This is a genomic window from Desulfocicer niacini, assembly GCF_054657595.1.
This window is the reverse complement of sequence record NZ_BAAHYK010000006.1, coordinates 57,672-115,342: the sequence shown is the minus strand read 5'-3', so window position 1 is coordinate 115,342 and position 57,671 is coordinate 57,672. Positions and strand designations below refer to the sequence as shown.

The window sequence follows — 57,671 nt, the reverse complement described above, 5'->3', positions numbered from 1 at the left end:
GCCTCAATGAGGGTCAACATACCAAGGAGGCGTTCCCGGCCATCATTAATGGCATCTTTGAGTTGCCCTGTGGCCTGGTTTGCCGCTATTTTCATGGAAGCTGTGGATCTGGCGGATATGATGTCGCAGATGGCCTCGGCCTGGGTGAGATCTATGCGCCCGTTTAAGAATGCACGTTTGGTGAATTCCCCGGGTTCTGCAAGGCGGGCACCTGCGGTGGTAAGGCATTCCAGGATGGCACGCATCACCATGGGACCGGCATGGGCATGAATTTCCACCACATCTTCCCGGGTGTAGGACTTCGGAGCCCGCATGGGAATGAGAAGAACCTCGTCCAGGAGCAGTTTGTTTTGGGGGTGGAAGACATATCCGTGGAGCACCCGGTGGGATTCCAGCTGGTGGCAATCCATGGGGCCCTGAAGGGTTGTTCCGAACAGTCCGGATATGACGGACAGGGCCAGGGGGCCGGAAATGCGGATGATGCCGATCCCCCCCATTCCGGGGGGGGTGGCAATGGCTGCAATGGTATCTTGGATCATGGAACTATTTTTGGGTGTTCCTTTTTTTTTTGTAGCCCCTTTTTTTGGGGAAAATGACCAGCCTTCTGTAATAGCCGTCTCCCATGCTCTGGGTTCTCACCCGGGCATCGTCCTTCAAGGCCAGATGCACAATGCGACGGTCTTGAGCCGTCATTTGATTAATGGTGGCAGGTTTTCCTGTTTTGTGCGCCTTGTCAGCCATTTTATGGGCCAGGGTTCTAAGGTTTTCCTTTCGAGTTTCCATGTAGCCTTCTATGTCCACCTTGAGGCGTACCCGGGATTCGCTGTAGCGGTTGATGATCTTATCGGTGAGGAACTGCATGGCTTCCAGGGTCTGTCCTCTTCTGCCGATGAGAACCCCGGAGTTACCGCCTTCCACCCTTAAAAGCAGCCTGTCCTCGTCCCGAAGGGCCACCACTGTGGCATCAGAAGTCATGAGATCCACCATTTTCTGGAGAGTTTTTCGGCCCAGTTCCATGGCGGTTTCAGACACATCCACCGCAATTTCGTCAACGTACTTGGGGGGGAAACCTTCATCCCGGTCATCCATGACAGGTTTGTCTTCGGCTTGGGCAAGAAGGCCTTGATTTTGCTTATTCACCACGGGTGTGGCATCGGTTTTCGGGACGACGGGTGAAATTTTCGGTTCTTTTTCAGATTTTCCGGAAAACCCCTTTTCCTTTTTGTGCTGTGTTTCGTTTTCCGGTTTTGCCTGATCCATGGACACGGGCTCGGCTTCCGGCGGCAGCGTTTGGGATGCCTGGGCCGGAACCTTCGGGGCAGGGCGTTTAGCCCTGGGGGCTGGGGTCGGCGCCGGTTTTTTCCGTGGAGTCGGGGAGGCAGCAGCTGCTTTTTCAGACCTGGGCGCAGGTTTTCTGGATGTTTTTTTCTTGGTTCCAGAGGCCTTGAATTTTTTTCCGGAAGGTACAACAGGCTCCGGTGCTGGCGGCGGATCTTCAGCAAAGGCCTCATCCACAATGGACATGATCCCCTGGAGATCTGCATCTCCAGCATCGGAGGCAGGTGAAGAGGCACCTGCTTTTTTTTCCGGCAGGGTCACCCGGATTCTGGCTTTCTTTACCCCGACTATGCCGAAAATTCCGGAGGAACCAGAAGAAATTACGTCATAAACCAGCTGTTTTTTGGATACATTTAATTCTGAGCAGGCCTTTTCAATGGCCGCGTCAATATTTTTTCCATTAAATTCCTGGGTCTGTTTCATTACACCTCCGGGTTAGGCAAATTTCTTTTGAATATAATATTGCTGGCCAATGGAGAGAACGTTATTAACAAGCCAGTAAAGTACAAGTCCGGCAGGAAAATTCACAAAAATAACGGTCATGAATATGGGCATCAGCATCATCATTTTGGCCTGGGTGGGATCACCGGTGGTGGGGGACATCTTCTGCTGGAGAAACATGGACGCACCCATGATGATGGTGAGCACCGGGATACCATAGGGTGCCTGCATAAATGGAATGGCAAGATCAAAGGTAAAAAGACGGTCCGGGGCAGAAAGGTCCACAATCCATCCCATGAAGGGCGCATGGCGCAATTCAATGGCCTGGTACAGCATGCGATAAAGGGCAAAGAAAATGGGCATCTGAACAATCATGGGAAGACAACCACTCATGGGATTGACCTTGTAGGTCTTGTAAAGGCCCATCACCTCCTGGTTCATTCGCTGCTTGTCATCCTTATATTTTTCTCGCAGTTCCATCATCAGGGGCTGCAACCGTTTCATGTCACTCATGGACTTGTAGCTTTTGCTGCCAAGAGGCCAGAATATGATTTTAATCAGAAGGGTGAGCAGAATGATGGCAATGCCGTAATTGGGAATGATATCGTGGATCAGATTCATGCCGATGAGGCAGGGTTTGGCCAGGATGTCAAACCATCCGAAATTAATAGATTTCTTCAGGTTGTTGTTGTAGGCGCTGAGAATTTTAAGGCTTTTGGGTCCCATGTATAGCTGGAAGGCAAGGCTTGCCTGCTGCCCTGGATCAATGCGATCCATGGACTGGATGTAGGTGCTGTTGACAATGTCTCCATTCAGGGCAAGTTTAAGTTTTGCGTCTGTGGGGGTCATCGGTACCAGGGCCGTAATGAAATATCTGGCACTGTTGCCGATCCATTCAATGGTACCTGAAAACGTGTCTTTTTCAGCAAGGTCGTCAATGTCAACTTCTTGAAGCTTGGTGTTGATAAGCCCCATGGGGCCATGGGCGCCGAAACGATCTGTGCTGGATTTGTCTTTGTTCTGTCTATATGGGAGAATAATTTCCAGTGCATCTTTCATCGGCAATGGAGAACTATTCTTAACGATGACGTCCATGTTGATGAGATAGGTATCAGCGGAAAATGTGAATACCTTTTCCACTGTGATACCATGGGGAGATGTCCAGGAAAAAACCATGGTTTTTTCCCCGCTGCCCACCCGGTTTTTCAACGTGTCTGTCTGGGCGGTGAAAATAGCGGTATCAAGCCCGGGAATACTTTTGCCTTCAAGATTTACGGAGAATAGGCCAGTGGCAAGATTGGCGGGGACTATCTGTTTTAAAGGGGAGCCTGATTCAACACGTTCCCGGTAGTCATTCAGGGTAAAACTTGTTACAGCTGCCCCGAACTCAGAGATGTCGATGTTGTATAGGGGGGTTTCCACTGTCAGGGTTCTGGCGTTTTCCTTCAAAGTGGCATCCATTGCTGCCAAAGCACTTTGCCCGCTTTGAATCCCGGTTTCGGTGGAGGGTGCCTGTGATGTTACAGTCAGGGGGGCAACGGTTGTTTTCCCGGTCTCCTGCACGGTGCCGGACGACGGATCAATCCCCTCTTCATTGCTAACAAAGAGGGTGTTCCAGCCGACGATAATAACTATAGAAAGAATAATGGCAATGAATAACCGTTTTTGCTCTTCCATCTTGTCTCCCGCGATGCGTGATGAATATTATGGTATGTGTTTTGGAATGAAAGGGAAAGTGGGGAAGAGGTCATAATATACGTGTCTTCAGGGAACAGGATCAACCCCTCCCGGATGAAAAGGGTGGCATTTGAGTATCCGCTTTACAGCAAGAAAGCTGCCTTTAAGGCTGCCATGCTTTTTGACAGCCTCAAACGCATATTCTGAACATGTCGGATAGAAACGGCATACCGGTCCTGTCAGGGGGGATATCAAGCATTGATAAACTTTTATAAAGAATAGGATTGCCTGCTGGATCATTCAGAGGGGCCTTTAATTTTTTTAAAAAGTCTGTCAAGTTCGTTGGGAATCTGTTGGTTGGTCAGATGGGCTGCATATTTTCTTGCAATAATATTGATATCCCATTTCCCCGGCAGAAAATCTCTGTTTAGTCTGTAGAATTCTCTGACCAGCCGTTTGATTCTATTCCGCGCCACCGCGTTTCCCACTTTTTTGGATACAGTTATCCCGATGCGACTTCTTCCCAGGGCATTTGCCTCATAATTAGCCAAGAAGAAACGTGTCTGTATCCTTTTCCCATGTCTGGATAAAAGTAAAAATTGAGCTCTTTTCAGGAGCCGCTGGTCTTTGGTAAATAGATACTTGCCCAATGGTCAAGTGTTCTCTATCAGGCCGACAGCTTTTTGCGGCCCTTGGCCCTTCTACTGTTAACAATGCGTCGTCCGGCAGCGGTGGACATTCTTTTCAGGAAGCCATGTTTTCTGGCACGTTTGATTCTGCTGGGCTGGAAGGTTCTTTTCATCTGTAAATCCTTATGTTTCGTTTTTGTTTAATCATGGTGTTGCCGCAGGGAGGGGGCTCCAATTTGGGTAGATTCCCTGCTGCCATAAACATGAAACTCTAAATCATTATTCTTCAAGTGTCAAGAATCAATTGATTTTTTCGGACAGACTAAGCCATCTGAAAATGCATTGATGCCTGTTTTGCGGAACCTTTGGGGGATTTGTTGCATGTTTCTTATTTTTCTTCCCATGATTGCACTTGCCGGAAAATTAATTTTCTGTATACTGATTTAATCCAGTACCTGTATGTCGGGCCTTGCTAGACTTTGATTGGGATTGGCCATAACATCGGCCATTCATTATAATTGCCTGGCCCCACCCCAAAGTGACAGATTTTATTACCAAGCCCCCTTAATTTAAGGATGCAGTTTTTTTGAATTACAGGAGAACTGTATTCGGCTGTGTTTGCCTTTTTCTCATTTTGTTTGCCCTGATAAGGGAATGAATTATATGACTCAAAAAATAATGGTACTACTTGGAGAAGATTCAACTGAAATTGATGGATCTCTTTTGACGCTGCTGGAAAAAAAAGGGATTCGGTGCCTTACCTGTGCCAATGGTATTGACCTGGTCCGACGGGCAATTTTGAAAAATCCAGATGTAATTCTTATTGATGTATCGCTTGCTCGTATGAACGGATATCAGTGTGCAAGATTGTTGAAATATGATCTCGTAACCCGTAATACACCGATTATTCATTTTGGGATGGGGGCAAGTCCCGTGGATCATTATTGGAGCAAGGTGTGCGGAGGAGACCTGTTTCTTGATCTGCCTCTTGGATCGGGAGTTTTGGAGAGTGCCATAGGTTCCCTGGTGTCGGCGACTGCCAAGCGTTCTAGACCCGTTACCTCTGCAAGTATTATCCCTGAAATGAGTGATCAGTCGATTCTGGGGCTTGCTAGCAATATTCTTGAGCAAGATCTGCTACGCCTTAATATTTTAAAAGAGATTAATATGGTGGATACCATTTCCAGTACTCCCGGAGAATTAATTTCTTCTCTGTTTGCCATCATTAATTCCCTTTATCCCTTTTCCTCAGGATCTGCGCTGCTGATTTATGAGGATCACATCGACTTTTATTTCTGCAGAAACGGAACCACAGGGGGTAACCGCGCCACTGAGATTAAATCCTTGATCCTTGATCAGTTAAAGCGTCGTCAGGATGTTTACATTGATCCTGAAATGGTGGTTGATATTTTCCTTGAATCCGAAATTTCCGGTCCGGCATCCGATGAAAATGAAGATGTGTATCTTCACATCGGTGAGGCCCAGGGGCCGGTACAGACGGCCTTGGCATTTGAGAATATTCATCTGGAAGGCTATAATCGGGAAGAAAAATCCATTTTTCACGTGGCCCTGGATCTTGCCCGGGGGGGTATAGAAAAAAAGATTTTTTTTCGGATGAATCAGGAGCTGTCTTTAATTGATATTACAACCCGGGGGTATTCCATTACCTTTTTCATGGAAGTTCTGGCCCGAGAAATGGAAAATGCCACACGCCATAATTATGTCATTACGCTTTTTACTCTGCTGTTTGTTAATTTTGCCGCCATCACAAAGGACATGGACACCGAACAGCTCAAAATTCTGATTAAGGCCGTGCAGACATCTATTTTAAGAAGTATGCGTAAAACCGATGTGGTGGCCCGGTGGAACCAGGCCAATTTTGCATTTTTATTAACCCACACAGCCCTGGAAGGCTCAAGAGAGGCCATTGTGAGGGTGAAAAAAAATCTTTTAACGGATTTGTCCGGTATGGGGATGGATGTGCGACAGCTTCAGCTGAATTTCGGTATCTGCCAGTATAATGCCAATCGTGATAAAACGGCGGAAATTTTTCTTAAAAACGCCATGCCTCGGAATAAGAAAAAGAGCTCCTGACGCCATCATCAATGTTTAGGAGTGCCCGCTGATAACACCACCACCGTGAGCCCGGTTGACAGGAAATATGGAAAATAAAAAAAAAGATCATAAAGGCAATAAACTTCGCCTGGGAGAACTTCTGGTTGAGGAAGGCGTTCTTTCTGAAGAGCACAGAGACCAGGCCTTGGCCATTCAAAAAAAACTTCCCATATACAAGACCCTGGGGGAAATCTGCCTGGAGGAAAAATTTCTCTCCCGGCGGGATCTCAATCGGGTGCTGGCCAAGTATCATAAACGTATTCCCCTTGGTATGCTTTTGATGAATCTTGGCATGATCACCAGCCATCAGCTCAAGGATGCCCTGCAGGAACAGAAACAAACCGGTGAAAAAATCGGAACAATCTTCCTTAAAAGAGGATTTATCAATGAGAAAGTCCTGGTGGACACCCTGGCTACCCAGATGGGCATTTTAAAAATATTTCCGGATTTTCATATCATTGATCGCAGGCTTTTAAAGGGATGGAGTGAGGATTTCCTTAAGAAAAATTTGGTGTTGCCGGCATTCAAGGAAAAAGGGGAAGTCACCGTCATCATGACAGACCCCTTTAACCATGAACTCATCCAGGATGTAGGCCGCATGTTTCAATGCAAAATACGCCCCGCCATTGCAACCTCCATGGATATAAAGCGTGCCCTGCAGCAGCATTTTCAGAAGGTGTCCCTGGATGTAATGCCCCGCATGGCAGTCAAGGCCGTGGATGATAAGGACCTGGTGGTGGGAGACAAAGGCCTTTCCTTTGGTAACCAAGACGGAGTGGTGGGGGTCCTTGATTTTATTATCAGCAATGCCATTGCAGAAGGGGCAAGTGACGTCCACATAGAGCCCAAGGAGTCCAGTCTCCAGGTCAGGTACCGCATTGACGGGATGCTGCATCATAAAACCGACCTGCCGGTTTCCATGGCACCAGGCCTGAGTTCCCGCATTAAAATCCTGTGCAAACTTGATATTTCCGAGAAAAGAAAACACCAGGACGGCAGGCTTCGTGCCCAGGTCATGGAACGGGATGTGGACATGCGTGTGTCTGTGTATGCGGCAGCCTTTGGTGAAAACATTGTCATTCGGATACTGTATCGTCAGAGCAACTTCATTGATATTGATCAACTGGGTATCACCCCTAAAAACAAGCGGAAATTCCTTGAACTCATGGCTCTGCCCTCGGGTATTATCCTGGTGACTGGTCCCACCGGCAGTGGTAAGACCACCACCCTTTATTCTGCCATAAATCACATCAATGACGGCTCAAAATCCATCATCACCGTGGAAGATCCGGTGGAGTATGTCATGGAAGGCGTGGTTCAGGGACAACTCAATCATAAGCTTGGTCATACCTATGTGGATTTCATCAAATCCATGATGCGTCAGGACCCCGATGTAATCATGGTGGGGGAGGTCCGAGACCCCTTTTCCGCAGAAGCTGTTATCCAGGCCTCCCTGACCGGACATAAGGTGCTGACCACCCTGCACACCGAAGATGCCACCGGTGGTCTTTTGCGTTTGATGGACATGGGTATTGATGCTTTTCTCATTACCTCCACGGTGACGGCGGTGATGGCCCAGCGACTGGTCCGGGTGCTTTGTCCCCGTTGCAGAAAAGCTTATACGCCGGACGCGGCCCAGCTGGCCATACTGGGGGTGGACCCCACTGTTTCAGAAAAAATAACTTTTTATAAAGCCGTGGGATGCAGTTCCTGTGATCACATGGGCTACCGGGGTCGCACCGGTATCCATGAATTGCTGTGCATGAACGATAAAATTAGAGATGTCTTGCTGCGCCACAGTACCGTAAATGATATTAGGCGGGTGGCAAGATCCAAAGCGGGCTTGATGACCATGCGGGAGGATGGGTTTTATAAATTGATGAAAGGGGTAACCTCCTTTGATGAGATTTCCCGGGTACTTCCCTGGCAGGACACCGACGACGATATGCTGCGTTCAGCAGATGAAATTATTGCCATGGCCCAGGATCCAGCGTCTCCCTCCGAACTGGGCAGCATTTCCGGCGGCGTCGTGGATGCAGATAAAGCAGAAGGAAAGGATGGCGCTGTAGCCAACAGGGGAAAAAACGGCGAGTTATGCCGGGTGTCTCTGGATATTTCATCCATTGATAATACCATGGACAGTCTGATTTATTTTTTTAACACCTACCTGATAAACCTTGCTGGACAGATACAGGATTCTAAGTCCATGGAAGAACGGGATCGTTTTGTTGATTTCATGAAAGGCGCCATGAAACAGGCCCGAGCCCTTACCATTTCTCCATTTGCGGATCTGGTGCTTCGTAAAAAAAACGATGAACTGGAAATTATGGTGGAACTTCTTGTGCAGGAGCGTTCATTGAAGACCGCAAAAAGTGGGATGGTTGATAAAGGGCCCCGGCTGCTTCATTTTATAAAAAACCGGGATAAAACCCCTGGCGCTTCTTGCCCGGAACAGGGTTCAGGAGAAATGAATACCGGTGGGGATGGCAGCGGCATGTATCGAAAAGTGGTAAAAAAATTGCTGTGGCAGCCACGGCAGCCCCCCTTGATTTAACCCGGCAACCGTCCCGGCATTGCGGTCAAGCTTGCCTTGCTGGCATTTTTTTGAAATTTTTTCTTTAAAGACAGTTAAGAAGGGCAGGGCTATTTTACCAGTGTTTCAAAAATGTGATATTCTTCAATGTGGTAATGGGGCTCGGGATAAATGGCAATGGGGCTTTTAACCTTGACTTCCAGAGAAGAAATAAGATGTTTTTCCTCTCCGTGGAGCAGCTGGGCAATTTCGGGGTGTACCTTCACCGTGAAGCGGTTGCCCATCATGTCCGTGGCTTCATTTAGCAGATCTCGGTAAATCTTGTGGCAGATGGATTTTCCAGACAGGAGCATGCCGTCGCCATTGCAGTAAAAACAGGGCTCGCACAGGGTTCGGGTGAGGTTTTTACGTACCCTTTTGCGTGTCATTTGCACCAGCCCAAGTTCTGACAAGGGCAGCACATTGGTCTGGCTTTTGTCTTTTTTCAGGGCTTCATTGAGGTGTGACATGACTTTTTCCCTGTGCTGACTTTTTTTCATGTCTATGAAATCAATGATGATGATGCCTCCGATGTTTCTTAATCGAATCTGGTAGGCGATCTCCTTGACGGCTTCAAGGTTGGTCTTGACAATGGTTTCCTCAAAATTGTGCTTTCCCACATATCGCCCGGTGTTTACATCAATGGCCACCAGGGCTTCGGTCTGCTCGATGATGATATATCCCCCGGATTTAAGCCATACCTTTTTTTTAAGTGCCCTTGCGATGTCTCCTTCAATGTTGTAGGCATCAAAAATAGGCTCCACCCCGGTGTAATGTTCCACGGACACCTTGAGATCAGGCATGAGCTTTTCAAGGAAATTCAATACATTATCGTAGCCTTCCCGGGAATCTATGATGAGCTTGTCCGCCTCATCGTTTAACAGATCCCGCACCGCGCGGAAAGTGACGGTGAGATCCCGGTACACCAGGCAGGGCGCGGAAACGGTTTTGTTTTTTTTCTGGATATCCTCCCAGGTTTTATTGAGAAAGGATATTTCTTTTTTCAGTTTGCGTTCCTGGATGCCCTGGGCAGCGGTTCTGAAAATATACCCGAAATTATCCTTTCTCAGGGAAAGCAAAAGTTCTTTGAGCCGGGTGCGTTCCCTTTCATCCACAATGCGCTTGGATATGCCGATGTGATCCACCGTGGGCATTAATACCATGAATCGGCCGGGCAGGGAAATATGGGTGGTGACCCGGGGACCCTTGGTGCCGATGGGGGATTTTGATATCTGAACCAGAATTTCCTGGCCCTCGGTGATGAGATCTTCAATGGGGCAGTCGGTTGTACGGTTGGATCTCCAGTTGACAGGAGGGGGGCTGTCTTCTTCTTTAAGCTCCGCTGCATCGGCATCTCCATCTGCATCGGAGTCATTTTCCTGCTCAAATCTTTGGGCCAGGGCCGCAGTGGTATCATCGAGTATATCATCCACGTAGAGAAATGCCGCCTGGTTCAGGCCTATGTCCACAAATGCCGCCTGCATTCCTGGTAGTACCCGCTGCACCCGGCCTTTGTAAATATTACCCGTGATATTGGATTCATCTCCCCGTTCCATGAACAATTCCACGATATTTCCATTTTCAAGCACGGCAACCCGGGTTTCATGTTCGGCGGCATTGACTACGAGTTCTTTCAGCATGTGGGGGTATCCTGCCTTATTTTGAGAATCCGGGCCGTGTGGAGAATGTCCTCTGGAATTTCAAGCGCGTCCTGTAATATCTCCGCCGGTCTGATGATTCGATTTTGATCTTTTTTTAATACAATTTCAAGGTGAGAACTGTCAATTATTTTCAATTTATTCGTGACTTTCCGGAGGTCTGTGGTGCGGGTCTTCCCTTTGAAATTACGCTTTTCCACAATGAACTGATCTGCCCCCAGGAAGTTTTCTACCCGGGTGGCATCAATGGTGTAATCAGGGAGAGATACCCGGTAGGTGGTGGGCAGGTCCCCTGTTTTCTTGTTGAGAAGCGCCACGGGAACGCACCGGGTGATGGAAAGCCCCCGGGGAAGTATCCGGTTGAGTTTTTCCGTGATGTCCACGGGATCGGTTTTAATGTGTGCATGGATATTAAAAAATTCCTCTTCACTTTCCATGCCCACGGGCAGGGGATTGTCAAAGGACAGCTTCATGGATGGTGAAAACCCTTTGGAATATTTTACCGTGATGCCGATGCGACGTATGGCCCGCCGGATGATTTTGGCAAGCTCCAGGTGGCCGAAATGTCTGGCATTGTCAAGACGTGTGTAAAAACAGCGAAACTGGGTAAAATGTTCGGGGGTGCTGTCCATCATCGGGGGGCTTGCATCTGTCAACGCTAAAATGTCTGCCGGGGGATGGAGCACCGGCTGGATTTTTTTAAAATCGCAGATACCGCAGCCCATGCATTCGTCTTCCCGGCAGTCCGGGGTCAGCTGGGGAACAAGTGCTTTCTGGTATTCCTTTTCCATGAATTTGTCTGAAATGCCGCAGTCAATGTGTGCCCAGGGCAGGCGTTCTTCAGGGGCGCGTTCCCTGGTTGTATAAAACAGTGGATCTATTTCTTCCTTTTGAAAGGCTGCCTGCCAGGTGGCAAAGTTAAAACTGTCGGACCACCCGTCCAGACGGCATCCCATTTTCCATGCTGTGACAAGTACCCTGGAAAGTTTTCTGTCCCCCCTGGCCCATACCCCTTCAAGTACGCTCATGTTGGGGTCCTGCCATTTAAGATTGATGCCGGGGTGGCGCAGATGTTCTTTCAGGTACAGAAGGTTTTCCCGGGATTTTTCCGCAGGGATCTGGCTGCAACGCTGGAAAGGTGTGTGTGCTTTGGGGATGAAGGTGGCAAAACTGACATTGATCTGGCTTTTCCCTTTGACCTTAATGGCGGCAAGTGTCCTTGCCATGTCACAGATGCCTTTGATATCTTCAATGGTTTCCGTTGGCAACCCGTTCATGAAGTAGAGCTTGATGCGTCGCCATCCAAGCTCAAAGGCACTGTTCACGGTGTTGAAAATATCTTCTTCGGTGATGTTTTTATTGATTACATCCCTTAGGCGCTGGGTTCCCGCCTCCGGGGCAATGGTGAAGCCGGTTTTTTTTACCTTTTTGATGATTCTCATCAGCTCCGGTGTCAACCGACCTGCCCGCACCGAGGGAAGGGAGATGGCGGTACAATGGTTGGCATTTATGCTGAGAAGATTTTCCATGAGATTGGCCAGATCCCCATAATCTCCTGTGCTTAAGGAAAGCAGGGATACATCACTGTAGCCGGTTTCTTTTAAAGATTGGCGGGTGATATCAAGAAGGTCCGACGTTGCGCGTTCCCTCACCGGGCGGTAGATCATTCCGGCCTGGCAGAACCTGCATCCCCGGGAGCATCCCCGGGCAATCTCCAGGCGTAATCTATCATGCACCGGCTTGCCAAAGGGTACCACCGGCGCTGTGGGAAAGGCAACATTGGCAAGATCAGGCAGGATGGCTCTTTTTATCTGTTGATAATCTGCATGGAGGGGCGTCATCTGCTGGATACCTTCGATGTCGTAATCCACTTTGAAAAAAGATGGTACATAAACGCCCTGAAGGGTGGAAAGTTTTTTTAAGAGTTCCTGTTTATCTGTGCCTCTTTGCTTTTTCCACTGGATCACAAGCCGGGACAGTTCCACAATTATTTCTTCTCCGTCCCCGATGATAAAGGCATCAAAAAAATCGGCCAGGGGTTCCGGGTTAAATGCACATGGACCGCCGCCAATTATCAGGGGAAAGCACTCTTTTCGGTCCCTTGCATAAAAGGGAATGCCGGACACATGGAGCATGGTCAAAATATTGGTGAAATTGAGTTCGTACAGCAGGCTGAATCCAATTATGTGGAAATCCTTTAAACTTATTCCCGATTCCAAGGAAAAAAGAGGCAGGCCTTTGTCCAGAAGTTGCTGCTCCATGTCTGGAGCCGGGGTGAAAAAACGCTCGGCGGCAATGTTTTCTTGCTGATTTAAAATGGTGTAGAGAATCTGCATGCCAAAATGGGAGGTACCGATTTCATACAGGTCGGGGAATGCCAGGGCAAAGGTCAAGTCCATGTGGCTGAGGTCTTTTTTAACGGTGTTGACCTCAGATCCTAAATATCTGCTGGGCATCTCCACAAAGGGGAGGATGGCTTGTATATTTTGTTGGTTCATGATAGAGAACTTTTAATAAATCCATGTTGTTTGATTGTTTAGTGTGAATAAGAATTATTACATTTTATCTTGGATAAAGCAATGGTAAAATGATGGGTTCCGGCCGAATGCTGCAATTGTGATGTTGATGCCCCTCAGGCGCTGTCCCTGGACAGTCGGTATCAGAATTGCCGGGCTGATTTGTCATGTTAAGGAGACACAATGCAGAGACTGAAGATAAAACAGCTCCTTGGTGGAACGACTGCCATGGATCGTGTGCTGGTAAAAGGCTGGGTGCGAACCAAGCGTGACTCTAAGACCTTTTCATTTATGGAATTAAACGATGGGTCCTGTCTGCAGAATATCCAGGTGATAGCAGATGAATCCCTTGATAATTACGCCAGAATTGTAAAAATCACCACGGGCTCCGCCCTGTGTGTCCAGGGACGGCTGCTGCCCTCCCCGGGCAAGGGCCAGAAATGGGAAATTCATGCGGATAATCTGGAAATTGTCAGTGTAGCTCCCGAAGACTATCCCCTGCAGAAAAAACGCCATTCCGATGAGTTTTTAAGATCCATTGCCCACCTGCGACCCCGCACCAATAAATATGGTGCCATGTTCCGCATTCGATCGGAAATGGCCTTTGCCATTCATCAATTTTACCGGGACAGGGGCTTTTCCTATCTCCACGCCCCGGTGATCACCGGTTCTGATTGTGAAGGTGCCGGAGAAATGTTTCGGGTCACCAGCCTGGATCTTGACCGGGTGGCACAATCGGGAAAGATGAACGCAGCGGAGGATTTTTTTGGCCAGGAATCCAACCTGACGGTGTCCGGGCAGCTGTCTGCGGAGATGTTTGCCATGGCGCTGGGAGATGTTTATACCTTTGGTCCCACCTTCCGGGCAGAAAATTCCAACACCAGTCGTCATGTGGCCGAATTCTGGATGCTGGAACCGGAAATGGCATTTTGCGACCTTGACGGTAACATGGACCATGGGGAAGAAATCATTAAATACTTGACCCGTCATGCCATGGATCACTGTGGGGAAGATCTTTCTTTGTTTATACAGTTTGTGGATAAAGGATTGCAGCAGATGCTTGATATCCTTGTCCGGGAACCCTACGAGCGGATCAGTTATGCCGATGCGGTGTCCATCCTGGTAAAGTCCGGCAGGCAATTTGATTACAAGGTGACGCAGGGCATGGATCTTCAGTCTGAACATGAACGTTTTCTTGCCGAGGAATATTTCAAAAAACCGGTGTTTCTAACCCATTATCCCAAAACCATCAAGCCTTTTTACATGCGGTTAAATGACGATGGTGAAACGGTGGCCGCCGTGGATCTGCTGGTTCCCCGTATCGGGGAAATCATTGGCGGCAGCCAGCGTGAGGAACGCCTGAATGTCCTGGAGGAACGCATGGCGGAAATGAATTTGTCCGGGGAGGCTTATTGGTGGTACTTGGATTCCAGGCGCTTCGGGTCTGTTCCCCATGCCGGATTTGGCATGGGATTTGAGCGGTTTCTCATGCTAATCACCGGAATAACAAATATCCGGGATGTGGTGCCCTTTCCCCGAACCCCGGGAAGTATTGATTTTTAAGCACCTCAAATGGATATGCTGGATATTTTACTTGCTTTTTTTTATATTTTTTTTATAACTCAAGCTGGTTGAAGTTTGATATGAAAAAGTGGGTATTGGGCGCTGTGTGCTAACAGCAACGACTTTTTCATAATTCGTTGTGGCTGGTGCTTACTGCATGTATGTTATATAAAAAACCAATAAACATTAAAATGAATTCGGGAATGCAACAGGAGATTTTTTAGATGCCCACACTGGAAGAAAGAAAAGCGGAAACAAAGAAGAAGCTGAAAGCTCGTTTAAAAGATCGAAGCGAGGAACTGGGGGTTTCCCCTGAATTCTCAGAATACATTGAAATGATGGAAACCTACCTCTTGACTTTGGAAAGGCGGGTGCTGCGCCTTGAAAGAGAGCATGATCTCCACGGGAAGGATGTGCTGCAGATGGAACTCTGATTGAATATCTCAATCCGTTGATCACATACCGGTTCCAATCAAAGCCCCCCTTCCTCAATTTATTTATAAAGGGGGGCTTTGCAATCAGGCAGTATCCTGGATGGATTATTATTGGACCTGGGCGTTCTTGATGGCCACTTCTTCAAAGGTTTTGATCTCTGCCAGAATTCGGGTGGCCGCTTCCAGCAGCTGAAAGGCCAGGGCAGCACCGGTGCCTTCACCCAGCCTGAATTTCAGATCCAGCAGAGGCTCAAGCCCCATTCTGTTGTGCATGAAGGTGTGACCCACTTCAACGGAGCGGTGACCGGCAAAGAGATACTCTTTTGCATGGGGGGCAAGCTCACAGGCAATCAAGGCACCCGCTGTTGAAATAATGCCATCACACACCACAGGGATGCCATGGGCGGCAGCCCCCAGCACCAGCCCTGCCAGTCCGCCTATTTCAAGGCCGCCCACCTTGGCAAGTACATCTATGGGATCTTTGGGGTCCGGAGCGTGCAGGACAAGCCCCTTTTCAATGACGGCAATTTTATTTTTCAGCATTTCATCATCAATACCGGTGCCCCGGCCGGTGAGTTCAGAAACGCTGATGCCGGAAAAAGCTGCAATGATGGCCGCAGACGGGGTGGTGTTGCCGATGCCCATGTCTCCGGTGCCCAGAAGATCCACGCCTTGTTTCTCCACTAGTTCATCCACGATTTCAATGCCGGCGGTGATGCTTGCAATGGCCTCTTGTCTTGTCATGGCAGGGGTTTTTGTGAAATTGGCGGTGCCTTTTTTCACCTTTTTGTGAAAGATGGGAAGCGTGGGGCTGAAGTCAAAATTCACCCCCAGATCCGCCACCTTTACCTGGGCACCCACATGCTTTGCAAGGACATTGATGGAGGCCCCCTGATTTACAAAATTATCCACCATCTGGGGGGTCACCTCCTGGGGGAAAAGGCTGACACCTTCTTGAACCACCCCATGATCTCCAGCACAGGTGATGATCATTTTTTTTTTGAAAGAGACGTCAATGGTTCCGGCAATGGCGGCAAGTTTGGCACCCACCCCCTCCAGAATACCAAGGCTTCCGGCAGGTCTTGCCTGTTCGGCCAGTCTCTGCAGCGCTTTTTCTTTTGTTTTTAAATCAGAGGGGGTGATTTTGTTTAATGTCTGCGTCAGTTTTTCCATTTTTTATCCTTCATAACGCCATGATCAGGCTTTAAATTATCTGCTTATTTTATCGTTTTTGATGTCATTGGCAAACACTTCCATTCCTTTTTTCATGGCACAGAAGTCCCCGCACATGGTGCAGGTTTTCTCTTCTTGGGGACAGCGTTCCTGTCGCATCTGTTTTGCAACTTCAGGAAAGAGGAGATATTTTTCAAGATCGCCCCAGCGCATGTCCCGTCGGGCCATGGAGGCCAGTTTTTCATTTTCCCTTCTGTCCGGGTATTTGGCAATGTCCCCGATTCTTACGGCCAGACGGGTGGCCCGGACCCCTTCTCTTACATCTGCTTCAGTGGGCAGGGCAAGATGTTCGGCAGGCGTGATATAACACACCAGATCCGCCCCATGCCAGGATGAGGTGGCAGCGCCAATGGCCGAGGTGATGTGATCATAACCGGCCCCGGTATCTGCCGGCAATGGACCCAGCACATAGTAGGGGGCATTGCCGCTCATTCTCTTTTCCAGCATGATATTGCCCTGTATTTCATCCAGGGGCACATGACCGGGGCCTTCCACCATCATCTGACACCCTCGTTCCCTTCCCAGTTCTGCCAGTTCGCAGTTAATGATCATTTCAGCCATCTGGGCACGATCGTGGCTGTCATGGATGGCACCTGCCCGGATGCCGTTGCCCAAAGACAGAACGGCATCGTATTTTTTCATGAGATCACACACCCGGTCAAACTGTTCATACAGGGGATTTTCCTTGCCGGTGGCATCCATCCAGGCCACCATGAAGGTACCGCCCTTGGATGCAAGGCCGCCATAGCGAAAGCCCTGTTTTCTTAAACGTTCAATGGTGTACTGGTTGATGCCACAGTGGATGGCCATGAAGCTTAAGCCGTCTGCCAGCTGTTTTTCTATGAGGTCAAAGAGAAATTCCGGGTCCAGTTTGGAGGGGTCTTTATATTTTCGGCCGGTTTCTTTAAAGGCCTGGTAAAGGGGGACATTGCCCACGGGCAGGTTCACGGCCTTCAATACTTCCCGACGGATGGCATCCAGATCTCCCCCGGCGGAGAGTTCCATGAGGGTGTCAGCCCCTTCTTCTTCGGCGATGATGGCTTTTTTGACCTCTGCTTCAATATTGCAGATATCTGAAGAGGTACCGATGGATGCATTGATTTTTGTGCGAAGCCCGGTACCAATGCCCACGGCTCTCTGGTTTTTTCTGGAGGGATTGCAGGGGATGACAATTTCACCCCGGGCCACACGGTGGCGGATGAGTTCCGGGGAGATGTTTTCGTCGGTGGCGACCTGGTTCATTTGCGCAGAGATGATCCCGTCCCTGGCAATTTCAAGCTGGGTTTTCATTGATTTTCTGTCCTTTCCTGGTCATGTTCCGGACAGTTTCCCGGAACTGACTGTGGTGTCAGCCCTGGGATTTACCATTTCACCAAAGGGGTTTCATTACCGTATCGGGCAGGTCTTCTGACTGACGGATCATTGAAATATTCTGCGTCTTCCCACAACGTTTTTTAATGACGCTGCAGTGACATGGGTGCAGGTTTCTCCCCGTTCACAGCGGCGGGACCGTTCCGGATTTTAACCGGATTCCCTATTAAGGCATGGTGCCGCCCGATACAGTGCTAAATTTGGATGGCAAAAATACCATGGGAGGATGCCGGTGTCAATCCTTAAGCTTTAAAATAAACGGCAGGCCCATAAGTCCGATGAAGGCGCACGCCAGGTACATGTTTTCAAGTCCGATGAGGTCTGCAATTCCCCCCACCAGCACAATGGCAATGGAGCGGGTGACAAAGGAAATCATCATAAAAAGGCCGTTGGCCGCCGATGGATTCCCCATGGATTGTTCCTGGATGATGGCCAGCATCACCGGGGTGGTGGAAAGGATGCTGAATCCGGTGAGGCAAAGGAATATGGCTTTGACAGCCCCGGTGGTGATGATGAACAGAAAAAGACTTGCCGGTGCCAGCAGAACAGCGGCACAGAGAATTTTCTTTCTTCCCAGGGTGTCACTTAAAATACCTGCACTTAATACTCCGGCAACCCCAAAGGCCTCGTACAGGGCAAGGGCGCTGCCGGCAAGCCAGAGATTTCCGGTCTGTCGTTCTATGAACACAGGAAGAAACACCCCCATGGCAGAGTGCATGAAGGCCCTGGCTGTGAGAATACCGGCAAGGGGAAAAAGCACATGTCCGATGTCCCTGGTGGTGGCAAAAATAGATGTTTTTCTGGGGGAATTGTCGTTGTCCATGTCCAGGGGGGCAAGTTTAATATAGAGCATCACCGATGTTATCAGGGCAAAAATCATCATGGGGTAAAATCCGGCAAGTCCTCCCATGGATACTACCCCAACGGCAATGAGGGGGCCTGACATGCGTGCGGCCTCCCCCCCTGTCATGTAAAAACTCATGCCCCGACCCTTTTTGTTGCCCGATACCCTGGCAATAACGCCGGGGGCCGGTACATGGTAGAACGCCACACTGATACCTGACACAAAAAACATCACCAGCAGCATCCAGTAGGAAGATGCCATGCCAATGAGGCACATGGGGATGGCAGTCAAGCTGGGGGCCAGAATAATGGCCCATCGGGCAAGACCCCTGCGGTCGGCCAGAGCACCTATGAAAGGGTTCATCAGGGCCGGTATCTGCATGACGGTGGATAATAATCCCGCCTGGGACAGAGAGATGGAAAGCTTTTCAATGATCAGGGGCAGTACCGGGGCCAGAAAGCTTGTGTAGATATCATGGATGAAATGGGAAAAGGAGAGTAGCAGAACGTGCTGGGTATGAAATTTATTGTCATGGGGTGCCATGGAGAAGGGGTCCTTATGAAGATGCATGCATCCCCGGGAAAGTCGGTTATAGGGGCCGGGCTTGGGCTTATGGGCGTTATTCCCAGAAAAATTCGGAAGTTTGGTCATAAGATGGGCCATGCCGGGGAGGGGCCAGGCTTGCGTTATTGATACTTTTACTTAAATTGTTTTTTTTAACATAGGCTGTTGATAAAAGCACAATAACATAAGCCTGATCCCATTTGTCCGCCAATTGAGACAGGTGGCCCATTTTCGGCATGCATGGGGTCGGACCCATAACGCCCATAAGACAAGCTTGACCCCGTTTTTACAGGCTGCTAAATATCATAATAAAGGAAAAATTCATGGGGATGGGGCCGGCTGTTCAGCGGTGTTACCTCGTTTTCCCGTTTGTAATTAATCCATTTTTCAATGACATCTTTGGTAAAAACATCCCCTTTGAGTAGAAAATCGTGGTCTGCTTCCAAGGCATCCAGGGCTTCTCCCAGGGAACCTGGCGCCGAGGCCATTTCCGCCAGCTCCTCCGGGGGCAGGTCATAGATGTTTTTATCCATGGGATCACCGGGATCAATCTTGTTTTGAATACCGTCCAGCATAGCCATGGTCATGGCGGAAAAGGCAAGATATCCGTTGCAGGAGGGGTCCGGGGTTCTGAATTCAATGCGTTTGGCCGCAGGAGCGCTGGAGTACATGGGAATCCGGATGGAGGCGCTGCGGTTTCTGCTGGAGTAGGCAAGGTTGATAGGGGCTTCAAAGCCGGGTACCAGGCGTTTATACGAGTTGGTGGTGGGGTTGGTGATGGCACAAAGGGCTTTGCAGTGTTTGATGATCCCTCCGATGGCCCACAGGGCTTCCTGGGAAACACCGGCATACTTGTTGCCGGCAAACAGAGGCTTTCCTTCCTTCCAGATGCTCAGATGGGTGTGCATGCCTGTTCCGTTGTCCTCAAAGAGGGGTTTGGGCATGAAAGTGACGGTGTGATCATATTTTGCGGCAACATTTTTAAGCACATACTTAAACCAGGCAAGGGTATCTCCCATATTTAGAAGGGTGCTGTATTTAAGGTCGATTTCCGACTGACCCGCCGTGGCCACCTCGTGGTGCTGGCATTCCATTTCAATGCCCATGTCTTCCAGGGTGAGCATCATTTCCGTTCGCATGTCCTGGTATTTATCTGCGGGGGGAAGCGGAAAGTACCCCTGTTTGTGGCGGATTTTGTATCCGGTGTTGGGAATTTCTTCCCGGCCGGAATTCCAGATGCCCTCATCGGAATCAATTTCATAAAAAGCCGCATTGTTTTCCGAGGCAAATCGGATATTGTTGAAAATAAAAAATTCCGGTTCCGGTCCCACAAAGATGGTATCTCCGATGCCGGTGCTTTTAATGTATTGTTCGGTTTTGCGGGCAATATAGCGGGGGTCACGGCTGTAGGGTTCGCCGGTGATGGGGTCTTTTATGTCCCCTAAAAGTACCAGGGTGGGTTCTTCAAAAAAGGGGTCTATTTTTGCCGTTGAGGGGTCCGGCACCACCACCATGTCGCTGTTGTCAATGTTTTGCCATGCCCGCATACTGGATCCGTCAAATCCGAATCCATCTTCAAATGAGGATTCCGTGACCTCACATGCCGGTACGGTGAAATGCTGCCAGGTGCCGGGGAAATCCATGTATCGGATATCAATAACCCTGATCTTCTCATCCTTTATTCTGGAAATAATCTGTTCCGGTGTCATTTTCATCTCCTTGCGATGATGGGTCTTGACAACACCACCGGCGCCTTCGGGTTTATACTGGGTCAGTAAGGTCGGGCTTTTACGATGGTGTTTTGATCAATTCCCAATAAAGGTATTGTTACAGTGCCTCGGTGCCGCGTTCTCCGGTTCGGACCCGGATAACCTGGTCAACGGGAAGCACAAAAATTTTGCCGTCACCTATTTTTCCGGTGTTGGCGGCTTTGCAGATGGTTTCCACCACCTCCTCTGCCCGTTCCTTGTCCACAAGAATTTCAATTTTAATTTTGGGGACAAAATCCACCACATATTCGGCCCCCCGGTAAATTTCCTTGTGGCCTTTCTGGCGGCCATAGCCTTTGACCTCGGAGATGGTCATTCCCTGAATACCAATTTCATTCAGGGATTCTTTTACATCATCCAGTTTAAAGGGCTTGATAATAGCTTCTATTTTCTTCATTGGTATCTCCTTTTTTGGGATCTTGTCCTGTGCCGGCCTTTGCGGGGCGTTCAACGGGGTTCTTTTTCAAGAATAATTTGTGGCAGTGCATTGAGGATGGCAAGTCTTGTGGCTTCCACATCCGGGGGGTCTGATAGTTTCTCATTTTGCAGGGTCTTGACATAAAATATATCCACCACCTGATCCACCTTGGTGGCTGCCATGGCAATTCTCACATCAATGCCCTGGAGGTAAAGGACATGGGTAATGGCAAACAAAAGGCCAGGAAAATCATAGGTGAATACTTCAATTATGGTGAAAAAACTGGAGGTCTCATTGTCGATCTCCACCCGGTTAGGTCTGGCAGTCTGACCCGATGAAAGGGTCAGCGTTTCAGGCAGTTTCTTTTTTAATCGATCAAGAAAGCAGTCGTCCGCAATGGCAAGGTGCAGGTCTTTTTCTGCTTTTTCCCATTTTTCCGTTTCAAAGAGTCGATCCCGGGGGGGCATTACCTTGAAAATATCAAGGGCCGTATTGTCACCCCAGGCATAGGCCTGGGAACCCACGATGTTGAGACCGTTCAGGAAAAACACACCAGCCAGTTTGAAGAAAAACCCCGGGGTGTCTTTTCCGCAGATGGCAATGGTTCGGATGTCGGTGTCGGGTTCTTTCTTAACCGTCCACAAAAAATCATTATTACCGAGTTTTTTATGAAGGTCAAGGTGTTCAATGATTTCTTCCGGGGGCACGTAGAGCAGATATCTGTGGGCCATGGAATCCAGGGCCCGGGTCAGCTCTGTTTCATCCCATGAGGGTTTCCTGAGTGCCAGTACATCTGTTTTTTTCTTTTGTATGATTTTTACGGCTTTCCGGGAGGCCAGCTCACCTTTTTTCAGGATGCCAAGAATTTTCAGAAACAGTTCTTTGAGTAAATTTTCCGTCCAGTCGTTCCAGGCTTTGGGGCCGGTGGCCCGGGAATCGGCCACGGTGAGAAGGTATAGCATCCGCAGTCGCCCCACCCGGTTGATACGCTTGGCGCAAAGAATAATGGTTTCCTCGTCACTGATATCCCGGCGGGTGGCGGCCTTGATGAGAAACAAGTGATTTTCAATGAGAAAGCAGATTTCATCAATGTTTGCCTGGGTATAGCCAGATCTTTTGAGAATCTTTGCGGCAATTTCGGCTCCCCGGAGGGAGTGTTCCAGGGCCGGATCTCCTTTTCCGATGTCGTGGAGCAGGGCCGCCATCAAAAGGTTTTTTCGGTTTCGAACCTCTTTGTGGATGGCGTGGTAAAATGCACTTTTGTCGTCGCCTTCGGTATCTTTTTTAAGGCCGTTGATTTCCTGTACACATCGAATGGAGTGCTTGTCCACGGGAAAAAGATGGTACTGATTGTATTGAATTTTGTGCAGAAGCCGGGAAAACTCCGGAATGAATTTCACCAGAAGGCCGGTGCTTAGCATGACGTTGAGTACATTGAATTCCCAGAAGGATGTGGCAAGTATTTTCTCAAAGTCTTTGACGTGGGAGGGATTTTTTCGGAATTTATCGTCCACCAGATGAACAAATTCCCCAACGATTCGTCTGGACTCAATGGAAAGGGGGGTTTTTGATCTACCGCTTTCCACAAATATTTTCAACAGCAGTCGGGGATCTCTGGGGATGTCACTGATGGATGAAAATTCCAGACGTCGGCGCTGAATTTGAATTCCCCGGGTGTGGGTGGAGCGGGCGGGAAAAGAGAAGCGTTTTCCCCGTTTGTCCAGTAAGATGGTTTCAGTGACCCGCTGGTTTGTCTCTTTTAAAAAATCCATCCGGGCGTGGAGTTCGCCCATGAAGTTTTCCACTGCCTGGTGACGGTATTTGCCTTTAAATCCAAGCAGTTTTGCTAACTCTACCTGGTGTTCAAAATGAAGCTGATCACATTTTCTGCCGGTGATGTAATGGAGCCGATTGCGGATGCTCCAGATAAAAGCCAGGGCTTCTTCAAGGGTTTCATATTCTTCGTGGGATAAAAAACCATTGCGTTCCAGATCCCTTCTGCAGCGAATATCTGCCTTGATGCGTGCATACCATAGCAGGGTGTGGTAGTCCCTTAACCCGCCGTGGCCGGATTTAAGATTGGGCTCCAGCAGGTAGGTGGAATCGCCAAAATCCCGATGGCGTTGTCTGCCGTTGTCAATGAGGCGGTTAAGGCTTTTTTCCTGGTATCGGGCGGACAGTTTTTTTCGAAATTGCTCTCTGAGTTTAAAATAGATGGGGGATGACCCGCAGATAAACCGCACATCGAGCATGGTGGTGAGGATATCAAACTGCTTCCAGGCCATGGAAAGACACTCTTTAATTGTCCTGATGGCGTATCCGGTTTCAAGGTGGATGTCCCACAGGGGGTATAAAATTTCTTTTACAAGCTGTTCTGTCTCCCGGGGTACTTTTTTTTCAAACAGCAGTAGCAGGTCCACATCGGAATGGACGCATTGCTCCTGGCGACCATATCCACCCAATGCCACCAGGACCACGGGATTGCCCTGGAACGTCATGGCGGCTGCAGCTTTGCTTTTTCCAAGGGCGGACTGAAAATATTCATCCAGAATTCTGGAAAAGGATTCCAGAAACCGGGGTTCTTTCTGGTTTAGGAAATTTTTAATCAGTTGATCCCGGTTCTGGATCAGTATGCTGGCGTCTGTCTTGTTTTTCATGGCGTCCGCTGCTCTGTAATGGTTTTTCGGTTAGTGATTTGTCATGCAAAGAAGGTGCCACTGAGATATATGGTGACGATGACGCGGGCATTCAGGGGTTTGAACCATGGGACAGCAGAATTTTATTGCAAATTTGTCATGCATTTTTCGTGGTAAATTGCAAAATTGTGCTGTGGATATGCCGGGCAATAACGATTGAATCGTTGCCTGGACAACCCTGTCTGATGGCAGATAGACAGGACGGTGGGTGGTGCACAAAAAAAAGCCGGGAAAATGGGAATGCGCCCAAAATATCTGCCCTCCCCGACATTCTCTTAGGAGGTGGCCTCCATTGTGACTAAACCCAAGTTTTCCGCGTTGATGTTATGACGACGTGGATTTCATGTGTTGCGTGACAGGGCAGTTCATGAAGTTTTTATATGGATGGGAACAGTGAATGTTCTGGTAATTATTTTTTGTCGTTCTCCAGTTTTTCCGGTTCTTTGTCTTCGGTCTCCACTTCTTTTGTGGCTTTTTTAAAATTTTTAATGCCCTTTCCAATGCCAGAACCGATTTCTGGAAGTTTCCCTGCACCAAAAATAATAAGAATGATCACAAGGATAATTATCAGCTCCGGCATACCAATTCCACCAATCATAGCGCACTCCTGTATCTGATGTGCCTCATCAGATTCTATGTGAAAACGAAAAAACAGTAAAAAGACTTTTTGTGACAGGTATTCACAAGCACTCTCCTGGAAGCCTGTAAATATAGCAAAATAAAATCATAACGTATAACAAAAATTTATAGCATCCGGAGTGTTCGGTGTCAATCATTTAAAGAACTTGGGAGGGGGGGCATAATATCTGGTCCTTCCTGAGAAGGGGGCTGCTTAACTTTTTTGACCTCATGGGCAGCCAACTGTCACGGGTGGCCCATGTTGTGACCACGCCCATTATGATAAAGGGCAGATGTGATGCTCCCACAGCAAATAGACAATAAAATCCTTGAGTGCCATTGAAAGATGCTTTATCCTGCCACAAAATATGACCATAAACCAATCAGACAATAAACACACAGACCCATAACCCCACGAATCCACACCAGGAGTTCCCATGACACCCAACAGAGAAAAGAAATTGCAGTTTTCAGGCGCCCATAAATATGTCCTTGATCCCGAACTTGCCGGCATCGTGAATATTTCCATGGCCCTGGAAATGCCCCTGCTCCTTAAAGGCGAACCCGGCACCGGTAAAACCATGCTGGCCCACGCCATTGCAGAGAGCCTTGGCATGCCCCTCATGGTTCTTAATGTAAAATCAAGCATGAAACTCATTGAAGCCCTTTATCAGTACGATACTCTCACCCGACTTAATGACAGCCGGTTCGGAGATTCCAAGCGGGATGTGAGCGACATTGACGCCTACATTAAAATGGGGAAGATCGGCCAGGCATTCATGGCAGAAAAGCGAACTGTGCTGCTCATAGACGAGATCGACAAGGCCGACACCGATTTCCAGGACGACATGCTGGACGTGCTGGATCAGATGCAGTTTGATATCATAGAAACTGACCGCACTGTCCAGGCCCGGCACCGGCCGGTGATCATCATTACCTCCAATGCCAAGAAAGATCTGTCAGATCCTTTTCTGGGCCGGTGCAATTTCCATCACATTGCCTTTCCAGATCCTAAAATGATGCGCAAAATTATATCTGTTCATTTTCCGGACATTGATACCACCCTGGCAGAACATGCCATTTCGTCGTTTTATACCCTTCGGGATGTGGACGGGATTGAAAAAAAACCGGCCACCCGGGAGCTCATCAACTGGATTCGAGCCCTGGATGCGGATCCGGATTTCCGGGCCAGGGATCTGGTAAAGGGGGCTGTGCCCTTTCTTGGGGTACTGTTCAAAAAAAGCCCGGATTATGAAAAGGTGCAGTCCCTTTCCACCAGACGTCGATTCTTTTAAAATCTGTTTTTGTTTGCATGTGGCTTTTGATTCTCTTTTATTGAAGTCTTATGGGGCTGCCAGAAATCAGGAGAATGGCCCATGTTGTGACCAGGCCCGGAGTGTATCATTACGGCTGGAGATGGAAACCTTTTTCAAAGCCTCGGCTTTTCAAGCGGGGCGGCCCGTTTTTACGGGGCAGGGATGCAGATATAATGTTTATCTCTTTTTTTTATAAGTTAAAGGAAGTCGGGATACCCGTTACCCCCACTTCATTTCTGACGCTTCAACGGGCATTGAACCGGGGGCTTGTGGACTCCCTGGATGACTTCTACACCTGCGCCCGGGCCATTCTTATCAAAAGTGAGCGTTATTTTGACCTCTATGACCAGGTGTTTTCCTTTTATTTTGAGGGGGTTCCTCTGCCGGAAAACCAGGGGTTTGAAATTGATGAACTGGCCCGGGCAATGCTGGATGAATGGTTAAAGGATCCAAAGCAGCTAAGTGATGCCCTGGGAATTGATCCGAAGACACTTAAAAATTTGACCCCGGAGGAACTCATTGATTATTTTAAAGAGCGGTTAAAAGATCAGAAGGGAAGGCACCAGGGCGGAAACAAGTGGATCGGCACAGGAGGTACCTCCCCGGTGGGGCATTCGGGCTATCACCCCGGGGGCATGCGGGTGGCAGGGGAATCCCGAAATAAGTCGGCCCTGAAAGTGGCCGGGGAAAGACGGTATAAAGATTACTCCGGCAGGGGACCTTTGACCCAGGCCATGATGGGGGAAGCATTAAAACGCCTTCGCAATCTGGTACCCAGTGGCCCCAGGGATCAGGTGAATGTGGATGAAACCATTTACCAAACCATGAAAAACGGAGGGGAGATTGAACTAATCTTTGATCGTTCGTTAAGGGATCGACTCAAGGTAATGCTTGCCATTGATAACGGTGGGTGGTCCATGGACCCCCATATCCCAGTGGTTCAGACTCTGTTTGATTATGCAAGATCCCAATTCAAGGAGGTCAGAACCTGTTTCTTTCATAATACCATTTATGATTGTGTCTGGGATGATCCGGCCCGGTATCGGAAACCCCGGGCCATTGACGGATTTTTAAAGATGGACCCTGAAACCCGTTTCATAGTGGTGGGGGATGCCAGCATGGCACCCTATGAACTCATGGCCCGGGATGGTTCCATTCATATCCAGGAACGCAGTGGAAAGCCAAGTATAGAAAGACTTAAATTCATTGCCGATACCTTTCCCCATGCCGTGTGGCTCAATCCAGTGCCAAGCCGGATGTGGGGTTATACCCATTCCATCATGACCATTGCGTCCATTTTTCCCATGTTTGAACTTTCCTTGGACGGACTTGAAAAGGCTGTGGCGCACATGATGTCCTGAGTCGGGAATATTTTTTTGGGGGAGGCTGGGATCTCCCTGGCGATGTCGGGGCAGGCCTTCCTGATTCCGTTGATTGCCCAACGGTGTTGGGTGGCCCATGTTGTAACCAGATCCATCAAACCCAAAAACATTTGATCCTCAAATGTCAGGAAATGTGGGAGATATTATAAAGCTCCAGGGTGTTGTTCCAGATGATTTCGGAAAGTTCATGGGGATCTTTGTGGGTGATGTCTGCGATCTTATGAAGCACAGCAGCCACAAAGGCAGGTTCGTTTCTTCGGGTTTTGTTTTTCATGGGGGCCGGGGTTAGATAGGGAGCATCTGTTTCAATGAGCAGTCGATCTTCCGGGATGAGAGAAATCAGTTGCCTTAGAAGCGCCCCGCGCTGTTGAAGGGTGACAATGCCGGTGACGCCGATGTGATATCCCAGGTCAAGATACTTAAACATCTCCTCCCGGGTCCCGCTGAAACAGTGGACCACCCCCCGACGTCTCTGATTGTCCATATCTGTGAGGATTTCAAGCAGTCTCCCTCCGGAATCCCGTTCGTGGAATATCATGGGAAGTTCCAGTGCATCGGCGGCCTCAATTTGACGGATGAACCATTTCTCCTGGACATCCATGGGCGAATGCATGCGGTTGAAATCAAGTCCGGTTTCCCCCCATGCTTTTACCTTTTTATGGGTCGCAAGGGACGTAAGTTCTGCCATTACATCCTCGGAGCAATGCTTTACGTCATGGGGATGGACTCCCACGGAGGTGAAGATGTGTGGGTGTTTTTCCACCATTTTTATGGCTTTTTTAGATGTCGCAAGGTCGACACCCGCCACCATGATGGCTTTTACCCCTGCTTCCCTTGCTCTTTGAAGTGTCTCTGGAAAATCATTCTGAAAACTTATATCATCTATGTGTGCATGGCTGTCAAATAGCCGCATTCCTGTCCCCCCGTTGTGTGTATGTTTTTTTGGGATTTAATGCCTTGCCTGAAACGTCAGAACAAAGGACAAAGACTGTACAAAAAAATCTTCAAGGGATCAAGGAAAAAGTCGGATGAAAGAAGATAAGCCCGGCAGGGCAGGGGAAAATCCAGACAGGCCGGAAGAAAAGCGGGCCGGGGGAAGCCCGCTTTTCTTCATGGGTGGATTTGATGCCTACAACTCCATCCAAAAATCAACCTCTTTATGTTTTCTGTGCACAGGGTTCATGCCCGGGGATTAAACCTTATTCGGTGGTGGGTATTGCCTCATCGCCGGAGGGTAGTTCCGGTGTTCCCTGCAGCAGAGGACAATTGGGTTTGGGGAAGCAGTGGGGGCGGCCTTTTTTGGGACCATGGAATTTGCCCCTGCCTTCAAATCTTCCCATTCCTTTTCCCATGCCGTGGAACATCATGGGAACCTGCAGTTTCGGTGCGATTGCCTTAACTTGCAGTGCAAACTCAACGCCCTTGGTCATCATGATTTTCTGGGCATCTGCAAGCTCCGCTGTGAGGGAATTTAGCTGATTCCGATCCGGTGAGGTGGTTTCCATGAGAATACGGATGGCTTCGTGGTTTGATACCATGACAACGCGCTGGGGGGCTGTTTCATCAACAAATTTTTGCCGCAGATCCATTATCTGGTTTTTCTGTTCCTGGGTCAGGGCTGCCCATTGCTGCCCGGGATTGTTCATAAAGCGTGGACAGTCATTGTTGCCCCGGTTTCTTTTGCCATTGCTGATGCCGGCAAATGCGAAGCTGGTGAGGGTCATAAGGGTGACGACGATGGCTGTGAAGATCAATGCCTGCTTTTTCATGGGATATCTCCTTGTAATTATGGTTTTAAAAAATTTTTTCAATCTCTGGCATTGGTATTGCTTTATTGTTTCCAATGCCAATGAAGAGCTAAAGTTGAGTCGTTATCTTACGGGAAAAAATATTTTTTCTTCTGGTGATTGTTAAAGCAAATGGCGTGCCAGGTTTGTTTTTTTTGTTCCAGAAGGCTTGAAAAAATAAAAATTGATTAACATCTAAAGATGTCGTGCCAGGTGTGTCAATGGGGCCGAGTCTGTTTTGTTGCCTTGTTATAAGTGTTTGTATTTAATTAAAAAGAGAAGCGGGGCGGACGGTGTCGAAAACTTGATTTCGTCCAAATCGGTCCATGGTGGTCCAATACCCAAAACATGGAACATACATCGAAGGACCCTCGGTTGGCTCTGGGGGGGGTAAATTAAATCCATTTGGATACTTATTACCCATTTTAATATATCCAATAGCGTAAAAAATATCCAATTTACCCGCGGATGAACAATCGGAGGCTTGGAGTTTGGTCGCAAGCGCTGCCATTCTGGGCTGGGGTCTGGCTTGTGTTACTGATACTTTTGTTGAAATATGCCTTGGAACATAGATAGTTATCAAAAACACAATAACGCAAACCAGCTCCTGTTGGGCCTTCAATTGCGCTGGGTGCCAGATAATATGATTCAGTCCAGGGCCTGATCATTGAGTAACAGGAAGGAATGATGTTAAAATTAAAAAAAATAAAGGGGGTGCCCGGACTTTCCCCTCTGGTGATCATCGGTATATTTGCCATACTGGTTCCTATTTTTGTATTGATGACCATTGACAATATCCGGGAGCAGAACGGCAGGATAAAGGAAAAGCTCACCGGGAAGGGGCTGCTGTTGATCCGGGCCTTTGAGGCGGGTACCAGAACCGGAATGATCACCACCCGGTGGGGGGGGAAGCGCGTGCAGCGCCTGCTTGCCGAAACGGCGGAGCAGCCGGAGATCGAATACATGATGATCACCGACCGCAGGGGCCTTATCCTTGCCCACAGCGATGAGAATCAAGTGGGAAAGCGTTATGAAGGGATGCCCGACATGGTATTTGAACAAGGGCTTTCTCCGCTGTTTCATCGGGAGGTTATTTCCCCCGGGGGAGTGAAGGTTTTTGAGGTGTATAAGGAGTTTACCCCGGCTCGGAGACACTTTAGATCGGAAAAGCATCCCCCGCCCCCGGGATGCGCCTTTGATGTAAAGGGGAATGCCTGGCGGTGCCCGCCTTCGCCATCCATGGATGATGTCCGGAAACAACATGCTTCCCGGTCTCCTGATAAAGATTGGTTTCAATCCCATTTTTCACCGGATGACGGTGGGGCGGACAGCCGTGAGCAGGTGATCTTTGCGGCCATAAACATGAAGGAAATTGAGCAGATCAAGCAACGAGCGGTGACCCATGCGATTTTCATGGGGTGCCTGTTTCTTGCGTTGGGAGTGGTGGGGGTGGTGTGTGTGGTGGCACTGCAGGGATACCGATCCGCCAGAAGTTCCCTTTCCAGGATCAAGGCGTTTTCCGATGATGTCATCGCTAACATGCCGGCAGGGCTTATAACCGTGAACATAGAAATGGAAATCACTTCCAGTAATGGGGCTGCCCTGGAAATTCTGGGCTATGAAAAACATACTTCTCCCATGCGCCTGCCTCCTGAGATGAAAGCCCTGGTGGACAAGATCAAGGGATCTCCTCCCAAGGTGGCCGGGGAGATTGGCTGCACCGTTCATGGAGATCATCAGCTGCTGCTGGACGTTACTGTGTCATCCATTTTAAGTGAAGGGGAAAATTTATCGGGTTATCTGTTTCTTTTTCATGATTTAACACAGTTTAAAGCCATGAAGGACGAAGTGGACCGGAACCGCCGTCTTGCCGCGGTGGGAAAACTTGCCGCCGGCGTGGCCCATGAAATCAGAAATCCCTTGAGTTCCATAAAGGGCTTCGCCACCTGGTTTCTTGAACGTTATGAACAGATTCCCGAAGACCGGGAGGTGGCAGGCATCATGATACAGGAGGTGGAGCGTCTGAACCGGGCTGTAACCCAGCTCCTGGAATTTGCCAGGCCCATGCCGGTGGTTAAAAAACGGGTGAAGCTTTCTGACATAATTGATCATTCTCTGCGTCTGATTGCACCGGATGTGAAAAAACAGCAGATTCAGCTGAAAACTTGTCTTGACACAGGTGTGGTATGGCTGCACACCGATCCAGACAGGCTCAATCAGATTTTGTTGAATCTTTATTTGAATGCCCTCCAGGCCATGGAGACCATGGGCCGTCTTTGTGTCACGGTGACGGATGGTCGTCAACGGGGGGCCGTTGTCATTGAGGTGGCAGATACCGGACGGGGTATCCCCCAGGGGGATGTGGATAAAATTTTTGATCCCTATTTTACTACCCGATCCGATGGTACCGGCCTGGGCCTTGCCATGGTATATCGTTCACTGGAGGCCCTTGGCGGGGCTATCCGGGTGGAAAGCACACCCGGTTCCGGTACACGTTTTTTTATTGAGCTGCATGATGTTATATAACAATGGCGTCGACGGTCCGGGGCTGGATCGGATAGCCGTTGGGGGTTGCATAAGTTCATTTTCATGCTTTGTTGTGTCCGCCAGGACATGTGGGTTATACGAAATAGGGGCTTGATCACAACATGGGCCACCCGTAACAATTGATGGGCCAACGGGGTCAGGTTTGTGTTATTGTGATTTTGCCCATCGCATGTGTTTAAAGGCTACTTTAAACAAAAACGCCAATAACGTAAGCCTGACTACTCCCTAAAATGGCCCATGTTGTGGTCAAGCCCCGAAATGACAATAATTAATTTAAAATGTTTTTACGGTAAACACAGGGAATAAAGGCAGATATGAAAGAAAAAAAACGGGTACTGGTGGTGGATGATGATGCCGGGCACAGAAGCATGCTAAAAACCCTTCTCACCGGGTGGGGATACGACATTGCCCTGGCCGATGACGGTATGACAGGGGTGCAGATTGTCCAGGAGGAAACCTTTGACATTGTGCTCATGGACATGCGCATGGTCAAAATGTCGGGCATGGAGGCCCTTGGGGCCATTCACCGCCATAACCCCTCCCTGCCGGTGGTGATCATGACGGCCTATTCATCGGTGGAAACGGCGGTGGATGCCCTGAAACAGGGGGCCTGGGATTACCTGACCAAGCCCCTGGATTTTGAAAAATTAAAATTGACCATGGCCCGGATACTGGAAACCATTTACCTGAAACAGGAAAATGAGAGCCTGAAACAGCGTTTGGGAAAGGGGTTTCAGCGGGAGCGAATCATTGGGCGCAGTCCTGCCATGACTGCTTTGCTTGACACCGTTGAGATGGTGGCCTCTTCCGATGCCAGTATTCTTATCACAGGCCCGTCCGGCACCGGCAAGGAACTCATTGCCGGGGCAGTTCATTATAACAGTCCCAGAAAAAATGCCCCTTTTGTGCGTATTAACTGCGCAGCCATAACGGAAAGCCTACTGGAATCTGAGCTATTCGGTCATGAGCGTGGAGCCTTTACCGGGGCGGAACGTCAGCGAAAGGGCAAGTTCCGGGAGGCCCACGGAGGCAGTATTCTGCTCGATGAAATCGGTGAGATGAACCTTGCCATGCAGGTGAAGCTTTTGCGGGTTCTCCAGGAAAAGGAAGTCACCCCTGTGGGAGGAGATAAAAGTATCAAGGTGGATGTCCGGGTGATCGCCGCCACCAACAGGGACCCGGAACAAATGGTGGCCGATGGAACTTTTAGAGAGGATCTTTTTTTCAGGCTTAATGTGGTGGCTCTGTCCATTCCACCCTTGAGTGAACGTCAGGAGGACGTACCCGATCTGGCCCTATATTTTCTGCAGCGGTTTTCTGAAAAAAATCATCGGGATATCACAGGGTTTACCCCTGAGGCCATGGATGCCATGATCCGTTATGCCTGGCCGGGCAATGTAAGGGAGCTTATGAACTGTGTGGAACGTTGTGTGGTACTTGCCCGGTCTCAATATATCACCCTGGCCGATCTTCCCTTTGCCCCGGTGGATGAGGGTAAAACCGGAGAAGTTGGGCAAGCCGATATTTCAAGCGTCAGAGATATCCCCCTTTCGGAAGTGGAGCGAGAAGCCGTTCTGCAGACCCTGGACTCAGCGCAGGGAAACCGTAGTGAAGCCGCAAGGAGGCTGGGGATCACCAGAAAAACCCTGTTGAAAAAACTCAAGCAGTATGGACGGGCATAAGCTGAATTCAGTTGCTACATGAGCTGCTTTGGGAGCTGTAAATATATTCCTTCCATAAAATATGTTGCGATACATTGACAGGGAGGATTGAGTTCTCTAAGATATACTGACGTTACATGAGATCGGTATGTATAGTTTTAATGGATGGGGGATATAAAATAGAGGGGAAATCATCATGGCATCCAGGAAAAATAAAAGAGCGGTTGAACGGTTTGAACTTGAAATTCCGGTTCAACTGAAATTTGTGGGGGGGGAAACTGCTTCCCGGGGGACCATGAATCTTCGCAGCAAGGACATATCTTCCATTGGTGCTTTGGTTGATCCCAGTCCCGGTTTGGCAGTGGGAACGGTTATGGAACTTAATCTTGATATTCCGCTGGGATATCTGGGAGGGGTGGGAGGACGTCGTGCCCGGGTGTCGGTGCAGGGAAAAGTGGTGCGATGTAATGAAAGGGGGGCCGCTTTTTCCTTCCAGGGTGAAGCGGATTTCGCATATGAGACAGAAAAAGAAGAAAGCTGCCCCCTCCGCAATGTTCAGCTGACCCCCCGGGAACGGGAAATCCTGGAACAGATTGCCCACGGGGCTTCCAACCGCCAGATTGCCGAGGGGCTTTACATCAGCACACACACAGTAAAAACCCATCTGCACAATATTTTCCAGAAAATTGATGTCACCGGAAGGCTCCAGGCAGCCCTGTGGGCCGCTAAACATCTTCCCATGGAAACCGCTCCATCCATTTAAAGCAGTCGGGTGTCAGCCCCTGATTATCGTCTGTCCGGCCAGATGTTTTCCGACATTTCCGATAATTTATATTTCTGAATTTTACCGCTGGCGGTCATGGGATAGCCTTCCACAAAGGTGACATACCGGGGAATTTTGTGCCGGCTGATATTGCCCCTGCAGAAATCCTTTACATCGCTTTCTTCAATATCCACATCTTTTTTGCGAATGATAAAGGCTCCCACCTCTTCGCCATACTTCTGGCTGGGAACAGCAGCCACCTGAATGTCCTGGACCCCCTCCATGCGGTAAAGAAATTCTTCAATTTCCTTGGGATAGATATTTTCCCCCCCCCGGATGATCATGTCTTTATATCGACCGGTGATGGAAAGAAACCCCTCCTTGTCCATTACGCCCAGATCCCCGGAGTGAAGCCATCCGTCACTGTCAATGGCATCTGCAGTGGCCTGGGGATTATTATAATAGCCTTTCATGACGTTGTAGCCTCTGCAGCATACCTCTCCCTGGGCACCGGGGGGCAGGGTGGCACCGGTTTCCACATCGATGACCTTGACCTCAATGTGGGGCAGGGCCTGGCCCACGGTTTCCACCCGTTTTTGAAGGTCATCATGGATGCGGGTGTAGGTCATCACCGGAGAGCCTTCGGTGAGGCCATAACAGATGGTGATTTCGGACATGTTCATCTTTTCAATCACCTGTTTCATGATCTCCACGGGGCAGTTGGAGCCTGCCATGATGCCGGTTCTGAGGGTGGAAAAATTAAATTTGGAAAACAGGGGATGCTCCAGCAGAGCAATGAACATGGTGGGTACCCCATAAAGGGCGGTGCAGCCCTCCTGTTCCACAGATCCCATGACCAGAAGGGGATCAAATCCCTCAAGGATAACCATGGAGGTGCCATGGGTAACAGCGGCAAGTACCCCGAGTACACAGCCAAAGCAGTGAAACAGCGGCACGGGTAGACACAGGCGGTCTTTGTTGGAAAAATTCTGGTTTTCACCGATCCAGAACCCATTGTTGCCGATGTTGTAATGGGTTAGCATAACTCCCTTGGGAAATCCCGTGGTGCCAGAGGTATACTGCATGTTTACCACATCGTGGGGGGTTAAACTATCCTGTCTTTCTTGGTATTTTTCTGGGGAAATGATGGGGTGAAGCCCTCGGATTTCCGGGATGGAATACATGCCCCGATGTTTTTCATGACCCAGAAAGCACACCCGTTTCAGGTGGGGATATTTTTCCGAAGAAAGGCTTCCACGTTGCTGGGTTTTTAATTCCGGTACCAGTTCGTAAATGGTGTTGATGTAATCGGTGTCCTGGAAGCCGTCAATGAGAAAAAGGTTTTCGGTTTCCGATTGCTCCAGAAGGTAGGAAAGCTCTGCTTTCTTATAATTGGTGTTCACCGTTAAAAGAATGGCACCGATCTTGGCCGTTGCAAACTGCAGGGTGACCCAATAGGGAATGTTTGTGGCCCAGACAGCAACTTTTTCGCCTCGTTTAACCCCCAGGGCCATGAGTCCCCTGGCAATTTCATCCACCCCGTCGGCAAATTGCCGGTAGGTGAGCCGAAAATCTCTGTCCACATAGACAATGGCTTCATTGTCCGGATATTTACTGACGGTTTCATCGAGGATCTGGCCCAGAGTGCGCTCCCTTAAGCCGTTGTGCATTTCCATTTTGTTTTCTCCATGGCTGGTCTGGTGTTGTGATCGGGGGCATTCCCATTTTTCCGGCATCATCATGGCTTTCCATGAATCTGGTTTTCAGGCAAACCTGAACCCCATCGCCAATGAAACGCTTCACCGGGAAAATGGGAATGCGCCCGTTGTAATTTCAATTTTATTTGGGAATATAAATAACCGCATAAATTTCCGCGTTTTCATCCCCCACACAGCTGACATAGTGTGGTACCACGGAGTTATAATAGACACTGTCACCCTGGTTGAGCAGATAGGTTTCCTTGCCGTAAATGATTTCAATGCACCCCTTTTCCACCACAATGAACTCTTCGCCTTCATGGGAGGATAGTTTTTTTTCCCTGGCGGATTCTGGCAGTATTTCCACAAAAAAGGGTTCCATGTGGCGATCGGTCTTTCCCCTTCCAAGGGAGTAGAATTTCAGGGCGGTGGGTTTGCCCTTGCCCCCAAGGACGCTGATTTCAGATTCCCGGTTCGCACGGCGGACAATAAAGGGGTCTGTGCTGTCCTGGTCATCGAGAAAGGTCCCAAGGCGTACCCCCAGCGCCCTGGCAATTTTCATCAGGGGCCCCAGGGGCGGGTATACATTATCGGTGAGCATGGTTTTTAAAAATGCTGTTTCAAGTCCTGTGAGCTGGGACAGGTTTTCCAGGTCTATTTCTCTTTTTTCCATGAAATATGTGATGCGTTGGCTCACTTTTCCGGTTTGCATTGTTCCTCCTTGTGGGGATTGAAAAGTAAAAAGATTTATTTATATTGAAAAAAAACAAGCTTGTCAAAAAAATACATTGATATTCATGGGTATGCCTTGTCCCTCCTTATTGAAGCAGGTATCCTGAAAACGGATCTTTCCCCGAAAAAAAATAATGAATCGGGTTGATCTTAAACATGCTCTGTTGGATAATATCCCATTAAAAAAGGAGTTAAATAAATGTTTAACCGAAAGAAACCATGGGTGATTACCCTGGTGCTGGTGCTTATACTCAACTGCCCGGCAGGGGCTATTTCCATTTCCGAGGAAAAAAAAATAGCCGGAGAGTTCATGGAAGCGATCCGTATGCAGAATCAATTGATTAAAGATCCTATGGCGGTTGCGCTGGTGACAGAAGTGGGAAAACGCATTGTGGCTCAGTTGCCCCCCCAACCGTTTCCCTTTTCGTTTTATATTGTGGATGACGGTCAGTTTAATGCGTTTGCCAGCCCCTGGGGCAATATTTTTGTACATCGAGGCCTGATCACCGCCCTTGATAATGTGGATGAACTGGCCGGCATTCTGGGGCATGAGTCGGCCCATGCCGTATGCCGGCATGTGTCCCAAATGATTGACAGGTCAAAGGTGGTGAATATTGGTACCCTGGCAGGGGTTCTGGCCGGTGTCCTGGTTGGGGCCAGCGGAGGCGGGGATGCGGCCCAGGCCGTGGTGGTGGGTTCCATGGCAGTGGGGCAGACGTCCATGCTGGCCTACAGCAGAGAAAATGAAACCGAAGCAGATCAGAAGGGGCTGGTTATAACCCGGGACGCGGGGTTTTCTCCCCAGGGATTGCTCACCGGCCTTGAGAAAATCCGCTCCATGGACTGGTATGGCACAGAAAAAATCCCTGGATATCTTAAAACTCACCCCGGTTCCGGTGAGCGCATTGTTTATATATCTTCCTGGCTGGATAACCATAAGGATGATGTGACCATCGATAATGGCATTGACGATTTCCGGTTTGACCTGGTGAAATATCGACTGACGGCCCTTTATGGGCCTGTGGATGAAACAGAAAAGAAATTTATGCTCCTTTTGAAAAAAACACCAGACGACCCCGCTCTTCATTATGGCATGGCCATTTTATTATCCCGGGTGTCCCGTCTGGAGGAGGCTCTTGATCATCTGCGCCTGGCCCTTGAGAAACGGGTGTTTGATCCCTATCTGCTTCTGGAAGCCGGGCACATTCATCTGCTGGCTGAAGATGGAAGAAAAGCCTTCAGCCTGATGAACGGGCTTGAAAAAATACCGGCGGTGGCTGTCCAGGCAACTTATTATCAGGCATGGGCCCGGTGGTTGATGGGGGATGTTGTCCAGGCGGAACGGGGGCTTTTAAAAACCATCCAGACCGCAGGGGATGCCTTCCCACGGTCTTTTTATTTCATGGCGGATGTGGCCCGCCAGAAGGGGCGCACCGATGAGAGTCACTATTACCTGGGACGCTATTACCATGAAATAAAATCATTTAAGAATGCCATGTTTCATTTGAAAAAAAGTATTGAGCTTCTTTCGGAGGGTGCCATGAAAACCCAGGCGCTGGAGCTGCTTGGAGAAATGGAAAAGCAGAAGAAAAAAAGCAGGGGGTGATGGACTGGTCGGGTCGGCAGTCGGAGGCTCTACGGTGTTTTGAGACAGTGTTTTTATATAACAGCCATGTTTTGATGAATGGGCGGGGCTGTTAAGCCCGGTCCGATAGGGTGGAGCGTGGAGGAGCGGTTCATGCTATCACAAGGAAGGATGGAAATGGCAAGGTGGTGCCCCTAACGGTCACCCGAGCCGGGGCTGAACCGGGTGACCGTTGGAGGTTCTGCTGTCTGCAGTTATTCTTTGTCAAATCGCGAGAATTTCATGGTAAAGGTGCCCCGGCCCTGGGTGGCAGATCTCAATGCTGTTGAGTATCCGAACATTTTTGATAGCGGAACAGTGGCCTTGACAATCTGTATGCTCTGTTTGGGCTGGATGGACTCAATGCGCCCTCCCCGGGTGTTGAGATCGGCAATGGCCTCTCCCATGAAATTGTCGGGTACCAGTACCTCCACATCCATGATGGGCTGGAGCAGATAAACAGATCCTTCTTCCATGGCGTTTCTGCAGGCCATGGAGGCACAAACGGAGAATCCAAGATCGGAACTCTGGGATTCCCGACAGGAAGCGCCCTTGATGGTTATCCGGGTGTCCACCATGGGATAGCCTTTAAGAAAACCGCTCTCAAGGGCCTCCCTTGCGCCCTTTTCAATGGCCGGGATATGGGCTTCCGGGATGGATTCCGCAGGTGCTTTGTACACAAATTCAATGCCTTTGTCCCGTTCCAGGGGTGACAGTTCCAGGTTGATCTCTGCAAAATGGTGTTTTCCGGCAATTTCCCTGTCAAAGACGGCATGTCCCGCGGAGGTGCTATTCAGGCTTTCCCGGTACACCACCTGGGGGCTTCCCACATTGACATCGGTGTTAAATTCTCTTTTCATGCGGCTTATGATGATTTCCAGATGGAGTTCTCCCATGCCGGAAAGAAGGGTCTGGCCAGTGTCATTGTCGGTGGTTACCTTGAGCGTGGGGTCTTCTATGGTGAATTTTTCCAGCACCTCTTCAAGTTTTTCCTGATCTGCATGGGTTTTGGGCTCTATGGCAATGGATATAACGGGTTTGTCAAATTCCATCTTTTCCAGGAGCACCTGGTCTTTGGAAGAGCAAAGTGTTTCACCGGTGGAGCTGTTTTTTAGGCCCAGAACACCCACAATGTCTCCGGCATATGCTTCTTCCACTCGTTCGCGCTTGTTGGCGTGCATTTTCAGAATCCGGGAAATCTTTTCTTTTTTATTCAGGGTGGGATTAAATATGTCTTCGCCGGCCTTGAGGGTACCGCTGTAAATTCTGACAAAGGATAGTTTACGCCCTTCAATCATGGATACTTTGAAGATAAGTGCCGCCAGGGGGGCGGTTTTATTGGGAGGGTATTCCACAATTTTTTCCGTGTGGGGATGGATACCCTTCACTGGCGGAATGTCCTTGGGGCTTGGCAGGAAGCTTTCAATTCCATCCAGAAGGGGTTGTATTCCCTTGTTTTTCAAGGCGGTGCCGCACATCACCGGCACCAGGTGCCTTGCAATGGTGGCTGCCCGGACAGCCTCTTTGAGTTCCTGTAAAGAGATTTCCTCTTCACCCAGGTACTTTTCCATGATGGTGTCATTGACCTCAGACAGGGTTTCCAGAAGGATTTCCCTGTATTTTTGAGCGGCCTCTTCCATGTCCGGGACAATGGGGCCTTTGGTGAACTCTGCTCCCTGGGTTTCATCGTTCCAGATGATCTGCTCCATGGTGATGAGATCAATGAGCCCTGAAAATTGATCTTCAGCCCCCACGGGGATCTGAATGATCAGTGGAGTGGCATGGAGAAGGTCTTTGATCATATCAACCACATTGAAAAAATCGGCTCCGATGCGGTCCATTTTATTGATGAAGGCAATTCTGGGAACCTTGTATTTGTCTGCCTGGCGCCACACGGTTTCCGACTGGGGTTCCACTCCGCCGACGGCACAGAAAACTCCCACGGCACCATCAAGGACCCTTAATGCCCGCTCCACCTCAATGGTGAAATCCACATGACCCGGGGTATCAATGATTTGGATCAGGGATTTGTTCCACTGGCAGGTGGTGACAGCTGAGGTGATGGTGATCCCCCGGTTCTGTTCATCTTCCATCCAGTCCATGATGGCCTCACCGTCGTGGACCTCTCCTATTTTATGGGATTTTCCGGTGTAGTAAAGGATGCGCTCGGTGACAGTGGTTTTACCGGCGTCAATGTGGGCCATGATGCCGATGTTTCGTATTTGGGAAATAGGTGTTTTTTTACTCATGATTCCTGCCTGCTTGAATATTTGAGGGATTACATCAAAAGAATCGGGCTTGATTTTTCATCGCCCCTATTTTGCAGGGTGATGCGCTTTGCTTATTCAAAAACCGGATCATCAAAGTAGGGGGTGATTACAACATGGGCCACTTTGGGTGGGGTCAGGCTTGCGTTATTGACGTTTTTGCTTAAAATTTTCTTTATGCACAGATATTTGTCAAAAATACATTAACACAAGCCTGACCCCATTGGCCATCAATTGTGATGGGAGCTCCATGTGGTGATCAACCCCTCAAAATATTTAATTTGATTAAATGGTATTGGATACAGCAATGGATAAAAAGTGTCAAGAAAATAAACATTTAAAGGGCTTTTGTCTTGCAAATAAAGCCTATTTTCTATAAGATTAACAATTTAATTGCCAGGCTTTATTACTAACTCTTTGCCTTCTTCAACGGGCGTTGTTGTAATCAGGCTCTGGTTATCAGAATGTGGAGGCCTGCATGATACCCGGATTTGAGAAACTGGTGGAGCAGAGAATTGCTGCGGCCCGGCAGAAGGGTGAGCTGGACAATCTTCCCGGTGAGGGAAAACCCTTGAACCTGGAAGATATGGCAGTACCAGAGGATTTCCGCATGGCCTATCGGGTGCTTAAAAATGCTGGTTTTTTGCCACCGGAGGTGCAATTAAGAAAGGAGATTGAAAATGTGGAGTCGCTGCTGGCTGATCTGTCATGGGATGCGCCGGAAAGGCAGGCCCTGGAGAAAAAATTAAATTTTATGCTGACCCGGCTGAATCTTTCCCGGGGACCCAACCGAAAATGTCATATCCCCGGAGACTATGTGCACCGTGTGATTAAAAAGATTTTGTGAACCGTGATAACTTGAGTTTTTAACGGACCCTTTTCGTCATCGGGCCTGTTCAAGGCTGGCCAAACATTTACATTTCCAAGCCATAGCGTTAACCACCCATTAAGGATATTATGAAATTTAAAAAACGAGATCAGGAAGGTATTTTTAAAAGCCTTTTTGCCGCCTATTTTGTATTGCTTCTCCATGTCTTTCTCCTGGCCGGTACCGGCATCACCGTTGTGCTTTTCAGGGGGGTGTACCATTATCTTCCCTGGATTATGGCTGGACTTGCCCTGCTTATTCTCGCCCTTTTCTGGATTTTTTATCTGCGCATGAAAAAAAGCACCCGGGAAATAAAGGACATTCTTGCCTTTCCTCAGTTTCAGGGTCGCAATGTTGAGATCCGGCTGCTGGGGGGCATGGCTTCGGTGAAAATAGGTGGGGGTGCCCCCGGCTCCGGCGCTTCGGACGTGATGGCCATTGGGCATACCCCGCAATCCCATGGTAATGAACTTCCCATGCTTGAGATGGGATCAGAATCAACGGATAAACGTCTTTCTGATTTGGCCCAGCTCTACTTGAACGATTTGATTACTAAAGAAGAGTTTGATCTGGCCAAGCAGGAGATCTTTAATAACAAGGATAATGACGAACCCATCCATAATGAAACCATTCATCTGAACAAAGATGCAGGGGGAATGTGATGCAGAAAATTAGGCTGGCACTCTTGTCCGGGGGAGATACCCCGGAACGAGACGTTTCTTTGAACAGTGGTGAACAGGTGTATGCGGCCCTGGACAAGAATAAATACGATATAACCCGGTATGATCCCAAGACGGATCTGGCACGGCTTGTGGCCAATGCCGCGGTCATTGATGTGGCTCTGTTGATTCTCCATGGCCCCAACGGAGAGGACGGCACCGTGCAGGGACTTTTGGATCTGTTGAAAATTCCCTATCAGGGGGCCGGGGTGCTTGGCAGTTCCCTTGCCATGAACAAACTGGCAGCCAAGCAGATGTACATTCAAGCCGGTATTCCAGTACCGGCGCACCGGGTGATTCATAAAACCATGATCCGGGATACGGCATGGTATGTGGAACAACTGGGGCTGCCCCTGGTGGTAAAACCGGTGTGTGCCGGTTCCAGTGTGGGGATGTCCATTGTCAGAGATGCAGAAAATTTTGTGGATGCCGTTCAAAAGGCCCTGGCATTTGATGATGTGGTGATGATTGAATCTTATGTGGACGGGGTGGAGCTTACCTGCGGGGTGCTGGGAAACGATACCCTGGAGGCTCTGCCCATCATTGAAATTCTGCCCGGTGAAGGGTTTGAGTTTTTTGACTACACCGCCAAATATACGGCCGGAGCCACCGAGGAGATCTGTCCGGCCCGCATAGACGATGTCATCCGGGATCAGGCCCAGGCCCATGCCGTGGCTGCCCACAGGGCATTGTTTCTGAAGGGATATAGCCGCACGGACATGATCCTTTCCCATGGCGGACTGTTTGTCCTGGAAACCAACACAATTCCCGGAATGACCGCCACCAGTCTTTATCCCCAGTCGGCCCGGGAGGCCGGATATTCCTTTCCCGTACTTCTGGATCGTCTGATTGCGCTGGCCATGGAATAGTTCTTTCAATAAACCCATGTGGCAGCATGATTTTGTCACAACAAATATTGAAAAGGGCATTATGCCGCCCCTCCCCCGACGGGCAATGGGCCCGGACCGGAACTGTAGACAGTTCGATTGTCCGGTTCCTATTGCCCATCGGGGGAGGGGCTCTGCTGAGGTCGATTTGAAGGCTATCGTTTCATATAATTTACATGGCTGTAAGCACCAGCCACAACGAAAAATGAAAAAGCAGTTGCTATCAGTACCCAGCACCTAATACCCAGTACCTGCTGTTTCATATAAAAAACATACATGGCAGTAAATACCTGCCACAACGAAAGCTAAAACTCTCATTATTACAGCATTTTAGAAGGCGTTTCATATAAAAAATAACAGATCAGGAGAAAATAAAAAATGAAGATTCTTGTGGTGGGAAGTGGCGGCCGAGAGCATGCCCTTATTTGGAAGATTGCCCAGAGCCCTCTGGTGGATAAAATTTATTGTGCACCGGGCAATGCCGGTACAGCCATTGCTGCAGAAAATGTGGCCATTGGTGCTGAAGACATTGAGGCCCTGGCCGCCTTTGCCGGAGAAAACGACATTGATCTCACCGTTGTGGGACCCGAAGCGCCCCTGGCCATGGGTATTGTGGACCTGTTTGAAGAAAAGGGGCTCAAGGCCTTTGGTGCCTCCGGCAAAGGAGCCCAGCTGGAGGCCAGCAAAATTTTTGCCAAAAACATCATGGAAAAATACGGGATTCCCACGGCTCGGGGCAGGGCTTTCAGCGATGTGGGCAAGGCCCGGGATTACATCCGCAGCATGGGCGCTCCCCTGGTGGTGAAGGCCGACGGCCTGGCAGCCGGTAAGGGGGTGTTTGTATGCGCCACTGAAGATGAGGCTTTGAATGCCCTGGATGCCATGATGAAAGACGGTATATTCGGAGATGCCGGTTCCCTGGTGGTGGTGGAAGAATGCCTTGAAGGTGAGGAAGCTTCATTCATTGCATTGACCGATGGAAACACCGTATTGCCCATGCCCACCTCCCAGGATCACAAGCGGATCTTTGACAATGATGAAGGCCCCAATACCGGTGGCATGGGAGCTTACTCCCCCGCCCCGGTGCTGGATTTCATGCTCCGGGATCGGGCCATGAAAGAGGTGATGATTCCCGCGGTAAAGGGCATGGCTGCAGAGGGTATTCCCTTTAAGGGCGTGCTTTATGCCGGGCTTATGATCCACAAAGACCAGATAAAGGTTCTGGAATTCAATGTACGCCTGGGTGATCCTGAAACCCAGCCCATTCTCATGCGTTTAAAAAGCGATCTGGTGCCCCTCATGGAGGCCTGCGTGGACGGCAACCTGCACAAATTTACCACGGACATTGATCGTAAAAGTACCATGTGTGTTGTCATGGCCGCCGGAGGGTATCCGGGCAGTTATGAAAAGGGGGCTGTCATTGATGGCCTTGATGCTGCTGCAGAGCTTGAAGACACCGTGGTGTTCCATGCCGGAACAGCCATGGCAGGGGATAAAGTGACTGCCGTGGGGGGCCGGGTTCTGGGGGTTACAGCCCGGGGGGACGGGGTGAAGGATGCCATGGACAAGGCTTATGCCGCCTGTGCTAAAATTTCCTGGAAGGAGTGCTTTTACCGAAAGGACATCGGGGCCAAGGCCCTTGCACGATTGTCCGTGCCCCCAAGGGTGGGGGTGATCATGGGCAGTGATTCCGATCTGCCGGTGATGGAGCAGGCCCTGAAGATGCTTAAAAAATTTGATATTCCCTATGAGGTAACCGTGGCTTCGGCCCATCGCACTCCGGCCCGGGCAGAGGCATTTGCAAAAACGGCCCGGGAAAAGGGCATGGGAGTGATTATTGCCGGAGCAGGACATGCCGCTCACCTTGCAGGAGTGCTTGCAGCCCACACCACCCTGCCTGTTGTGGGGGTTCCCATTGATTCATCGGCATTGCAGGGTATGGATTCTCTGCTGGCAACGGTGCAGATGCCACCGGGGGTTCCGGTGGGTACCATGGCGCTGGGAAAATCAGGTGCCATGAATGCCGGTATTTTTGCGGCCCAGATTCTGGCCGTGTCCGATGCGGTGCTGGCAGAAAAGCTGGCTGCTTATAAGCAGGAGATGGCGGACAAGGTCAATAAAAGGGCAGAGAACCTTGCCTGGTAGCCATAAAATAATAACCGTGAAGCCTGTTTCTCCCCATGAAGCGGTTGTGGAACGGGCAGCTGATTTCATTAAAAAAGGGGGGATGGTGGTCTTTCCGGCCAAATGTCTGTATGGGCTGGCGGTGGATGCCTTTAATCCTGAAGCGGTTGCCCGGATATTCAAGGTGAAACAGCGCCCTCCGACCAATCCTATCCTGGTATTGATTCCCGATGTGTCTGTTCTGGAACAGCTGGTGACAGGGGTGTCTTCTGCTGCCCGGGCAATCATGGATCGGTTTTGGCCCGGGGATGTAACCCTGGTGTTTAAAGCCAGCCCGGATCTGCCCTATGTGCTCACCGCTTCAACCGGCAAAATCGGTGTACGTCTGCCCCAGCATCCCGTTGCCCGGGCACTGGTAAAGGCTGTCGGTATGCCGGTGACCGGTACCAGCGCCAATATTTCCGGTGAAAAGGGCTGTGTCAGGGCGGATGCCCTTGATATCCGTCTGTTGCAGGAGGTTGATATGGTGCTGGATGCAGGGACCTTAAAGGGGGGACAGGGCTCTACGGTGGTGGATGTCACCCATTCACCACCCAGGGTTTTGCGCCGGGGAGGAATAGGGGAGACTGAAATTTTACAATGTGTTTCAGGAATTCATTGACAAAACCGTTCTTTTGCCTTAAAAGGACAGAATAAAAAATATGCCGGAGTGGTGGAATTGGTAGACGCAGAGGACTCAAAATCCTCCGGGCCTTGCGCCCTTGAGAGTTCAAGTCTCTCCTCCGGCACCATATAAATAAAGGCTTTCAGCGTTTTCGTTGGAAGCCTTTTTTATTTTGATTTTGGAGACTGTGCCCAAAATTATCCCCATAGATGAATTCAGGTATTTTTCCTGCTTTTGAGATGGCATATTCAAATCATTTTCATTGACGATGTCGCCTTCGTTATTTTGGGAATGAAGATGAATGGGGCCTTGCCTTTTACAGTTATGCCCATGACAAATATGAGACATTCGTATTTCCTTATGGGAAATTCTTTGGGACACCAGAAATGGCTGTTGAAACAGCTGCTGGTCTCCATCTTTAATTCATTGTTGAGTTCAAGGCCTATATAGTGGCCATTCTGGCATATGTTAAAGCACCCCATAGAATTCAGCCTCCCCCCACCGCGTATCAACAATAGCCTGAAATTAACTTTAAAAAAAATTGACAACAAGTAAAGAATGTGAACTTATGGATACATTGAAAAATTTAAAATTTAATGGCACCCATGAAAAAGCAGAATCTTGAAGCGTTTGCATATGAATCCATAAATAGGGCTTATCCTCAAAGGATATTTTAAGCCCGTGGACTTCCTTCTTGAAACCGAACTTGCAGATAAACTTGATCTGAGCCGGGCCCCCACCCCATCCGGCAGACTCTGGCCAAACTTGTCGCTTGATGCAGCAGCATGTGCGATCAACTATTGAAAAAATATTTATAAGAATATAGCGTCTTTGGGCATACAAATGGGCGTGGTCCTGTTACGCCGCCCACTGCGACGGAAGGCCCAGTGAGCAAGCCCAGATGATCATTGGCAGGCAGAAAATTCATATCCATTAATGGATCCATTAATGGATATCGTTATTAACAATCGAGGTGAATATGAAATTTCTTGTTTTAGGGGGGTGCGGACTCCAGGGAAGAACTGTATTACATGATCTGGCTTCTGATAAAGATGTCAGAGAAATCATCTGCGGCGATGTTCGGTTTGAAGACCTGTCAAAAATTAAAAATTTTACGGATATGAGTAAAATCACAACCGCCACGGTGGATGCCGGTGATAAGGATGCGCTTGTCACGCTTTGCAAAAAGGTGGATGTGGTCATTGATCTGCTGCCAAGGCATTTCATGCAAACAGTCAATCAGGCAGCCCTTGAAGCCGGGGTCAGTGTTGTTAATACCAACTATGAATACAATGCTGAGACCCTTGATGGGGCGGCAAAAAACGCAGGCATTGCCATACTGCCAGAATGCGGCCTGGACCCGGGAATAGATCTGATCATCTATGGGCAGGCCCAGAGAAAATTTGATGAACTCCATGTCATTAAATCGTACTGCGGTGGATTTCCTGAAAAAAGCGTCTGCGACAATCCGTTGAATTATAAGTTGTCATGGACCTGGAACGGTGTACTCAGTTCAACCATGAGAGATGGCAAGATTATCAAAGAGAAACAGATCATTGACATTCCTGCCATGAACCAGCATGATGAGGACTCTATTCATGCCATTGATTTCCCGGGACTCGGACAACTTGAAGCCATACCCAATGGAGATGCGGTCTATTTTACCACATTGATGGGATTGACAGATACGATCAAAGAAACAGGCAGATACTCATTGAGGTGGCCCGGGTGGAGTGCTTTCTGGCGACCGCTGAAACAGCTGGGCTTTTTAAGTAATGAACCCGTGGCGGGCTTTGACTGTCAAGTTACTCCCTTTCATTTCCTTGACAAATTTCTTGGACCCCAGCTGGAATATGGCGCCGATGAAAAAGATCTCACTGCCATGATAAACGTTTTTGAAGGCATAAAAGACAATAAAAAGACCCGGTTTACAAGTTCCATGCTCATTGAAAGAGATCTTGAGACGGGCATAATGGCCATGAGCAAGGGCGTGGGGTACACCGCTGCAATCGTGGCAAGGATGCTGGCAAAAGGCATCATCCGTGAAAAGGGCGTTCTATCACCATTAAGACACGTTCCGGCCGAAGCGTTCATGAACCAGCTTAAGAAGCGGGGAATAGAGATTAAGGAGGAAACCATCATCATGGATTAAAAAGCCTCTGCTGCGTTGTTATCGCTTAATTTTAGAGGGACAGACAGCCCATGAAATATGCTGCCATGATCGCAAGTCCCGCACCTGTCACAGGTGGCGGGGCTTGCGGATACGCGCCTCTGAAATTCAGCATGAATAATGTACTGTGGCTTTTTTTCTGCAGGAAAATAAACAAAAACGTCAAAAGGAGAAAAAAATGAAATCAAGAAAACTTTTATCATTCGTACTGGGACTGACACTCATGGTATTTTTGACCGGGATCTGTTTTGCAGGGACCTTGACAGAGATTACGAAACGAGGCGAATTACGAGTGGCTGTTCAGTCCGGAGCTGCCCCCTATGCCTTTGTCGATAAAAACGGAGAGCAGGCAGGTTCCATGATTGATTTTGCCAAAGGCATGGCGGACGCAATGGGCGTAAAGCTTGTTATTCTTGATTTTGATTGGGATGGACTGATCCCGGCTCTTCTGTCCGGCAAAGCAGATATTCTGGCTGCGGACATGACCCCCACCCTGAAACGTGCCCTCAAGATTTCTTTCACCGACCCATGGATCCATGTGCAACCCTGCATTTTTACCAAAACCGATGCGGCATTTAAAACCTTTGAGGATGTAAACAAAGCAGGCGTTACCGTGGGTGTACTCCTGGGTTCCACCGGTGAAAACATTGCAAAAAAATATCTGCCCAATGCCACCATTAAATCTTATAAAGGCGGGGGCAGAATGGTTGTTCAGGCACTGCTTGCCGGTCATGTGGATGCCGGTGTCAATGATGACCTTGCGGTTCTGACTGTTCTGCCGGACTTTCCTCCCAACTCCATCCGTCTGCTGGACAAACGCCTGGGGCATGGTAAAGATCCCCTTTCTTTTGGCGTTCGCCACGATTCTGTGAACCTGTGGCAATGGATTAATCTCTATTTTGAAACCGTTCGAAACAACGGGGAATATGACAAGAATATTTCCTACTGGCTTGAAGGTGTAGAATGGAAAAAAGATCATTGATCCATGGTGTTGAATCTGGTGACACAATAAACTGATCCACCTGCGTATACATGGGTGCCCTTTAATAATAAAAAGGGCACCTTATCTAAAGAAACGGATGGTGTCATGCTGACTGATTTTAATTTTAGAATCATAATGGAGTATATGCCCCTTTTTCTGGGGGGGCTGAGATCCACCTTTTTAATTTCGCTTATTTCCATTTTTTTGGCACTGGCTACAGGAATCGTTGCTTGTGCCTGCCGCATTTCGTCCATAAAACTCATTAAATATCCCTCAATTGCCTACATTGAAATTGTTCGATCCACCCCCCTTCTGGTCCAGATCTATTTTCTCTATTTTGGATTGCCGACCCTGGGACTGAAAATCCCTGAAATCCAGACAGGCATTCTTGCACTGATGCTCAACTCCGGTGCCTATATTGCAGAGATCATACGGGCAGGGATTAATTCCGTGGATCCGGGACAGTTGGAGGCAGGTGTGTCATCGGGCCTGAATTATTTCCAGCGGATGCGATTCATCGTTCTTCCCCAGGCCCTGGGCGTGACCATTCCGCCGCTCCTGGGTCAAGCCATTGTGCTGGTCAAGGATTCCGCCCTGCTTTCCCTGATATCTGTGGCAGAGCTGACCCGAAGCGGTCAGACCATGACATCGGAACGTTTCATGCCCTCTGAAGCCTTTTTTACCGTAGCATTCTTTTATATGTGCATCTATTTCTGCCTTAAAGCGCTGGCAGACTGGTCTCAACGAAAACTGATTTTCAGGGAGGCCTACTGATTATGATGGCATTTTACTTTGCACGGCTGATGGAAATCTTTCCTTTTTTTCTTAAGGGGTTATGGATGACAAGCAAGATTGCTTTTATCAGTCTTGTCACCTGTACTCTACTGGGATTTATCCTTGGTATTTTAAAGTCAGGCAACAATAAAATTTTTAAGTGGATCATCGGCACCTATGTGGCATTTGTTCGGGGAACGCCCTTTGTGGTGCAGGTGTTTATTATCTTTTTTATTTTACCTGAATGGGGTCTGCAATTAACCGCTTTTCCAGCGGCACTTCTGGCCATGGGAATCATGGGCTCTGCCTTTATCTGTGAAATCGTGGCCGGCGGAATCTCTTCCATTCCAAAAGGACAATGGGAAGCGGGTACAGCTGCCGGTTTAAGCCTTTTACAGCAATTCAGATGGATCATCATTCCCCAATCCATGAAGGTGATTTTACCTCCCCTTGTTGGACAATACGTTTTGCTTATTAAAGACACTTCCGTGGTATCTGTAATCGGGGTCATGGAATTGACCCGGGTGGGATGGGTCACCGTTGTCAGGATACCTGAAGGCTTGATGGTATTTTCACTGGTCGGTCTTCTCTATTTTTCAATTTCATATCCACTGATTCTGCTTTCAAATTATCTGGAACGGAAGATGGCAGCCTAAAGGAATATCCCATGGAAAACATAATAGAATTTAAAGATGTTAACAAATGGTTCGGCAAGAACCATGTATTGAAAGAGATTAACCTGACAATACCCAAAGGTGAAATTTTGGTCATCTGCGGACCCAGCGGATCTGGCAAATCTACTTTGATCAGGTGTATCAACCGGCTTGAAAATATCCAGAAAGGTGAAATCTTCGTCAATAATATACCGGTGCATGATAAATCTGCAAAGCTCACCCGCTTAAGGGCAGAAATAGGATTTGTATTCCAGCAGTTCCACCTCTATCCCCACATGACGGTTCTGCAAAATATTACTCTTGCACCCATTCAGGTAAAAAAAATGAACCGGAAAAAAGCAGAAGAGATCGCCATGGCAAAACTGGAGCAGGTGGGCTTAACCGACAAATATGGTGCCTACCCGGCACAGTTATCCGGCGGGCAGCAGCAACGTGTTGCCATTGCCCGTGGACTTGCCATGTCTCCTGAGATTATGCTTTTTGACGAACCCACATCCGCTCTTGATCCTGAAATGATCGGTGAGGTCCTTGATGTTATGGTTAATTTAGTATCTGAAGGCATTACCATGTGTGTGGTCACACATGAAATGGGGTTTGCCAAAAAAGTGGCACACCGGGTTCTGTTCATGGATGAAGGTAAAATTATTGAAACCGGTACTCCCTCTGAATTCTTTGATAATCCCCAGACTGACCGTGCGGCCAATTTTATCAGTATGATCCTGACCCATTAATCGTTGGGGGGACATCATGTCATTTTAATGTTTCCTTGTGTCCGTCAGGACATGTTGAGTTATAAAAATAAAGAGTGTCGCTGATGACAAAGACAGATTGTTTTTCGAAAACGCCATTGATAGGTATTCTATGCTGGGAAGAAGGGCGCATTCCCAGAGGCCTTGTGCAACTGGAAGCACTTAAAGGCAACAGCACCAACCCCGATACCTTCCCCTTCCCCTTAAGATATTCAAGAGTCAAAGGCGCAAACATTCATACGATTCTTGAAAATCCTTGCCCCAAGGTCCTGCAAACCATGATCAAGGAAGCCCGTAAAATGGAAAAGCAGGGAATCAAGGCCATCACGACAAGCTGTGGGTTTAACGCTATTTTTCAAAGAGAGCTGGCAGATTCCGTCACCATACCCGTATTTACTTCCAGTTTGATGCAGATACCGCTGGTGCACAAGATGACCGGAAAACAACAGAGTACAGGCGTTATTACCGCTAAAAAATCAGCTCTTTCTGAACAGCATTTAAAAAATGCAGGTATAACTGAAAATATGCCGATTTTGATCCAGGGGCTGGAAGCATGCGCTGAGTGGAATAAAATTTTCACGTCCCCTGGGGAAGAGATAGACATTTCCACAGTGGAAAAAGATGTGGTATCCAGCGCATGCAACATGATGGATGCAGCGGATATCGGGGCATTCGTTCTGGAATGTACTGATCTGCCACCTTTTTCCAGGGCTGTCAGAAAAGCCACAGGAAGACCGGTATTTGATTTTGTCACCCTGACAAATTATGTATATCAGGGAATTCTCAATGCCGGATAGTGTTTTGTTTATGGCAACACCATGAATCAGTTCCTCTGAAAGCCCTTTACTTTTAGCTTTACTTTAAACGCTTTTCTTGGCATTTTTAATTGTTTACTGGAATTATATTAAGTTATCAATAAGTCCGGGCATTTAGTGTTTATTTTGAATAGCGCCCGGTGTTTAAAGGATAATCAGATTTAATGAGCCCGAGGTTATTAAAAATTTACGAGAATTGTGTGAGATATCAGTGTTGTTGAATGGAGTGAGCAGGTTTCATGTTACTTGATTCCATAAAGACTGACAATATGAACCCCATGTGATAAATGAGTATATACAATGCCTTCCTCCCAGACAAACCATGACTTAAAACAGCAGTGGGATCAGCTTCAGCAGAAACATGAGGCCTTGAACAAACTCTTGGAAGAAAAAGAAGCACAACTTGCCATGATTCTCAAGGGAAAGTCCGATGCCATTGTCCGCATTGACCGACAGTTTCGTAATGTCTATGCCAACCAGGCATTTTACGATACCATGGGTTTTTCTCCTGACCAGTATCTGGGAAGCACCAATGAAGAAGTCGGTATTTCGGTAGAGCTGTGTGAGCTGTTTCGGGAAAAATACCTTCACGTATTTGAGACCGCTTCCCCGGTGACTTTTGAATTTGAATATACCACGCCCGCTAATGGAATAAGTGCGTTCCAGGCGGAGGTTTCACCGGAGATGGACGAAAAAGGACATATTCCCACCATTATAAGCTGTATCCGAGATATCTCCGAACTCAAGCAGAAGGAAAATGCGCTTGCCTGGGCCCAGGAACACTGGCAACATACCTTTGATTCCATTTCCGACTGGGTGAGCATCGTTGATGATGATTGCCGAATCCTGAAAACCAATGAAAGCAGTCAATTCTTTATCCGGCAATCACCCAAAGAGATTGTTGGCAGGCATTGCCATGATATCATTGCCAGCTGCCTTGACATTGAGCCATGTCCCCTGGAGCAGGCCCTGGCAACATCGCAACGGGTGTCCCATGAGGTTCAGCAGGCCGATGGAAAGTGGTGGCTCATCACCGTGGATCCACTTTTGAAAAAGGGTCAGAAATCCTGTCAGGCGGTTCATATTGTCCGGGATATCACCATGTTGAAGTTTCGGGAAAAGCAAAACGTGCAGTCCAAGAAGAATGCCGCTTTCAGGGTGCTGGCCGGTGGCATCGCCCATGATTATAATAATCTGCTTGCCGTGATCATGGGCAATCTTTCCCTGGCCATTGATTCTTTTTCCGGGGATGATGATCGCCTTTCTTTTCTTAAGGAAGCCGAGGTTTCCGTGCGAATGGCAAGGGATCTGAGCCATAAGTTTCTGGCCATTTCCGGGTATGAGTACAGCCAGAAAAATATCGGCAAGCTCAATGATGCACTCAAGTCAGCCGTGGGGGATATTTCCCGCATTGAAAACCTTAAAATTGTGCTGGACATAGATTCCGACCTGTGGCCGGTTAATTTTGACGTGGCCCAGATGGGGATCTTGTTTCAGAATTTGGTGATCAATGCCGTGGAGTCCATGCACCATGGAGGAATGCTCACCCTCCGGGCAAAAAATCAAATGATCCCCCAGAATCTCTCCAACATGAACTATTTTAAAACACCGGGTGGTGGGCGGTTTGTTCAAATTGATATAGAAGATACCGGTTCCGGTATTCCTGAGCAGATACTGCCTAAAATTTTCGATCCCTATTTTTCCACCAAGCAGCGGGGGGTGCAAAAGGGGATGGGGCTTGGCCTTGCCGTGGTAAGTTCCATACTGGAAAGCCATGGGGGAACGATTACCATTGATTCCCAGCCAGAAAAAGGTACCCGCATGTCTGTATTAATACCTGCCTATGATCCCAAACGGATGATTCATCTGTTTGGAGACAAGACTGATTCGAAAAAGGAAGGTATCAAAATCATGGTGATGGATGATGAGATCGCCATGCGGCGGCTCATGGGAAACATCCTCCAGAGCGTGGGATACCGGGTGGAGCTGGTGGAGGACAGCACCTCTGCCATAAAAGCCTTTACCGCCGCCGTCAGTGATGGTGATCCCTTTGACGCCGTGATTCTGGACCAGATAATCTGCGGTGACATTTGCGGCAGTGACACCCTTAAAAAATTAAAAGACATTGACGGGACAGTGAAGTCCATAGTGATCAGTGGTTCCCCCCATAGCCCCACCATGACCAATTATAAGGAGTTCGGATTTGATTTGGCCCTTATTAAACCTTATACTCGCAATGAGGTCCATAGCCTGCTTCGCAAGCTGTTTTGAAACGCTAACATCCCCTGGCTGACTCTGATCTGAAAAGGCAGATTTAATCCAGCTTTGCCCGGGTCAATCGAAGGCTGTTGGCCACCACGGACAGACTGCTCATGGCCATGGCCATGGCCGCCAGTATGGGATGAAGTTGCTGTAAAAATGCCGGTGCCCATTGCATGGGAGCCAGAACACCAGCGGCAACGGGAATCAGTACAATATTGTAGCAGAAGGCAAAAAATAGATTCTGCCGCACGGTCCCCATGGTTTTTTGTCCGAGATCCAGAGCCCTTGGAATCCCCATGAGACTGCCGCCTGAAAGGATTACTTCTCCGGTTTCAATGGCCACATCCGTGCCGGTGCCAATGGCAAAGCCCACCTGGGCCTGGGCCAGTGCCGGCGCGTCGTTAATGCCATCCCCCACCATGCCCACCTGTTTTCCTTTTTCCTGAAGCGTTTTGACGATGGCGGCCTTGTCCCCGGGCTGCACCTCTGCAAAAAAAGTGTCAATCCCCGCCTGGTTGGCAATGGCCCGGGCCGTCTGGGGATTATCTCCGGTGATCATGGCCACGGACAGGTGTTTTGCCTTTAAACGCTCAATGGCTTGCCTGGAATCAGGTTTCAGTTCATCGGTGACGGAGATGAGCCCCAGGGGTGTGTGGTTTTGCACCAGCACCATGACGGTTTTGCCCTGGTCCTGCAGATTTTTGATGTCAGCGGCAAAGGCCTTTATATCCACGCCTTCGGATATGAACCACTGGGGGTTGCCCAGACGGTGATAAACGCCGTCAAGGAGGGCCGACACCCCGTGTCCTTCATGGGCCATGAACTGCTGTGGAGAAATCAGGGTAAGATCTTCGGCCCGGGCTGCCTTGACAATGGCCTTTCCAATGGGATGTTCAGATCCCTTTTCCAGGGATGCTGCGGATTGAAGAAGCCTTTGGGCGGTGAATGAGGCATCGGCCAAGGGGATCAAATCCCCCACAACGGGTTTTCCCCGGGTGAGGGTGCCGGTTTTGTCGAGAACAATGGTGGTCAGGCCTGTGGTATTTTCAAGGGAGGCACTGCTTTTAAACAAAATGCCATGTTCTGCACCCTTGCCGGTTCCTGCCATGATGGCCGTGGGGGTGGCAAGCCCCAGGGCGCAGGGGCATGCGATGACCAGAACGGCCACCAGTCGGATCATGGCCGTGACAGGATCTCCGGTGATAAAATACCACACGGCCATGGTGACAAGGGCAATGAGAATCACCGAAGGCACAAAAATAGCGGCCACCTTATCGGCCAGGGCCTGTATGGGGGCTTTGCTGCCCTGGGCTTCCTGAACCATGCGGATGATCTGGGCAAGCACTGTGTCCCGTCCCACCCGGGTGGCCTCCACCATCAACATGCCCTGGCCGTTGATGGTCCCGCCTGTCACCATATCCCCCGTTTTTTTGTCCACAGGCAAAGGTTCACCGGTGAGCATGGATTCATCCACCGCAGACCCGCCGGAAAGAATCTGACCATCCACGGGAATGCGTTCACCCGCATGCACAAGCACCTGATCATTGATCTGTACTTGGGAAATGGGGATTTCTTTTTCCTGCTCTGCCTTGACGATGGTGGCTGTTTTGGCTTGCAGCCCCATGAGTTTTTTGATGGCACCCCCGGTTTTACCCTTGGTTTTTGACTCCATAAGCTTGCCAAGTTTGATCAGGGTGATTATCATGGCCGCTGTTTCAAAGTACACATGGTCCCCCAACCATGGCATGAAAAGAAGAAAAAAGGAATAAAAATACGCCACGGAAGATCCCAATGCCACCAGGACATCCATGTTGGCGCTTTTATTCATAACGCTTTTAAAGCCGCCCACATAATAGTCCCAGCCAGTATAAAACTGCACAGGTGTTGCCAGGCACAGAAACAGCCAGTTCATAAAGGGGGCATGGCTCCAGGGGCCTGTGAGTGAAAAATCCCTTGCCATGCTCAATATAAAAAGAGGCAGAGTAAAGATGATACCCACCAGAAATTTTCGGGTTTGATCCTTTATTTCTGTTTCCTGGGCTGCGGTGTGTGCATCCTCTGCCGTGGTGAAGGCATCGGGAACAATGAGATGAAATCCTGCCTTTTCAATTGCGGCTGCCATGACTTCAACCGGGGCCTCGGAAGGGATGTGGGTTATGGATACCTGTTCCGAGGCAAAATTCACCGATGCTTTGATGACACCGGGGACTTTACGGTTTAAAATACGCTCAATGTTGGCTGCACAATTGGCACAAGTCATGCCGGTGACGGGAAAGGAAACAGTGCTGGGTTTCATTGAATGAATCTCCTTTTCTCTTTCGGACTTATCATGACACAGGCCACGTCGGGTAGGGCAAATAGCCGGATATAGTAGTTTTCGTTGAAAAGTTTCTTTGTGTGGGGCTTGCCGACGCTATACCCAACCCCGATGATCCTGACTTGTTCCAGAATCTTCCCCGGATGTCCGTAGGAATAAACCTTGCTGATTATATTGCTGGATAATTGATTTCTTTGAGTATTGCCTTAATTTTGTCCACTGTCTGTGAATTATCAAATTTGACTGTAATGTTGCGGGTCACGGGATCACCTACCACGTCTGTGATGCCTTTTTGCTCCATCAATTCGTTTTTGATGGCATTGACACAGTGAGCACAGCTGATGTTGGGAATGCTAAAGGTTTGTTTTTCCATGATGCTCTCCTTTATTGATTTGTGTTCTGGAATGGCTGAAAATTTTTTGAGCTTGTTTTATCTAGCTGCTTTAAAATATACCATTGCCCGCTGGAGTCAATGGATAGATACCACAAAGTGGCTTTTGCCATGAAATCATTTTTTACCTTTGATGGGTTGAATCCCCGGTGGAGCGGCATTGTAAATCGTTCAGAGGATTCATTGGCATTGAATTTTACAAATTAAAATAAATATGGAGATGTTTTGACGGAACAATCAGGCCGAGTCCAGGAAAAACTTGAACGTCAGATGGTTGAACGGCTTCAATATGAATGGAAAAAGATTTACCATGATGTGAGATATGCAGACCAAGCCCTGGCATTGCGACTGACCATGCCTTCCATTGTACTGATGGATATGAAAGCCTGCCTGGGCCAATGGGTACCGGATGTACAGGAGATTCGTCTGAATCGCAGTCTACTGATGAACGGTCGGTGGGATTCTGTTTGTGAGGTGCTGCGCCATGAAGTGGCCCATCAGATGGCAAGCTTATATCCCGAATATCAACTACAGCCCCCCCATGGCGATGTTTTTAAGGCATGCTGTAAAAAAACAAATGCCAATCCCCGGGCTTCGGGTACCTATCAGACTCTGGAACAGCGGGTGTGGGAAGATACCGACAATGAACCGGATAGAATCATGGGCAAAGTCAAAAAACTCATGGGACTTGCCGCTTCAAAGAACAGGTTTGAGGCAGCGGCGGCAGCGGCCAAGGCAAATCAGCTTATTTCCCGGTATAACATTGATCTGATCCGCCATGATAAACCCCGGCATTTTGAGTCTATTATTCTCACCGATCCGGTGTTGAAACGCAGTCAGTCGGCATGTCTGGCCGCAGTGATTTTGAATTCATTTTATTTTGTGGAAACGGTGTGGATCACCTCTTTCGTGCCTTCCCATGGACGAGCAGGCTATGTCCTTGAGATCACCGGAACAGTGACCAATATAAAGATTGCCGATTATGTGTTTCATTATATTTTACAATATGCGGAATCCAGCTGGAGGGAATACAAAAAGGCGCA

The 57,671-nt window shown here is 48.8% G+C and carries 46 protein-coding genes, 1 tRNA gene and 1 riboswitch (2 of these 48 cut by a window edge); of the genes, 25 read left to right on the top strand and 22 right to left on the bottom strand.

The window, feature by feature from the left end; translation table 11 throughout:
• The 6 genes from mnmE to rpmH all read right to left on the bottom strand — a co-directional run.
• A protein-coding gene (gene mnmE, locus ACYQ2M_RS04605) for a tRNA uridine-5-carboxymethylaminomethyl(34) synthesis GTPase MnmE (protein WP_459915147.1) crosses the window boundary here: on the bottom strand, positions 1-539 show its start. Its footprint begins 841 nt before the window's first position; 539 of the gene's 1,380 nt are visible here — the first part of the coding sequence; the start codon lies at positions 537-539; its stop codon lies beyond the left edge, outside the window.
• Between the two features lie 4 nt (positions 540-543).
• Positions 544-1,761, bottom strand: coding sequence for an RNA-binding cell elongation regulator Jag/EloR (gene jag / locus ACYQ2M_RS04600; RefSeq protein ID WP_459915146.1), 1,218 nt, complete (start codon positions 1,759-1,761; stop codon positions 544-546).
• Positions 1,762-1,773: 12 nt separating this feature from the next.
• The gene (gene yidC / locus ACYQ2M_RS04595; protein ID WP_459915145.1) at positions 1,774-3,456 is read right to left on the bottom strand and encodes a membrane protein insertase YidC; all 1,683 of its coding nucleotides are present in this window, start codon (positions 3,454-3,456) and stop codon (positions 1,774-1,776) included.
• Between the two features lie 87 nt (positions 3,457-3,543).
• The gene (gene yidD, locus ACYQ2M_RS04590) at positions 3,544-3,756 is read right to left on the bottom strand and encodes a membrane protein insertion efficiency factor YidD (protein WP_459915144.1); all 213 of its coding nucleotides are present in this window, start codon (positions 3,754-3,756) and stop codon (positions 3,544-3,546) included.
• A complete protein-coding gene (rnpA, locus tag ACYQ2M_RS04585; RefSeq protein ID WP_459915143.1) occupies positions 3,753-4,106 on the bottom strand; it encodes a ribonuclease P protein component in 354 nt (117 codons plus the stop codon). The genes yidD and rnpA overlap by 4 nt, the downstream gene beginning before the upstream one ends.
• A 17-nt stretch (positions 4,107-4,123) precedes the next feature.
• The gene (gene rpmH / locus ACYQ2M_RS04580) at positions 4,124-4,258 is read right to left on the bottom strand and encodes a 50S ribosomal protein L34 (RefSeq protein WP_459915142.1); all 135 of its coding nucleotides are present in this window, start codon (positions 4,256-4,258) and stop codon (positions 4,124-4,126) included.
• A gap of 490 nt (positions 4,259-4,748) precedes the next feature.
• Here rpmH and ACYQ2M_RS04575 point away from each other — a divergent pair, with 490 nt between their 5' ends.
• A complete protein-coding gene (locus ACYQ2M_RS04575; RefSeq protein WP_459915141.1) occupies positions 4,749-6,179 on the top strand; it encodes a diguanylate cyclase domain-containing protein in 1,431 nt (476 codons plus the stop codon).
• 67 nt (positions 6,180-6,246) lie between these two features.
• Positions 6,247-8,754 (top strand): GspE/PulE family protein, encoded by a 2,508-nt coding sequence (locus tag ACYQ2M_RS04570; RefSeq protein WP_459915140.1) that lies wholly within the window; start codon positions 6,247-6,249, stop codon positions 8,752-8,754.
• A gap of 89 nt (positions 8,755-8,843) precedes the next feature.
• Here the strand turns inward: ACYQ2M_RS04570 and ACYQ2M_RS04565 are convergent, their stop codons facing one another.
• Together ACYQ2M_RS04565 and ACYQ2M_RS04560 are read right to left on the bottom strand one after the other, a co-directional pair.
• Complete coding sequence (locus tag ACYQ2M_RS04565; protein ID WP_459915139.1) at positions 8,844-10,412, bottom strand: Rne/Rng family ribonuclease; 1,569 nt, start codon at positions 10,410-10,412, stop codon at positions 8,844-8,846.
• Positions 10,406-12,928, bottom strand: a complete 2,523-nt coding sequence (locus tag ACYQ2M_RS04560) for a TIGR03960 family B12-binding radical SAM protein (protein WP_459915138.1) — start codon at positions 12,926-12,928, stop codon at positions 10,406-10,408. Before ACYQ2M_RS04560 ends, ACYQ2M_RS04565 begins: the two co-directional genes overlap by 7 nt.
• Before the next feature lie 201 nt (positions 12,929-13,129).
• Between ACYQ2M_RS04560 and asnS the strand changes: the two genes are divergently transcribed.
• Both asnS and ACYQ2M_RS04550 read left to right on the top strand, forming a co-directional pair.
• On the top strand, positions 13,130-14,509 hold the full coding sequence (gene asnS / locus ACYQ2M_RS04555) for an asparagine--tRNA ligase (RefSeq protein ID WP_459915137.1): 1,380 nt from the start codon (positions 13,130-13,132) through the stop codon (positions 14,507-14,509).
• Between the two features lie 224 nt (positions 14,510-14,733).
• A complete protein-coding gene (locus ACYQ2M_RS04550; protein ID WP_459915136.1) occupies positions 14,734-14,943 on the top strand; it encodes a hypothetical protein in 210 nt (69 codons plus the stop codon).
• 108 nt (positions 14,944-15,051) lie between these two features.
• Here the strand turns inward: ACYQ2M_RS04550 and cobT are convergent, their stop codons facing one another.
• The 7 genes from cobT to tatA form a co-directional block, all read right to left on the bottom strand.
• Positions 15,052-16,116: a nicotinate-nucleotide--dimethylbenzimidazole phosphoribosyltransferase gene (cobT, locus tag ACYQ2M_RS04545; protein WP_459915135.1), complete on the bottom strand. Its 1,065-nt coding sequence runs from the start codon at positions 16,114-16,116 to the stop codon at positions 15,052-15,054.
• Positions 16,117-16,152: 36 nt separating this feature from the next.
• Positions 16,153-17,466, bottom strand: a complete 1,314-nt coding sequence (thiC, locus tag ACYQ2M_RS04540) for a phosphomethylpyrimidine synthase ThiC (RefSeq protein WP_459915134.1) — start codon at positions 17,464-17,466, stop codon at positions 16,153-16,155.
• A gap of 90 nt (positions 17,467-17,556) precedes the next feature.
• Positions 17,557-17,749: riboswitch (cobalamin riboswitch) on the bottom strand.
• Positions 17,750-17,782: 33 nt separating this feature from the next.
• A complete protein-coding gene (locus tag ACYQ2M_RS04535; protein WP_459915133.1) occupies positions 17,783-18,934 on the bottom strand; it encodes an MFS transporter in 1,152 nt (383 codons plus the stop codon).
• 317 nt (positions 18,935-19,251) lie between these two features.
• Positions 19,252-20,664 (bottom strand): type I glutamate--ammonia ligase, encoded by a 1,413-nt coding sequence (gene glnA / locus ACYQ2M_RS04530; RefSeq protein WP_459915132.1) that lies wholly within the window; start codon positions 20,662-20,664, stop codon positions 19,252-19,254.
• Between the two features lie 118 nt (positions 20,665-20,782).
• Complete coding sequence (locus tag ACYQ2M_RS04525) at positions 20,783-21,121, bottom strand: P-II family nitrogen regulator (protein ID WP_459915131.1); 339 nt, start codon at positions 21,119-21,121, stop codon at positions 20,783-20,785.
• A gap of 50 nt (positions 21,122-21,171) precedes the next feature.
• The gene (gene glnD / locus ACYQ2M_RS04520; protein WP_459915130.1) at positions 21,172-23,799 is read right to left on the bottom strand and encodes a [protein-PII] uridylyltransferase; all 2,628 of its coding nucleotides are present in this window, start codon (positions 23,797-23,799) and stop codon (positions 21,172-21,174) included.
• A 448-nt stretch (positions 23,800-24,247) separates the two neighbouring features.
• Complete coding sequence (tatA, locus tag ACYQ2M_RS04515) at positions 24,248-24,436, bottom strand: twin-arginine translocase TatA/TatE family subunit (RefSeq protein WP_459915129.1); 189 nt, start codon at positions 24,434-24,436, stop codon at positions 24,248-24,250.
• Between the two features lie 457 nt (positions 24,437-24,893).
• Here tatA and ACYQ2M_RS04510 point away from each other — a divergent pair, with 457 nt between their 5' ends.
• Both ACYQ2M_RS04510 and ACYQ2M_RS04505 read left to right on the top strand, forming a co-directional pair.
• Positions 24,894-25,751 (top strand): AAA family ATPase, encoded by an 858-nt coding sequence (locus ACYQ2M_RS04510; RefSeq protein ID WP_459915128.1) that lies wholly within the window; start codon positions 24,894-24,896, stop codon positions 25,749-25,751.
• 194 nt (positions 25,752-25,945) lie between these two features.
• Entirely contained in the window at positions 25,946-27,133 is a 1,188-nt protein-coding gene (locus ACYQ2M_RS04505; protein ID WP_459915127.1) for a vWA domain-containing protein, read from the top strand.
• A gap of 145 nt (positions 27,134-27,278) precedes the next feature.
• Here the strand turns inward: ACYQ2M_RS04505 and ACYQ2M_RS04500 are convergent, their stop codons facing one another.
• The gene (locus ACYQ2M_RS04500) at positions 27,279-28,067 is read right to left on the bottom strand and encodes a TatD family hydrolase (RefSeq protein WP_459915126.1); all 789 of its coding nucleotides are present in this window, start codon (positions 28,065-28,067) and stop codon (positions 27,279-27,281) included.
• 115 nt (positions 28,068-28,182) lie between these two features.
• Here ACYQ2M_RS04500 and ACYQ2M_RS04495 point away from each other — a divergent pair, with 115 nt between their 5' ends.
• Positions 28,183-28,350 carry a hypothetical protein gene (locus tag ACYQ2M_RS04495; RefSeq protein WP_459915125.1) on the top strand — a complete coding sequence of 56 codons (168 nt, stop codon included), beginning with the start codon at positions 28,183-28,185 and terminating at the stop codon, positions 28,348-28,350.
• Between the two features lie 3 nt (positions 28,351-28,353).
• Here the strand turns inward: ACYQ2M_RS04495 and ACYQ2M_RS04490 are convergent, their stop codons facing one another.
• The gene (locus tag ACYQ2M_RS04490; protein ID WP_459915124.1) at positions 28,354-28,923 is read right to left on the bottom strand and encodes a Spy/CpxP family protein refolding chaperone; all 570 of its coding nucleotides are present in this window, start codon (positions 28,921-28,923) and stop codon (positions 28,354-28,356) included.
• 702 nt (positions 28,924-29,625) lie between these two features.
• Here ACYQ2M_RS04490 and ACYQ2M_RS04485 point away from each other — a divergent pair.
• The 3 genes from ACYQ2M_RS04485 (at position 29,626) to ACYQ2M_RS04475 (ending at position 33,912) form a co-directional block, all read left to right on the top strand.
• The gene (locus ACYQ2M_RS04485) at positions 29,626-31,467 is read left to right on the top strand and encodes an ATP-binding protein (RefSeq protein ID WP_459915123.1); all 1,842 of its coding nucleotides are present in this window, start codon (positions 29,626-29,628) and stop codon (positions 31,465-31,467) included.
• Positions 31,468-31,802: 335 nt separating this feature from the next.
• Complete coding sequence (locus ACYQ2M_RS04480) at positions 31,803-33,170, top strand: sigma-54-dependent transcriptional regulator (protein ID WP_459915122.1); 1,368 nt, start codon at positions 31,803-31,805, stop codon at positions 33,168-33,170.
• Between the two features lie 175 nt (positions 33,171-33,345).
• Entirely contained in the window at positions 33,346-33,912 is a 567-nt protein-coding gene (locus tag ACYQ2M_RS04475) for a LuxR C-terminal-related transcriptional regulator (RefSeq protein ID WP_459915121.1), read from the top strand.
• A 23-nt stretch (positions 33,913-33,935) separates the two neighbouring features.
• Here ACYQ2M_RS04475 and ACYQ2M_RS04470 read toward each other — a convergent pair whose 3' ends face one another.
• Positions 33,936-35,588, bottom strand: coding sequence for an AMP-binding protein (locus tag ACYQ2M_RS04470; RefSeq protein ID WP_459915199.1), 1,653 nt, complete (start codon positions 35,586-35,588; stop codon positions 33,936-33,938).
• A 163-nt stretch (positions 35,589-35,751) separates the two neighbouring features.
• A complete protein-coding gene (locus ACYQ2M_RS04465; protein ID WP_459915120.1) occupies positions 35,752-36,321 on the bottom strand; it encodes a cupin domain-containing protein in 570 nt (189 codons plus the stop codon).
• Positions 36,322-36,540: 219 nt separating this feature from the next.
• On the opposite strand from ACYQ2M_RS04465, the gene ACYQ2M_RS04460 reads away from it, so the two are divergent.
• Entirely contained in the window at positions 36,541-37,947 is a 1,407-nt protein-coding gene (locus tag ACYQ2M_RS04460) for a M48 family metalloprotease (RefSeq protein ID WP_459915119.1), read from the top strand.
• A 233-nt stretch (positions 37,948-38,180) separates the two neighbouring features.
• Here ACYQ2M_RS04460 and fusA read toward each other — a convergent pair whose 3' ends face one another.
• Positions 38,181-40,214 carry an elongation factor G gene (fusA, locus tag ACYQ2M_RS04455; protein WP_459915118.1) on the bottom strand — a complete coding sequence of 678 codons (2,034 nt, stop codon included), beginning with the start codon at positions 40,212-40,214 and terminating at the stop codon, positions 38,181-38,183.
• Between the two features lie 496 nt (positions 40,215-40,710).
• Between fusA and ACYQ2M_RS04450 the strand changes: the two genes are divergently transcribed.
• From ACYQ2M_RS04450 to ACYQ2M_RS04390, 13 genes are all read left to right on the top strand, one after another.
• Positions 40,711-41,079, top strand: coding sequence for a DnaJ family domain-containing protein (locus tag ACYQ2M_RS04450; RefSeq protein WP_459915117.1), 369 nt, complete (start codon positions 40,711-40,713; stop codon positions 41,077-41,079).
• 110 nt (positions 41,080-41,189) lie between these two features.
• Positions 41,190-41,762 (top strand): SHOCT domain-containing protein, encoded by a 573-nt coding sequence (locus tag ACYQ2M_RS04445; RefSeq protein WP_459915116.1) that lies wholly within the window; start codon positions 41,190-41,192, stop codon positions 41,760-41,762.
• Positions 41,762-42,688 (top strand): D-alanine--D-alanine ligase family protein, encoded by a 927-nt coding sequence (locus ACYQ2M_RS04440; RefSeq protein ID WP_459915115.1) that lies wholly within the window; start codon positions 41,762-41,764, stop codon positions 42,686-42,688. The genes ACYQ2M_RS04445 and ACYQ2M_RS04440 overlap by 1 nt, the downstream gene beginning before the upstream one ends.
• A gap of 396 nt (positions 42,689-43,084) precedes the next feature.
• Complete coding sequence (gene purD / locus ACYQ2M_RS04435) at positions 43,085-44,851, top strand: phosphoribosylamine--glycine ligase (protein ID WP_459915114.1); 1,767 nt, start codon at positions 43,085-43,087, stop codon at positions 44,849-44,851.
• Positions 44,841-45,491: an L-threonylcarbamoyladenylate synthase gene (locus ACYQ2M_RS04430; protein ID WP_459915113.1), complete on the top strand. Its 651-nt coding sequence runs from the start codon at positions 44,841-44,843 to the stop codon at positions 45,489-45,491. Before purD ends, ACYQ2M_RS04430 begins: the two co-directional genes overlap by 11 nt.
• A gap of 42 nt (positions 45,492-45,533) precedes the next feature.
• Positions 45,534-45,621: transfer RNA gene (locus ACYQ2M_RS04425), tRNA-Leu, on the top strand.
• 852 nt (positions 45,622-46,473) lie between these two features.
• Positions 46,474-47,646: a saccharopine dehydrogenase family protein gene (locus ACYQ2M_RS04420; RefSeq protein ID WP_459915112.1), complete on the top strand. Its 1,173-nt coding sequence runs from the start codon at positions 46,474-46,476 to the stop codon at positions 47,644-47,646.
• 196 nt (positions 47,647-47,842) lie between these two features.
• Entirely contained in the window at positions 47,843-48,646 is an 804-nt protein-coding gene (locus ACYQ2M_RS04415) for an ABC transporter substrate-binding protein (protein ID WP_459915111.1), read from the top strand.
• Between the two features lie 105 nt (positions 48,647-48,751).
• Positions 48,752-49,420, top strand: a complete 669-nt coding sequence (locus ACYQ2M_RS04410; protein ID WP_459915110.1) for an amino acid ABC transporter permease — start codon at positions 48,752-48,754, stop codon at positions 49,418-49,420.
• Between the two features lie 2 nt (positions 49,421-49,422).
• Positions 49,423-50,076 (top strand): amino acid ABC transporter permease, encoded by a 654-nt coding sequence (locus ACYQ2M_RS04405; RefSeq protein ID WP_459915109.1) that lies wholly within the window; start codon positions 49,423-49,425, stop codon positions 50,074-50,076.
• Between the two features lie 11 nt (positions 50,077-50,087).
• A complete protein-coding gene (locus tag ACYQ2M_RS04400) occupies positions 50,088-50,825 on the top strand; it encodes an amino acid ABC transporter ATP-binding protein (RefSeq protein ID WP_459915108.1) in 738 nt (245 codons plus the stop codon).
• Between the two features lie 83 nt (positions 50,826-50,908).
• Positions 50,909-51,640, top strand: a complete 732-nt coding sequence (locus ACYQ2M_RS04395; RefSeq protein ID WP_459915107.1) for an aspartate/glutamate racemase family protein — start codon at positions 50,909-50,911, stop codon at positions 51,638-51,640.
• Between the two features lie 318 nt (positions 51,641-51,958).
• Positions 51,959-53,929 (top strand): PAS domain-containing sensor histidine kinase, encoded by a 1,971-nt coding sequence (locus tag ACYQ2M_RS04390; RefSeq protein WP_459915106.1) that lies wholly within the window; start codon positions 51,959-51,961, stop codon positions 53,927-53,929.
• A 43-nt stretch (positions 53,930-53,972) separates the two neighbouring features.
• Here ACYQ2M_RS04390 and ACYQ2M_RS04385 read toward each other — a convergent pair whose 3' ends face one another.
• Together ACYQ2M_RS04385 and ACYQ2M_RS04380 are read right to left on the bottom strand one after the other, a co-directional pair.
• A complete protein-coding gene (locus ACYQ2M_RS04385) occupies positions 53,973-56,216 on the bottom strand; it encodes a heavy metal translocating P-type ATPase (RefSeq protein WP_459915105.1) in 2,244 nt (747 codons plus the stop codon).
• A gap of 190 nt (positions 56,217-56,406) precedes the next feature.
• Positions 56,407-56,610 (bottom strand): heavy-metal-associated domain-containing protein, encoded by a 204-nt coding sequence (locus ACYQ2M_RS04380; protein ID WP_459915104.1) that lies wholly within the window; start codon positions 56,608-56,610, stop codon positions 56,407-56,409.
• 243 nt (positions 56,611-56,853) lie between these two features.
• Between ACYQ2M_RS04380 and ACYQ2M_RS04375 the strand changes: the two genes are divergently transcribed.
• Positions 56,854-57,671, top strand: partial view of a SprT-like domain-containing protein gene (locus tag ACYQ2M_RS04375; RefSeq protein WP_459915103.1) — the 5' portion only. It continues 316 nt past the right edge of the window; the window shows 818 of its 1,134 coding nt (coding positions 1-818); its start codon is at positions 56,854-56,856; its stop codon lies beyond the right edge, outside the window.

What these genes read in the sequence shown, in the direction of transcription:
- jag (WP_459915146.1), bottom strand. Translation starts at nt 1,761, where the DNA reads ATGAAACAGACCCAGGAATTTAATGGAAAAAATATTGACGCGGCCATT.
- yidC (WP_459915145.1), bottom strand. Translation starts at nt 3,456, where the DNA reads ATGGAAGAGCAAAAACGGTTATTCATTGCCATTATTCTTTCTATAGTT.
- yidD (WP_459915144.1), bottom strand. Translation starts at nt 3,756, where the DNA reads ATGATCCAGCAGGCAATCCTATTCTTTATAAAAGTTTATCAATGCTTG.
- rpmH (WP_459915142.1), bottom strand. Translation starts at nt 4,258, where the DNA reads ATGAAAAGAACCTTCCAGCCCAGCAGAATCAAACGTGCCAGAAAACAT.
- ACYQ2M_RS04575 (WP_459915141.1), top strand. Translation starts at nt 4,749, where the DNA reads ATGACTCAAAAAATAATGGTACTACTTGGAGAAGATTCAACTGAAATT.
- ACYQ2M_RS04570 (WP_459915140.1), top strand. Translation starts at nt 6,247, where the DNA reads ATGGAAAATAAAAAAAAAGATCATAAAGGCAATAAACTTCGCCTGGGA.
- ACYQ2M_RS04565 (WP_459915139.1), bottom strand. Translation starts at nt 10,412, where the DNA reads ATGCTGAAAGAACTCGTAGTCAATGCCGCCGAACATGAAACCCGGGTT.
- ACYQ2M_RS04560 (WP_459915138.1), bottom strand. Translation starts at nt 12,928, where the DNA reads ATGAACCAACAAAATATACAAGCCATCCTCCCCTTTGTGGAGATGCCC.
- asnS (WP_459915137.1), top strand. Translation starts at nt 13,130, where the DNA reads ATGCAGAGACTGAAGATAAAACAGCTCCTTGGTGGAACGACTGCCATG.
- ACYQ2M_RS04550 (WP_459915136.1), top strand. Translation starts at nt 14,734, where the DNA reads ATGCCCACACTGGAAGAAAGAAAAGCGGAAACAAAGAAGAAGCTGAAA.
- cobT (WP_459915135.1), bottom strand. Translation starts at nt 16,116, where the DNA reads ATGGAAAAACTGACGCAGACATTAAACAAAATCACCCCCTCTGATTTA.
- thiC (WP_459915134.1), bottom strand. Translation starts at nt 17,466, where the DNA reads ATGAAAACCCAGCTTGAAATTGCCAGGGACGGGATCATCTCTGCGCAA.
- ACYQ2M_RS04535 (WP_459915133.1), bottom strand. Translation starts at nt 18,934, where the DNA reads ATGGCACCCCATGACAATAAATTTCATACCCAGCACGTTCTGCTACTC.
- glnA (WP_459915132.1), bottom strand. Translation starts at nt 20,664, where the DNA reads ATGACACCGGAACAGATTATTTCCAGAATAAAGGATGAGAAGATCAGG.
- ACYQ2M_RS04525 (WP_459915131.1), bottom strand. Translation starts at nt 21,121, where the DNA reads ATGAAGAAAATAGAAGCTATTATCAAGCCCTTTAAACTGGATGATGTA.
- glnD (WP_459915130.1), bottom strand. Translation starts at nt 23,799, where the DNA reads ATGAAAAACAAGACAGACGCCAGCATACTGATCCAGAACCGGGATCAA.
- tatA (WP_459915129.1), bottom strand. Translation starts at nt 24,436, where the DNA reads ATGATTGGTGGAATTGGTATGCCGGAGCTGATAATTATCCTTGTGATC.
- ACYQ2M_RS04510 (WP_459915128.1), top strand. Translation starts at nt 24,894, where the DNA reads ATGACACCCAACAGAGAAAAGAAATTGCAGTTTTCAGGCGCCCATAAA.
- ACYQ2M_RS04505 (WP_459915127.1), top strand. Translation starts at nt 25,946, where the DNA reads ATGTTTATCTCTTTTTTTTATAAGTTAAAGGAAGTCGGGATACCCGTT.
- ACYQ2M_RS04500 (WP_459915126.1), bottom strand. Translation starts at nt 28,067, where the DNA reads ATGCGGCTATTTGACAGCCATGCACACATAGATGATATAAGTTTTCAG.
- ACYQ2M_RS04495 (WP_459915125.1), top strand. Translation starts at nt 28,183, where the DNA reads ATGAAAGAAGATAAGCCCGGCAGGGCAGGGGAAAATCCAGACAGGCCG.
- ACYQ2M_RS04490 (WP_459915124.1), bottom strand. Translation starts at nt 28,923, where the DNA reads ATGAAAAAGCAGGCATTGATCTTCACAGCCATCGTCGTCACCCTTATG.
- ACYQ2M_RS04485 (WP_459915123.1), top strand. Translation starts at nt 29,626, where the DNA reads ATGATGTTAAAATTAAAAAAAATAAAGGGGGTGCCCGGACTTTCCCCT.
- ACYQ2M_RS04480 (WP_459915122.1), top strand. Translation starts at nt 31,803, where the DNA reads ATGAAAGAAAAAAAACGGGTACTGGTGGTGGATGATGATGCCGGGCAC.
- ACYQ2M_RS04475 (WP_459915121.1), top strand. Translation starts at nt 33,346, where the DNA reads ATGGCATCCAGGAAAAATAAAAGAGCGGTTGAACGGTTTGAACTTGAA.
- ACYQ2M_RS04470 (WP_459915199.1), bottom strand. Translation starts at nt 35,588, where the DNA reads ATGGAAATGCACAACGGCTTAAGGGAGCGCACTCTGGGCCAGATCCTC.
- ACYQ2M_RS04465 (WP_459915120.1), bottom strand. Translation starts at nt 36,321, where the DNA reads ATGCAAACCGGAAAAGTGAGCCAACGCATCACATATTTCATGGAAAAA.
- ACYQ2M_RS04460 (WP_459915119.1), top strand. Translation starts at nt 36,541, where the DNA reads ATGTTTAACCGAAAGAAACCATGGGTGATTACCCTGGTGCTGGTGCTT.
- fusA (WP_459915118.1), bottom strand. Translation starts at nt 40,214, where the DNA reads ATGAGTAAAAAAACACCTATTTCCCAAATACGAAACATCGGCATCATG.
- ACYQ2M_RS04450 (WP_459915117.1), top strand. Translation starts at nt 40,711, where the DNA reads ATGATACCCGGATTTGAGAAACTGGTGGAGCAGAGAATTGCTGCGGCC.
- ACYQ2M_RS04445 (WP_459915116.1), top strand. Translation starts at nt 41,190, where the DNA reads ATGAAATTTAAAAAACGAGATCAGGAAGGTATTTTTAAAAGCCTTTTT.
- ACYQ2M_RS04440 (WP_459915115.1), top strand. Translation starts at nt 41,762, where the DNA reads ATGCAGAAAATTAGGCTGGCACTCTTGTCCGGGGGAGATACCCCGGAA.
- purD (WP_459915114.1), top strand. Translation starts at nt 43,085, where the DNA reads ATGAAGATTCTTGTGGTGGGAAGTGGCGGCCGAGAGCATGCCCTTATT.
- ACYQ2M_RS04420 (WP_459915112.1), top strand. Translation starts at nt 46,474, where the DNA reads ATGAAATTTCTTGTTTTAGGGGGGTGCGGACTCCAGGGAAGAACTGTA.
- ACYQ2M_RS04415 (WP_459915111.1), top strand. Translation starts at nt 47,843, where the DNA reads ATGAAATCAAGAAAACTTTTATCATTCGTACTGGGACTGACACTCATG.
- ACYQ2M_RS04410 (WP_459915110.1), top strand. Translation starts at nt 48,752, where the DNA reads ATGCTGACTGATTTTAATTTTAGAATCATAATGGAGTATATGCCCCTT.
- ACYQ2M_RS04405 (WP_459915109.1), top strand. Translation starts at nt 49,423, where the DNA reads ATGATGGCATTTTACTTTGCACGGCTGATGGAAATCTTTCCTTTTTTT.
- ACYQ2M_RS04400 (WP_459915108.1), top strand. Translation starts at nt 50,088, where the DNA reads ATGGAAAACATAATAGAATTTAAAGATGTTAACAAATGGTTCGGCAAG.
- ACYQ2M_RS04395 (WP_459915107.1), top strand. Translation starts at nt 50,909, where the DNA reads ATGACAAAGACAGATTGTTTTTCGAAAACGCCATTGATAGGTATTCTA.
- ACYQ2M_RS04390 (WP_459915106.1), top strand. Translation starts at nt 51,959, where the DNA reads ATGCCTTCCTCCCAGACAAACCATGACTTAAAACAGCAGTGGGATCAG.
- ACYQ2M_RS04385 (WP_459915105.1), bottom strand. Translation starts at nt 56,216, where the DNA reads ATGAAACCCAGCACTGTTTCCTTTCCCGTCACCGGCATGACTTGTGCC.
- ACYQ2M_RS04380 (WP_459915104.1), bottom strand. Translation starts at nt 56,610, where the DNA reads ATGGAAAAACAAACCTTTAGCATTCCCAACATCAGCTGTGCTCACTGT.